General features: G+C 71.7%; 46 protein-coding genes, 1 tRNA gene and 5 pseudogenes (1 of these 52 cut by a window edge). 21 read left to right on the top strand and 31 right to left on the bottom strand.

Annotated elements, in window-relative coordinates; translation table 11 throughout:
* Together ACKTSN_RS05940 and ACKTSN_RS05935 are read left to right on the top strand one after the other, a co-directional pair.
* Positions 1–1,666, top strand: partial view of an AMP-binding protein gene (locus tag ACKTSN_RS05940; protein WP_409468112.1) — the 3' portion only. Its footprint begins 254 nt before the window's first position; 1,666 of the gene's 1,920 nt are visible here — the last part of the coding sequence; its start codon lies off the left edge, out of view; its stop codon occupies positions 1,664–1,666.
* 25 nt (positions 1,667–1,691) lie between these two features.
* The gene (locus ACKTSN_RS05935; RefSeq protein WP_409468111.1) at positions 1,692–2,570 is read left to right on the top strand and encodes an MBL fold metallo-hydrolase; all 879 of its coding nucleotides are present in this window, start codon (positions 1,692–1,694) and stop codon (positions 2,568–2,570) included.
* Here the strand turns inward: ACKTSN_RS05935 and ACKTSN_RS05930 are convergent.
* From ACKTSN_RS05930 to ACKTSN_RS05890, 9 genes are read right to left on the bottom strand one after another with little or no spacing between them, the layout of a single operon-like run.
* Positions 2,509–3,315, bottom strand: coding sequence for a thioesterase II family protein (locus ACKTSN_RS05930; protein WP_409468110.1), 807 nt, complete (start codon positions 3,313–3,315; stop codon positions 2,509–2,511). The two genes, ACKTSN_RS05935 and ACKTSN_RS05930, sit on opposite strands and share 62 nt — an antisense overlap.
* Positions 3,312–4,421, bottom strand: coding sequence for an alpha/beta fold hydrolase (locus tag ACKTSN_RS05925; RefSeq protein ID WP_409468109.1), 1,110 nt, complete (start codon positions 4,419–4,421; stop codon positions 3,312–3,314). Before ACKTSN_RS05925 ends, ACKTSN_RS05930 begins: the two co-directional genes overlap by 4 nt.
* Positions 4,418–4,624, bottom strand: a complete 207-nt coding sequence (locus tag ACKTSN_RS05920) for a hypothetical protein (RefSeq protein WP_409468108.1) — start codon at positions 4,622–4,624, stop codon at positions 4,418–4,420. The genes ACKTSN_RS05925 and ACKTSN_RS05920 overlap by 4 nt, the downstream gene beginning before the upstream one ends.
* Positions 4,621–4,860: a phosphopantetheine-binding protein gene (locus ACKTSN_RS05915; RefSeq protein ID WP_129802917.1), complete on the bottom strand. Its 240-nt coding sequence runs from the start codon at positions 4,858–4,860 to the stop codon at positions 4,621–4,623. Before ACKTSN_RS05915 ends, ACKTSN_RS05920 begins: the two co-directional genes overlap by 4 nt.
* A complete protein-coding gene (locus ACKTSN_RS05910; RefSeq protein WP_409468107.1) occupies positions 4,860–6,812 on the bottom strand; it encodes an HAD-IIIC family phosphatase in 1,953 nt (650 codons plus the stop codon). The genes ACKTSN_RS05915 and ACKTSN_RS05910 overlap by 1 nt, the downstream gene beginning before the upstream one ends.
* Positions 6,809–7,834: a 3-oxoacyl-ACP synthase III family protein gene (locus ACKTSN_RS05905; RefSeq protein WP_409468106.1), complete on the bottom strand. Its 1,026-nt coding sequence runs from the start codon at positions 7,832–7,834 to the stop codon at positions 6,809–6,811. The genes ACKTSN_RS05910 and ACKTSN_RS05905 overlap by 4 nt, the downstream gene beginning before the upstream one ends.
* The gene (locus ACKTSN_RS05900) at positions 7,831–10,905 is read right to left on the bottom strand and encodes a type I polyketide synthase (protein ID WP_409468105.1); all 3,075 of its coding nucleotides are present in this window, start codon (positions 10,903–10,905) and stop codon (positions 7,831–7,833) included. Before ACKTSN_RS05900 ends, ACKTSN_RS05905 begins: the two co-directional genes overlap by 4 nt.
* Complete coding sequence (locus ACKTSN_RS05895; protein ID WP_409468104.1) at positions 10,902–11,210, bottom strand: acyl carrier protein; 309 nt, start codon at positions 11,208–11,210, stop codon at positions 10,902–10,904. The genes ACKTSN_RS05900 and ACKTSN_RS05895 overlap by 4 nt, the downstream gene beginning before the upstream one ends.
* 29 nt (positions 11,211–11,239) lie before the next feature.
* The gene (locus ACKTSN_RS05890) at positions 11,240–13,054 is read right to left on the bottom strand and encodes a fatty acyl-AMP ligase (protein WP_409468103.1); all 1,815 of its coding nucleotides are present in this window, start codon (positions 13,052–13,054) and stop codon (positions 11,240–11,242) included.
* A 235-nt stretch (positions 13,055–13,289) separates the two neighbouring features.
* Here ACKTSN_RS05890 and ACKTSN_RS05885 point away from each other — a divergent pair, with 235 nt between their 5' ends.
* The 5 genes from ACKTSN_RS05885 (at position 13,290) to ACKTSN_RS05865 (ending at position 18,668) form a co-directional block, all read left to right on the top strand.
* Positions 13,290–14,015: a 4'-phosphopantetheinyl transferase family protein gene (locus tag ACKTSN_RS05885; protein WP_409468102.1), complete on the top strand. Its 726-nt coding sequence runs from the start codon at positions 13,290–13,292 to the stop codon at positions 14,013–14,015.
* A 95-nt stretch (positions 14,016–14,110) separates the two neighbouring features.
* Positions 14,111–14,788 (top strand): TetR/AcrR family transcriptional regulator, encoded by a 678-nt coding sequence (locus tag ACKTSN_RS05880; RefSeq protein ID WP_409468101.1) that lies wholly within the window; start codon positions 14,111–14,113, stop codon positions 14,786–14,788.
* Positions 14,789–14,800: 12 nt separating this feature from the next.
* Positions 14,801–16,015: an alpha/beta hydrolase family protein gene (locus ACKTSN_RS05875; RefSeq protein ID WP_409468100.1), complete on the top strand. Its 1,215-nt coding sequence runs from the start codon at positions 14,801–14,803 to the stop codon at positions 16,013–16,015.
* 274 nt (positions 16,016–16,289) lie between these two features.
* A complete protein-coding gene (locus ACKTSN_RS05870) occupies positions 16,290–17,105 on the top strand; it encodes an AfsR/SARP family transcriptional regulator (RefSeq protein ID WP_409468099.1) in 816 nt (271 codons plus the stop codon).
* 192 nt (positions 17,106–17,297) lie between these two features.
* Positions 17,298–18,668, top strand: a complete 1,371-nt coding sequence (locus tag ACKTSN_RS05865; protein ID WP_409468098.1) for a glutamate decarboxylase — start codon at positions 17,298–17,300, stop codon at positions 18,666–18,668.
* 1 nt (position 18,669) lies between these two features.
* Here ACKTSN_RS05865 and ACKTSN_RS05860 read toward each other — a convergent pair whose 3' ends face one another.
* From ACKTSN_RS05860 to ACKTSN_RS05850, 3 genes are all read right to left on the bottom strand, one after another.
* On the bottom strand, positions 18,670–19,674 hold the full coding sequence (locus tag ACKTSN_RS05860; RefSeq protein ID WP_409468097.1) for a Gfo/Idh/MocA family protein: 1,005 nt from the start codon (positions 19,672–19,674) through the stop codon (positions 18,670–18,672).
* A gap of 105 nt (positions 19,675–19,779) precedes the next feature.
* Positions 19,780–20,556: an SDR family oxidoreductase gene (locus ACKTSN_RS05855; RefSeq protein WP_409468096.1), complete on the bottom strand. Its 777-nt coding sequence runs from the start codon at positions 20,554–20,556 to the stop codon at positions 19,780–19,782.
* 15 nt (positions 20,557–20,571) lie between these two features.
* Complete coding sequence (locus ACKTSN_RS05850) at positions 20,572–21,711, bottom strand: phytanoyl-CoA dioxygenase family protein (RefSeq protein ID WP_409468095.1); 1,140 nt, start codon at positions 21,709–21,711, stop codon at positions 20,572–20,574.
* A 108-nt stretch (positions 21,712–21,819) separates the two neighbouring features.
* Between ACKTSN_RS05850 and ACKTSN_RS05845 the strand changes: the two genes are divergently transcribed.
* Complete coding sequence (locus ACKTSN_RS05845; protein ID WP_409468094.1) at positions 21,820–22,854, top strand: LacI family DNA-binding transcriptional regulator; 1,035 nt, start codon at positions 21,820–21,822, stop codon at positions 22,852–22,854.
* 76 nt (positions 22,855–22,930) lie between these two features.
* On the top strand, positions 22,931–23,542 hold the full coding sequence (locus ACKTSN_RS05840) for a TMEM175 family protein (RefSeq protein ID WP_409468093.1): 612 nt from the start codon (positions 22,931–22,933) through the stop codon (positions 23,540–23,542).
* A gap of 10 nt (positions 23,543–23,552) precedes the next feature.
* Here ACKTSN_RS05840 and ACKTSN_RS05835 read toward each other — a convergent pair whose 3' ends face one another.
* Complete coding sequence (locus ACKTSN_RS05835) at positions 23,553–24,716, bottom strand: Gfo/Idh/MocA family protein (protein WP_409468092.1); 1,164 nt, start codon at positions 24,714–24,716, stop codon at positions 23,553–23,555.
* A gap of 112 nt (positions 24,717–24,828) precedes the next feature.
* On the opposite strand from ACKTSN_RS05835, the gene ACKTSN_RS05830 reads away from it, so the two are divergent.
* Positions 24,829–25,866 carry a LacI family DNA-binding transcriptional regulator gene (locus tag ACKTSN_RS05830; RefSeq protein ID WP_409468091.1) on the top strand — a complete coding sequence of 346 codons (1,038 nt, stop codon included), beginning with the start codon at positions 24,829–24,831 and terminating at the stop codon, positions 25,864–25,866.
* A gap of 83 nt (positions 25,867–25,949) precedes the next feature.
* Here ACKTSN_RS05830 and ACKTSN_RS05825 read toward each other — a convergent pair whose 3' ends face one another.
* On the bottom strand, positions 25,950–26,837 hold the full coding sequence (locus tag ACKTSN_RS05825) for an EamA family transporter (protein WP_409468090.1): 888 nt from the start codon (positions 26,835–26,837) through the stop codon (positions 25,950–25,952).
* Positions 26,838–26,906: 69 nt separating this feature from the next.
* Between ACKTSN_RS05825 and ACKTSN_RS05820 the strand changes: the two genes are divergently transcribed.
* Positions 26,907–27,764, top strand: a complete 858-nt coding sequence (locus ACKTSN_RS05820) for a LysR family transcriptional regulator (protein WP_409468089.1) — start codon at positions 26,907–26,909, stop codon at positions 27,762–27,764.
* A gap of 120 nt (positions 27,765–27,884) precedes the next feature.
* Here ACKTSN_RS05820 and ACKTSN_RS05815 read toward each other — a convergent pair whose 3' ends face one another.
* A complete protein-coding gene (locus ACKTSN_RS05815; RefSeq protein ID WP_409468088.1) occupies positions 27,885–28,424 on the bottom strand; it encodes a DM13 domain-containing protein in 540 nt (179 codons plus the stop codon).
* Between the two features lie 74 nt (positions 28,425–28,498).
* Between ACKTSN_RS05815 and ACKTSN_RS05810 the strand changes: the two genes are divergently transcribed.
* Both ACKTSN_RS05810 and ACKTSN_RS05805 read left to right on the top strand, forming a co-directional pair.
* Positions 28,499–28,726 (top strand): hypothetical protein, encoded by a 228-nt coding sequence (locus ACKTSN_RS05810; RefSeq protein WP_409468087.1) that lies wholly within the window; start codon positions 28,499–28,501, stop codon positions 28,724–28,726.
* Positions 28,723–28,929 (top strand): annotated as a pseudogene (locus ACKTSN_RS05805) (SRPBCC domain-containing protein); the annotation flags it as partial. The gene ACKTSN_RS05810 and the pseudogene ACKTSN_RS05805, both read left to right, overlap by 4 nt.
* 9 nt (positions 28,930–28,938) lie before the next feature.
* Here the strand turns inward: ACKTSN_RS05805 and ACKTSN_RS05800 are convergent.
* Positions 28,939–29,517: a TetR/AcrR family transcriptional regulator gene (locus ACKTSN_RS05800; RefSeq protein WP_409468086.1), complete on the bottom strand. Its 579-nt coding sequence runs from the start codon at positions 29,515–29,517 to the stop codon at positions 28,939–28,941.
* 314 nt (positions 29,518–29,831) lie between these two features.
* Between ACKTSN_RS05800 and ACKTSN_RS05795 the strand changes: the two genes are divergently transcribed.
* On the top strand, positions 29,832–31,283 hold the full coding sequence (locus tag ACKTSN_RS05795) for an MFS transporter (protein WP_409468085.1): 1,452 nt from the start codon (positions 29,832–29,834) through the stop codon (positions 31,281–31,283).
* 106 nt (positions 31,284–31,389) lie between these two features.
* Positions 31,390–31,463, top strand: a tRNA-Pro gene (locus ACKTSN_RS05790).
* Between the two features lie 104 nt (positions 31,464–31,567).
* On the opposite strand, the gene ACKTSN_RS05785 is transcribed toward ACKTSN_RS05790, so the two are convergent.
* The 3 genes from ACKTSN_RS05785 to ACKTSN_RS05775 all read right to left on the bottom strand — a co-directional run bounded on the left by ACKTSN_RS05785 (position 31,568) and on the right by ACKTSN_RS05775 (position 34,617).
* Complete coding sequence (locus ACKTSN_RS05785) at positions 31,568–32,698, bottom strand: tyrosine-type recombinase/integrase (protein ID WP_409468084.1); 1,131 nt, start codon at positions 32,696–32,698, stop codon at positions 31,568–31,570.
* A 241-nt stretch (positions 32,699–32,939) separates the two neighbouring features.
* Positions 32,940–33,623, bottom strand: a complete 684-nt coding sequence (locus ACKTSN_RS05780; RefSeq protein WP_409468083.1) for a DUF7711 family protein — start codon at positions 33,621–33,623, stop codon at positions 32,940–32,942.
* Positions 33,624–33,744: 121 nt separating this feature from the next.
* Positions 33,745–34,617, bottom strand: a complete 873-nt coding sequence (locus ACKTSN_RS05775) for a hypothetical protein (RefSeq protein ID WP_409468082.1) — start codon at positions 34,615–34,617, stop codon at positions 33,745–33,747.
* 45 nt (positions 34,618–34,662) lie between these two features.
* Here ACKTSN_RS05775 and ACKTSN_RS05770 point away from each other — a divergent pair, with 45 nt between their 5' ends.
* On the top strand, positions 34,663–35,904 hold the full coding sequence (locus ACKTSN_RS05770) for a DUF6880 family protein (protein WP_409468081.1): 1,242 nt from the start codon (positions 34,663–34,665) through the stop codon (positions 35,902–35,904).
* A 157-nt stretch (positions 35,905–36,061) separates the two neighbouring features.
* On the opposite strand, the gene ACKTSN_RS05765 is transcribed toward ACKTSN_RS05770, so the two are convergent.
* Entirely contained in the window at positions 36,062–38,380 is a 2,319-nt protein-coding gene (locus ACKTSN_RS05765; RefSeq protein WP_409468080.1) for a 2OG-Fe(II) oxygenase, read from the bottom strand.
* A 264-nt stretch (positions 38,381–38,644) separates the two neighbouring features.
* Here ACKTSN_RS05765 and ACKTSN_RS05760 point away from each other — a divergent pair.
* Positions 38,645–38,752, top strand: a pseudogene (locus tag ACKTSN_RS05760) (hypothetical protein); the annotation flags it as partial.
* 138 nt (positions 38,753–38,890) lie between these two features.
* Here ACKTSN_RS05760 and ACKTSN_RS05755 read toward each other — a convergent pair.
* From ACKTSN_RS05755 to ACKTSN_RS05710, 10 genes and pseudogenes are all read right to left on the bottom strand, one after another.
* Entirely contained in the window at positions 38,891–39,733 is an 843-nt protein-coding gene (locus ACKTSN_RS05755) for a hypothetical protein (RefSeq protein ID WP_409475122.1), read from the bottom strand.
* A 3-nt stretch (positions 39,734–39,736) separates the two neighbouring features.
* Positions 39,737–40,033: a hypothetical protein gene (locus tag ACKTSN_RS05750; protein WP_409468079.1), complete on the bottom strand. Its 297-nt coding sequence runs from the start codon at positions 40,031–40,033 to the stop codon at positions 39,737–39,739.
* A gap of 747 nt (positions 40,034–40,780) precedes the next feature.
* Positions 40,781–41,911: a hypothetical protein gene (locus tag ACKTSN_RS05745; RefSeq protein ID WP_409468078.1), complete on the bottom strand. Its 1,131-nt coding sequence runs from the start codon at positions 41,909–41,911 to the stop codon at positions 40,781–40,783.
* An 89-nt stretch (positions 41,912–42,000) separates the two neighbouring features.
* A pseudogene (locus ACKTSN_RS05740) lies at positions 42,001–43,004 on the bottom strand (IS5 family transposase).
* Positions 43,005–43,256: 252 nt separating this feature from the next.
* A pseudogene (locus tag ACKTSN_RS05735) lies at positions 43,257–44,496 on the bottom strand (IS701 family transposase).
* A 192-nt stretch (positions 44,497–44,688) separates the two neighbouring features.
* A complete protein-coding gene (locus ACKTSN_RS05730; RefSeq protein ID WP_409468077.1) occupies positions 44,689–45,942 on the bottom strand; it encodes an ABC transporter substrate-binding protein in 1,254 nt (417 codons plus the stop codon).
* Positions 45,939–47,195 carry a branched-chain amino acid ABC transporter permease gene (locus tag ACKTSN_RS05725; RefSeq protein WP_409468076.1) on the bottom strand — a complete coding sequence of 419 codons (1,257 nt, stop codon included), beginning with the start codon at positions 47,193–47,195 and terminating at the stop codon, positions 45,939–45,941. The genes ACKTSN_RS05730 and ACKTSN_RS05725 overlap by 4 nt, the downstream gene beginning before the upstream one ends.
* Positions 47,188–48,078 (bottom strand): branched-chain amino acid ABC transporter permease, encoded by an 891-nt coding sequence (locus tag ACKTSN_RS05720; protein WP_409468075.1) that lies wholly within the window; start codon positions 48,076–48,078, stop codon positions 47,188–47,190. The genes ACKTSN_RS05725 and ACKTSN_RS05720 overlap by 8 nt, the downstream gene beginning before the upstream one ends.
* Complete coding sequence (locus ACKTSN_RS05715; RefSeq protein WP_409468074.1) at positions 48,075–49,016, bottom strand: ABC transporter ATP-binding protein; 942 nt, start codon at positions 49,014–49,016, stop codon at positions 48,075–48,077. The genes ACKTSN_RS05720 and ACKTSN_RS05715 overlap by 4 nt, the downstream gene beginning before the upstream one ends.
* Positions 49,013–49,906 (bottom strand): ABC transporter ATP-binding protein, encoded by an 894-nt coding sequence (locus ACKTSN_RS05710; RefSeq protein ID WP_409468073.1) that lies wholly within the window; start codon positions 49,904–49,906, stop codon positions 49,013–49,015. The genes ACKTSN_RS05715 and ACKTSN_RS05710 overlap by 4 nt, the downstream gene beginning before the upstream one ends.
* 365 nt (positions 49,907–50,271) lie before the next feature.
* Here ACKTSN_RS05710 and ACKTSN_RS05705 point away from each other — a divergent pair, with 365 nt between their 5' ends.
* The 3 genes from ACKTSN_RS05705 to ACKTSN_RS05695 all read left to right on the top strand — a co-directional run bounded on the left by ACKTSN_RS05705 (position 50,272) and on the right by ACKTSN_RS05695 (position 53,895).
* Positions 50,272–51,639, top strand: a complete 1,368-nt coding sequence (locus ACKTSN_RS05705) for a PucR family transcriptional regulator (protein ID WP_409468072.1) — start codon at positions 50,272–50,274, stop codon at positions 51,637–51,639.
* 319 nt (positions 51,640–51,958) lie between these two features.
* The gene (locus ACKTSN_RS05700; protein ID WP_409468071.1) at positions 51,959–52,270 is read left to right on the top strand and encodes a hypothetical protein; all 312 of its coding nucleotides are present in this window, start codon (positions 51,959–51,961) and stop codon (positions 52,268–52,270) included.
* Positions 52,270–53,895, top strand: coding sequence for a cation acetate symporter (locus ACKTSN_RS05695; protein ID WP_409468070.1), 1,626 nt, complete (start codon positions 52,270–52,272; stop codon positions 53,893–53,895). The genes ACKTSN_RS05700 and ACKTSN_RS05695 overlap by 1 nt, the downstream gene beginning before the upstream one ends.
* 89 nt (positions 53,896–53,984) lie before the next feature.
* Here ACKTSN_RS05695 and ACKTSN_RS05690 read toward each other — a convergent pair.
* Positions 53,985–54,803 (bottom strand): annotated as a pseudogene (locus ACKTSN_RS05690) (IS5 family transposase).
* Positions 54,804–55,168: 365 nt separating this feature from the next.
* Between ACKTSN_RS05690 and ACKTSN_RS05685 the strand changes: the two are divergent.
* Positions 55,169–55,390, top strand: a complete 222-nt coding sequence (locus ACKTSN_RS05685; RefSeq protein ID WP_409468069.1) for a hypothetical protein — start codon at positions 55,169–55,171, stop codon at positions 55,388–55,390.
* Positions 55,391–55,817: the final 427 nt, after the last annotated feature.

Here is a 55,817-nt window from a genome sequence, read left to right as displayed (position 1 = left end):
CGACTCCTGCCTGGAACGCCACCTCCGGCAGGACCGCGGGCAGGCGCCCGCCCTGCGCTGGGAACGCGAGGACGGGACGCTCGGGACCCTCTCGTACGAAGAGGTCGCCGCGTACAGCGCCCGGGTGGCCGGCGGGCTGCGTGAGCTCGGGGTGGGGAGAGGGGACCGGGTGGCCGGCTGTCTGCCCCCCGGTCCCCATGCCTTCGTCCTGCTCTTCGCCTGCGCGCGCATCGGCGCGATCCTCGTGCCGCTCTTCTCCGGCTTCGGCGCCGAGGCGATCGCGCTCCGGCTCGTCGACGCCGGCGCCCGGGTGCTGGTGACCGCACGCTCCACCCTCCGGCGCGGACACCGGTACGACCTGGAGGCGGTGGCGCGCACGGCCATGGCCGGGGCGCCGAGCGTACGTCAACTCGTCGTCATGGCCGACGGATCGGGCGGCTGGGAGCGGCTGGCCGCCGCCGAACCCGTCGGAACCGAATCCCTCTCCGCGGCCGCCCCCTTCCTCCTGCTGCACACCTCCGGCACCACCGGCCGCCCCAAGGGCGCGGTCCACACCCACGGCGGCTTCCCCGCACAGGTCGGCAGCGAGACCCGCTACAACCTCGATCTCCGGCCGGGCGACGTGGTGTTCTGGGTGACCGACCCGGGCTGGATCATGTTCCCGCTCGTCGCGATCGGCGCCACCCTCGCCGGTGCCTGCGTCCTGGCGTACGAGGGCGCGATCGACCACCCGGACGTGACACGCCTGTGGCGGCTGCTCGACGAGCACGACGTCACCGTCTTCGGCAGCTCGCCCAGTCTGTCCCGGATGCTGATGGCACATGGCTCACGGCATCCGGCCGCGCCCCCCTCCGTGCGGGTCCTCGGCTCGACGGGGGAGCCGTGGACCGAGGAGGCGTGGCGCTGGTACTCCGCCGAGTTCGGCGGCAAACGCTGCCCGGTGATCAACATCTGCGGCGGCACCGAGGTCGGCGGCTCCCTGCTCGCCTCCGCGCCCACCGTGCCCCAGTCGCCGTGCGGCTTCGCGGGACCGTGTCTCGGCATCGACGCGGCCATCGAGGACGAGGCCGGTGCCGAGGTGGACGAGGGGCGGCTCGGAGAGCTGGTCGTACGGCGTTCGTGGCCGGGGATGACCCGGGGGCTGTGGCAGGCGCGGGAGCGGTTCGCCGATGCCTACTTCGGGCGCAGGCCGGGGCGCTGGTCCCACGGCGATCTGGTGTCGCGGTCGGGGGACGAGTGGTTCGTGCACGGCCGCCTCGACGACGTCATGAAGGTGGCCGGCAAGCGCCTCGGACCCGCCGAAGTGGAGGACGCCGTCCTCGGCGACCCGGCCGTCGCCGAGGCCGCCGCCGTCGGGATACCGCACCCCGTCTCGGGCGAGGCCCTGTGGTGCTTCACGGTTCCCGCGCCCGGCCGGACCCTCGACGCGGCGGACGCCGAGCGGATCCGCGAGCGGGTCGCCGCCGCGCTGGGACCCGCGTTCCGGCCCGGCCGGGTCGTCGCCGTGCCCGAGCTGCCCAGGACCCGCAACGGCAAGGTGATGCGGCGCCTGGTCCGCGCCCTGGTCACCGGCGAGGAGCCCGGCGATCTGTCCACGCTCGTCAACCCCGCGAGCCTCGACGCGATCCGCACGGCCGTACCCGGCACACCCGACCACCGTCCGTGAACAGCCCCGCCTCCAAGGGAGTTCCATGCCGACGATCGACATCCTCCTGCCCGGCTTCGCCATCGACACCGACCAGGGCTACCCCGCCTTCTGCGGGGTGTTCCTGGTCCGCGGCCCGGACGCCGCCGGACGGCCCCGCACCCTCCTCGTCGACGCCGCCCACGTCGGCCGCCGTCCCTTCCTGTGGGATGCGCTCGCCGCCCACGGCCTGACCGCCGACGACATCGACACCGTCGTCCTCACCCACGCCCACTGGGACCACGTACAGAACATCGACCTGTTCCCGCACGCCACCCTCGTCCTCCACCCCGACGAGCGCCGCTACGCCCACACCCCGCACGCCAACGACTGGGCCACGCCCTCCTGGACCGGGCTGCTGCTGGAGCAACTGCCCGTCCGCGAGGTGTCGGACGGCGAGGAGATCATCCCCGGGGTGTCCGTGATCGCCCTGCCCGGGCACTCGCCGGGCAGCATCGGCGTCGTCGTGGAGACCGAGGCGGGCCGCGCCACCATCACCGGCGACGCCCTGCACTTCGCGTACGTCGCCCGCACCCGGCGCAACCCGCTGGTCTTCTGGGACTCCGACGCCGCCGCCCGCAGCATCGACCGGGTGCTGGCCGTGTCCGACCTGATCTACCCGGGCCACGACCGGCCGTTCCGGCTCACCGCGAACGGCGGCATCGACTACCTGGAGTCCTTCGCACTCACCCTCACCGGGCTGCGCCCCGACACGCAGGGCCTCGCCTTCGCCGACGGCTCCGCACGCCCGCTGTGGGTCATGCCGGGCGTGGAGGAGCAGCGCGCGCTGTACGCGAAGAACGCCGACGACATCGAGCGGCGGATCAGCCGGGTTCCGCGCGTGGTAGGCCCTGCGCGGCAAGGAGCCGAGCCAGGGAGCGGTTGAGCCGGTCGAAGAACGGCACGGGCGCCTCGCGGGGGAAGAAGTGACCGCCGGGGACGGTGGTGAGGCGGAAGCCGCGCGCGTACCACGCCCAGGCCCGTACCGCCTCCGCGTCGACCAGCGGGTCGTCGGTGCCGGCGAAGGCCTCCACGTCCAGCGGCAGCCGGGCCCGTTCGTCGTCCGGGTCCGGCAGCCGCGCCCGCCGATGGCTGGCGCAGATCCGCAGATCGTCCCGTACGACCGGCAGCAGCGCCCGCAGCCAGTCCTCCCGGTCCAGGAACTGCGGGGCGAGCCCGCCGAAGTCCACCAGCAGGCGGGCCAGTTCACCGTCGTCGTACCGGTCGGGCGCCGGCAGCGTGGGCGTGCGGTGCGGCGCCGCGTACGCCCCGAGGAAGAGCGCCTCGGGGCCACGGGCGCCGACCCGCAGCCGGGCCGCCGCCAGCGCGAAGGCCAGCAGCGCGCCCATGCTGTGCCCGTACGCCGCCCAGGGCCCCTCGTCGAGCAGGGACCCGAGGTCGCGGTCGAGGGCCTCGACCACCTCGCCGGCGTCCTGGAAGCGGCGCTCGCGCAGGCGGGCCTCGCGGCCGGGCAACTGCACCGGCAGAACGTCCACTTCGGGCGGTACGCGGGCGGGCCAGGAGGCGAAGAAGGAGGCCCCGCCGCCCGCGTGATGGAAGCAGAACAGCCGCAGCCGAGCATCCGCCCGGGGCTCCCGGCCGAGGCAGGACGCCGGAGCACTGGTGGTCATACGGGGGCTCCCGCCGACGTACGGGCGAGGCGGTGACGTGCCCTGAGGACCCGGGCCCGGGCGGACGCGGCCCGCCGCACGCCACCTGCCGTACCGGCCATCCGCAGCGCCTGCGCCAGCAGCCACAGCCGGGTCTCGGCCGCCCGCTCGGGCGCGCCGCCCAGCACGTCGTTCTCGACCAGCCGCAGCTGCGGCACGCTCCGCTGGAGCAACTCCGCGTCGGAGTACGGCGCGATCTCGTCGTCGCGGCTCACCGCACAGGCGACCGGGATGCGCAGCCGAGCGAGTTCGTCCTCGGCCAGGCCCCAGTCGGCGAGCGCGGCCGGAAGCCGGGCCGGCGGGGTGCGGGTGACGTGGGACAGGGTCAGGCTCACCAGCTGCGGCAGCGGAGTGCCCTGCGCGGCGCGCACGAAGAAGTCCCGGACCGGTGCGCCGACGGTGGCCAGGCCCCGGACACGATCGTCCGCCAGGGCGTGCCGCAGCGCCAGGTGCCCGCCGAAGCTGAGGCCCACGACGCAGGTGCGGGTGGTGTCGGCGGCGCGGCCGAGCAGACCGACGAGGTACTTCAGCATGCGGGTGCTGTCCGTTCCGTAGGGGAGGGCGTTCTCGCCGACACCGGGCAGCTCCGTCACCACGACGGCGGCGCCCAGCCGGTCGGCCTCGGCCAGGACCGGCGCCCACTGCTCCTTGGTGCCGGTGATGCCGCCGACGACGAGGATCAGCGGCAGCCGTCGGTGCTGCGACAGGCCGGCGGCCCAGCAGGCGAAGCCCGTGTCGTCGAAGGGCAGGTCGAGCCGGGTGATCCCGCCGACGCGTTTGCGCCAGCGGTCGAAGGCCGCCACGCAGGCGTCCTGCGCCGCGCTCCGCTCCGGGCCGTCGACGTAGGGGAAGCGGGCCATGGCGTAGTAGCGGACGGCGTCCAGGTTCCGGCCGCGGGCCTCGGCCGCCACCGCGAGCGATGACCAGGCGTGGGTCCAGGCACCGGGACCCTCGTCCTTGGCGTCGTCGCTCAGGTGGTGCAGCACTCGGTGCAGGACGTCCGGGGGGACGCCCTGGGCGTGCGCGTGCGGGAGGGCGAACCTGCGCAGCTCGGCCAGGGGGATCATCGGACCGCTCCTTTCTCTGCCGGGATGTCCTCCGGCTCCTTGTCCGGCAGGGGTGGGGGATCGCCGGCCGGCGGCTTCTCGCGCCCGCGGCCCGCGAGAAGCCGCGCGAGGCCGGGCGGGCAGAAGATGTCCAGCTGGGTGTCGAGGAACAGGGCGTGGAACCGCAGACAGGGTTCGGGGTCCGGCTCGGGCGGCGCGGTCATCGGCCCGCCACCGCCTCGTACAACTGCCGGAACGTACGCGCCTGCAGCAGGTCCGCCACCGGGATCCGCCGTCCGGCGAGGCTCTCCACGACGGTCACCAGCCTCAGCAGCAGGACCGAGTCCCAGTCGGGGAAGTCGTCCAGCGGCCGGTCGAGGTCGTCGGCGTCGACGTGCAGGCCGAGTTCCTCCTCGAGGAGGATGCGGAACTCCGTGGGGTCGGCGAGTGCCGTGGTCATCACTTGTCTCCGTGTCCGTCGGTTGCCGCGTCGAAGGGTCCGAACGCCGCGTCCAGCCGCAGATGGGCGGGGGCCGGGGCGACGGTCGCGAGGTCGTGCCGGAAGTGGACGGCGTCCGGGTCGTCCCCGTCGCCGCCCAGGACGGCGAAGCCGTGGTCGGCGTAGAAGGAGGAGAAGGCGGAGTTGCGCGGCGAGGGCAGGTAGCGGCCCGTCACGGCGCTCGCCCCGGTGGACCGGGCGAAGTCCAGCACCGCCGCCACGCAGGCACTCTCGATGCCCCGGGAGAACACCCGGCAGCTCAGCACGAAGTTGTCGATGCGCAGCAACTCGCCCTCGCGCCGCAGGAACAGCGCGCCGATCAGCCCGTGGTCGCCGAACCGGTCGAGGGCCCGGACCGCGATCACATGCCGGCCGGGATGCGCCGTCCAGTCGGCGACCTGCGGCACCTGGAGGCGCTCGGTGGCCAGGTGGAACTGGTTGGTGCGCAGGGTGAGCTGGGAGACCCGGGCGAGCTCGGACTCGTCCGGCGGGCGCAGGATCACCTCGATACCGAGCCCTTCGAGGTAGTCCTGGTAGGAGCCGACGTCCTCGCGGAACTCCTGCCGCAGCGCCTCGGTGCGGTAGCGGCCCGCCCGCTCCAGATCGGCCTCGGTCAGCTCGAACAGGTCGAACCAGCCGTCCGCCAGCAGCGCCGACGGGTGCAGGGCCGGCTCCTCGTCGACCGGGACCACGGCCACGTCGGGCAGCCGCTCCGCGACCAGCCCGCACTCGAAGAGGCTGTCGTCGACGAAGACGAAGCTGTCCAGGCCGAGACCGAGCCGGTCGGCGATGTCCCGCAGATTGTCGTGCTTGGCCTTCCAGTTGGCGTTGACGCGCACGAAGTCGTCCTCGCGCAGCACCATGGCCGGGTGCCCCTTGAGCACCTCGCGCACCGGGCCGTCGTCGTTCTTGCTGCTGACGGCGAGCAGCACGCCCTGCGAGCCGAGTTGCCGCACCGTGCGCTGGAAGTCCTGGAAGGCCTCGCCGCGCAGCCCCGCGCCGAGCTCGATGCCGTGCGGCCCGGCCTCGCCGAGCACCCCGCCCCACAGCGTCCCGTCCAGGTCGAGCACCAGCACCTTGCGGGTGCGGCCGAGGCGAGCCCGTACGACGTGGGCGGCCTCCCGGGCGTAGGCGGCCAGCAGCGGGTCGGACAGCCGGGCCCGGGCGTACTGCGCGGTGCGCGGCTCGCGGGCGGGCACACCCTCGCCGACCAGCGGATCGAGGTCGACGGTGACCACTGAGGGATGCTGGTCGGCGAGCGACAGCAGCCCCCGGTTGAACTCCCGCCACACCGCGCCGAGCCGGGCCCGGGAACGCAGGTCGACCAGCTGGTGGGTGAACCGGCGCAGCAGCGGCACCGTGTTGAGGACGAGCAGCCCGCGCCCCGCCTCCTGATGGGCGCGCACGGCACCCGCGAGCAGCGACAGCTTCGCCCGCGCCGCGGCCTCGACGTCCTCCGCCCGCCATGGCACGGTGACGTCGTCGAAGACGGTGTACGCGTCGAGCAGGCAGAGCGTGAGCTGTGGCAGCGCCTCGTCCGAGGGGCGCATCAGGTCCTGTACGTACGCCCCGTAGGGCGCGACCTTCGGCTCCAACAGCAGCCCGTGCCGGGCCAGTTCGGCGGTGAGCGGCGCGACCACCGGGGCCACCGTCGAGTGCCCCGTGACGGCGACGGACACCACCGGCACGTCGGGTGCGTGCCGCCGTACCTCCGTCGGGTCGAGCCGGGACAGCAGCTGCCCGGCGGCCGGGAGGTCGGCCTGCGGCATGCGCGACAGCAGGCCCGGGACGGCCCGGTACTCGGCGGCGAGCTTGCCCGACCGGTGCAGGATGCGCAGGGTGCGCAGCGCCCCGGGGTCGTGCCAGGCGCCGGGGCCGACGGTGCTCTCCAGGTGTGTCTCGGTCTGCGTCATGACCGCTCCAGGGCGATACCCGACTTGATCCACTTGCTGGACTCGACCGCGACCGCGACGGCCCGCCCGGGCCCCTCCCACTGCCGCAGCAACTCGGCGAGCTGGAGGAACGGCAGGGCGTTGCCGTTGTTGCCGACGTGTCGCACCACGTTGATCCGGCGGGCGTCCGGGGCGGGCATCTCGGCGGAGATGCGGTCGCTCATCCGGCCGGACAGCTGCGGGGGCAGCAGGAAGTCCACGTCGTCGGCGGCCCAGCCCAGGTCCTCCAGGAGCTCCCAGAACATCTGCTGGGCCAGCGCGGGCACCGTCTCCTCGATCGCCTTGTAGTCCTCGGAGACGGCGGTGCGGTCGCTGTGCCGGTCGCCGAGCCCGAACCAGTCGATGACCTGGCCGGGCTCCCGGCCCAGGCCCACCAGCCGGTTGAGCACCTGGCGGATCTCGATGCCCGCACCGCCGACGGGCTCGGCGCTGAGCACGGCCGCGCCGGCCCCGTCGCCGAACAGCACGTAGTTCACGAGCTCGGCGGAGGTGCGGCTGCCCGGGTCGAAGTCGGTCTCCAGGTGCTTGGCGCACACGTCGCCGCCGATCACCAGCACGGTGCGGCAGCGCCCGGCGAGCAGCAGGGTGCGGGCCACGTCCAGGGCCTGCACGGCTCCCGCGCAGCCGGACTGGAGCTGGTAGGTGGGGACGTTGTCGATGCCGAGCCGGTCCGCCACCAGGTTCACGGTGGCCGGCATCAGCTGGTCGGGGGTGGCGGTGCCCATCACGACGCAGTCGATGTCGTAGGGCTCGAGTGCGGCCTCGGCCAGCGCCCGGTCGGCGGCGGTCGCCGCGATGTCGGCGAGAGTGTGCCGGACCTGACCGGTCGCCAGGTCGACGGCGAAGTGCCGGCCGGCGTTGCCGATGAACATGTCGGCCCAGCTCTCGTCGACGCCGACGAGCTTGGCCAGGGTCGTGTTGTCCACCGGGTCGCCGGGCAGGCAGGTGCCGACCGAGGCCAGGTAGGCGGTGGGGGCGGTCATCGGTGGGTTCCTTCCGGGGCTGCGGGTACGGGGGCGTCGGTGAGGTGCAGGGACCGCAGGTAGCGGACGAGGTCGCCCACGGTGCGCAGACTGGCGAGCAGGTCCTCGACCGGCAGCTCGCCGAGCCGCGGCAGCGCGTTCTCGATGCGTGCCTTCAGCTCCATGACGCGGATCGAGTCGAAGCCCAGGTCCTCGTGCAGCCGGGAGTGGTCGTGCACATGGCCCGGGTCGTGCCCGCCGACCCGGCACACCAGACGGCGTGTCAGTTCGGCGAGGGAGTCCGGCAGGTCCTCCGCCGGGGCCGGCGGGCACGGTGCACCGCGGTCCGCGCCACTCGGCACCGCGGTGGTGTCCGCGCCAGAGGGGACGTGCGGCGCGGACAGTTCGGGAAGGCCGGGTGCGGCGCCGGAGTGCCAGGCCCGGAACGAGTCGTCGAACACATACGGCGGCAGCCGGCGCGGCACCCGGTCCGCCTCGTCGTAGAGCACGTCCCACTGAGGGGCGAGCCCGGCGCACCACAGCTCGCCCAGCAGTTGCTGCGGCCGGTGGCCCGGCGCGTGCTCTCCGGGGTGCGCGGCGTGCAGGCTCGTCGGATGCCCGCCGTCCGTCGTCAGCCGGGCCAGCAGCGGGGTGAGTACGGAGCGCGGTCCGATCTCCACCACGTGGGTGACCCCGCCGGCCAGCAGGGCACCGGCGGCCTGAGCGAACCGCACCGGCGCGGTGATCTGCCGGGCCCAGTAGTCGGCGTCCATGGTCTCCTCGCCGGTCAGCTCACGGCCGTACACCGTCGAGAACACCGGGAGCAGCGGGCGCCGGGCGGGCACGTCCCGGCACTCCGCGCGGAACTCCTCCACCACCGGCCGCATCAGCGGCGAGTGGAAGGCGTGGGACACGGTGAGCCGCCGCGCGGTCACCTTCCGCTCGCTCAACTCCCGTTCGACCTGGGCCAGTTCGTCGAGGTCCCCGGCGATCACCGTGGCGTGCGGGCCGTTGACGGCGGCCAGACCGAGGCGTTGCCGCCCCACCAGCAGCGCCTCGGCCTCCGCGGCGTCCAGGCCCACCGCGAGCATCCCGCCGTCCTCGGGCAGCGACTCCATCAGCGCCCCGCGCCGGGCCACCAGCCGCGCAGCGTCGGCCACGTCCAGCGCCCCGGCCACGCAGGCGGCGGCGAACTCGCCGATGCTGTGCCCGATGACGTACGACGGCCTGATCCCGCCCTCGGCGAGGGTCACCGCCATCGCGTACCCCACCGCGAACAGCGCCGGCTGGGCGAAGCGCGCCCGGTGCAGTTCCGGATCGCCGTCGAGCACCAGGTCGCGCACCGACCGCCCGGTGTGCGGGGTGAGCTCCTTGTCGATGTCGTCGAGGTGGCGTGCGTACGCGGGGCACGACCGGTACCAGGACGCGGTCATACGAGGGTGCTGGGCGCCCTGACCGGTGAAGGCGAACGCCACCGACCCCACCGACCGCCGCCCCGGGTCCACCCGCGGCGCCTCCTCGGCGCGCTCCGCAGCCGTGCGTAACTCCGCCACCAGCGTGGGCAGATCGCCGGCCGCCACGGCCGACCGGTGCGGCAGCCGGGACTTGACGCGGTTGCTGGTCCAGCACAGCTGCGCCAGCTGGTTCTCCGGGCGGCGGGCCAGGGCGTCGGCCTGCGCCAGCAGATTGGCGCGCAGCCGCTCGGGGGTCCGGGCGGAGACGGTGAACACCCCCGGTGCGCCGGGCCGGCCGCGGTGGACCGCGCGGGGCGCGGACGCCAGCACCGCGTGCGCGTTGCTGCCGCCCATGCCGAAGCTGCTGACCGCGGCGTGCACGGTGCCCGACGGCAGCCGCAGCGGCGACTTCAGCAGGGTCAGCCTGCGGCCGGGCAGGTCCAGCTTCGGGTTCTCCTCGTGGGCGAACCGGCTCGGCGGCACCGTGCGGTGGTGCAGGGCGAGGACGGCCTTGATCAGCCCGGCGATCCCGGCCGCGCCCTCCGCGTGCCCGAAGTTGCTCTTGACCGAGCCCAGCGCGACGCTGCCGCCGCTGCGCCCGCTGGTCAGCTCGCCGAGGGCCTGCGCCTCGATGAAGTCGCCGAGCAGGGTGCCGGTGCCGTGCGCCTCGACGAACCGGATGTCGTCGGCGGTCACGCCGGCCCGCTGCCACACCGACTCGATCAGCCGTTGCTGCGCCCAGCGGTTGGGCGCGGTGATGCCGTTGCTGCGCCCGTCCTGGTTGGTGCCGGTCTCCTTCAGCACCGCGTACACCGGCTGACGGTCCGCCAGTGCGTCGCTCAGCCGGCGCAGCACCAGCACGGCCACGCCCTCGGCCCGTCCGATGCCGTCGGCCAGGGCGCTGAACGGCTTGCAGCGGCCGTCGGGCGCCGAGAGGCCGGCCTGGGCGTAGAAGATGTTGATGACCGGCGTCATGATCAGGTTGGTGCCGGCCGCCAGCGCGTAGTCGGACTCTCCCGAGCGCAGCGCGCTCATCGCGAGGTGCACGGCGACGAGGGACGAGGAGCAGGCCGTGTCCACGGCGAGGCTCGGGCCCTTGAGGTCGAGGTGGTACGAGACGCGGTTGGCGCCCATGAAGTAGCCGTTGCCGGAGCCGTAGCGGGCGGTGATCCGGTCGTAGTCGGCGAGTTGCAGATACGCCCACTCGTTGGCCATCACCCCGACGAACACGCCGGTGTCGGTCCCGGCCAGGTCCTGCGGCGCGACGGCGGCGTCCTCGAGGGCCCGCCAGGAGCTCTGGAGCAGCAGCCGCTGCTGCGGGTCCATGGCCTGCGCCTCCCGCGGGGCGATCCCGAAGAAGCCGGGGTCGAAGGCGTCGGGGTCCTGGATGAAGCCGCCGCGCACGGTGTTGGTCCGGCCGGGCACCCGCTTCTCCGACGTGCTGCCGGGGGAGGACGGCACGGCGGCGTGATAGCGGTCGGCGTCCCAGCGCTGCTCGGGGACCCGGCCGGTGCCGTCCCGGCCGTCCATGAGCAGCGACCAGTATTCCTGGGAGTCGCGGGCACCGGGGAAGCGGCAGTCGAGGCCGACGACGGCGATCGGCTCGCGCGCGGGGGGCGTGGCGATCGTTTCCGTCATCGCGCGTCCTTGGCGGCCAGCCGCTCGGCCAGGTGGTCGCTGATGGCGTGCACCGTCGGGAAGTCGTACGCGATCGTCGGGGAGACGGCGATCCGGAACCGCTCCTCGATCTCGCCGCAGATGCTGATCGCCGCGACCGAGTCGATGCCGTAGTCGGCGAGCGGGGTGTCCGGGTCGATCTCGTCGGGGGACCTGTGCAGATGGAAGGCGACGCGTTCGGCCAGCCATACTTCCAGGCCGGGGGCGTGGTCCGGGTGCAGGGGGTGTTCCACAGGGGCGGTACGGGTGTCGTGGGCAATGCTCATGGCGTACGTCTCTCTTCGGATCGCGGGGGTCAGGGGCGGGGGGACGCGGCTGCCGGCTCGGGCGTCACGTCGGTCGCGGGGAGCAGGTCGGCGACCGGGCGCTGCAGGCGCTGGTGCAGTACCGGCAGCGCACCGTCGAGGAAGAGCTGCCGCATGAGCGTGCGCTGTGTCTTGCCGCTGGTGGTCTTGCGGATCACCCCCTGACGCACCAGCACCACGCTCACGCCGGCCAGCTGGAACCGCCGGCTGAGCAACGCCTGGACGGAAGCGGCCAGTTGGGGCAGGTCGGTGTCGACGGCGGCGCGGGAGCGCAGTTCCTGCACCACGACCACGTGCGAGCGGCCGTCGGCCCGGTCGGCCACGGTGAACACGGCGCCGCCGCCGCGTCGGAACGCCTCACCCGAGTCCTGGACCGTCTGCTCGATGTCCTGCGGGTAGAGGTTGCGGCCGTGCTGGATGAGCATCTCCTTGATGCGGCCGGTGACGTAGAGCTCCCCGTCGAGCAGGGCGCCGAGGTCGCCGGTGCGGAAGTACCCGCTGCGGCCGTCCGCCGTCTCGGCCCGGAAGGTCTGCGCGGTCAGTTCGGGCCGGTTCCAGTAGCCGGCGGCCACCGACGGGCCGCGCAGCCAGATCTCGCCGACCCGCCCGTCGGGCAGCACCTCCAGGCTCACCGGGTCCACGATCAGTGCCTCGGTGTCCGTCGGCCGGCCGCAGCCCACGAGGGTGCGGCCCGCCCGGTCGCTGCGCGCGGGCCGCAGCTCGTCCCGCTCCAACGCATGGGCGTCGACGGTGAGTTCCAGGTGCGGCGCCTCGGTGTCGCCGCTGGAGACCAGCAGGGTGTTCTCGGCCAGCCCGTAGGAGGGCAGCACGACCTCGGGGCGCAGCCCGTGCCCGGCGAAGCGCTGCACGAACGCGCGCAGGGTCCCGGCCCGCACCGGCTCGGCCCCGTTCAGCGCCACCCGCAGGCTGGAGAGGTCGAGGCCGGCGGACTGCTCCTCGGTGACACGGCGGACGCACAGTTCGTAGCCGAAGTCGGGGGAGGCGGTGCCCTCCACCCGGTAGTCGTGGATCATGCGCAGCCAGCGGTGGGGCTGTTTGATGAAGGAGACCGGCGACATCTGCACGCTGGTCCCGCCGACCCACAGCGGTTGCAGCGTCATGCCGATCAGCCCCATGTCGTGGTAGAGCGGCAGCCAGCTGCCGGTCACCACGCCGTCCGGGGTGCGCATGGCCGTGCGGATGGCCTCCTCGTTGGCGGCGAGATTGGCGTGCGTGACCATGACGCCCTTGGGCTCGCTGGTGGAGCCGGAGCTGTACTGCAGGAAGGCCACGTCGGTGTCGCGCACCGCGGGTGGGACCCACAGGCCGGCGTCCACGCCCGCGTCGTCCTCCGCGCCGGTCGACAGGCACGCCACGTCCGGGATTCCGGTGGCGGTCAGCCAGGCGCCGATGGCCTGCCGGTACTCGGGGAGCGTCAGCACCGCCCCCACCTCGGCGTCCCGCAGGATGCTGCTGACCCGGGCCAGCCGTTCGCCGGGCTCGTCGGGCAGCGGCGCCGGGATCGCCGTACGCCCGGCGTAGAAGCAGCCGATGAACGCCGTGACGAAGTCCAGGGTCGGCGGGTAGAGCAGCAGGACCGGACGCGTCGGATCGCCCTTGGCGGCCTCGCGCAGCCGGGTGGCCACCACGCGGGCCCGCCGGTCCAGTTCGGCGTAGCTGAGCTCCTCCGGCCGCAGGTCCGGGCCGTCCTCGTGCAGGTACACGAATGCGGTGCGTTCGGGGTGACGGTGCACGCCGTCGCGTACGGCGTCCGTCAGCGTTCGGTGCTGAAGCTGGTGCGGCACTGGCTGTCCTTTCGCGGTCGGTGACCGGTGCGGGATGAGACCTTCGGGCGGCACCGGGTGCCATCCGTGCGGCCAGGCTTTAGGCGCCGTGAAAAGGCGACGTAAAGCGAAAATTGGTGCGCACGTCATGGCTGGGGGGTTGGGCGGACGGCAGGCGCACCGGCCGGTACAACGGTGTGTGTACGGAAGGGCACGATCCGTGCCGGCATGCGGTGCCTGCGGAGAGGAGTTCGTCATGGCGCCCATCGGACTGACGCCGGGGAACGATGCGTGGTACGCGGTGCGGGAGACTGCGCTGAGGGACGGGTTCGTGGTCTGCCACGGCCGGTTGGACGACTGGGCGCGGGCGGCCGCAGGGCCGTCCGCGCCCGGACTCCTCGGTGCCGACTGGCCCCGGTATCTGACGATGCGGGAACCCGCCGCACGGGCCCGGCTGTTGGGCTCCCGGCTGTTGCTGCGCCGCGCGGTGGCCGCCGTGTCCGGCGTGGCACCGGACCGGGTCCGGCTGGGGCGCGACGGGTGGGGCCGGCCGGTGGTGCACGAGCCCGCGGGGCTGGACGCGGGCATCAGCCACACGGCCGGGGTGCTGGTGGTCGGAGTGGCCCTCGGCCGCCGGATCGGCGTGGACGTGGAGGCCCGGCACCGCCCGCTGCTGGCGCCGGGGCTCGCCGAGCGGTTCTGCCACGCGGAGGAGCTCGCGGAGCTGCGCGAACTGCCCTCCGGTGAGCGCAACGCCCGGCTCGTGCGCCTGTGGACGCTGAAGGAGGCGTACGCGAAGGCGCTCGGTGTGGGCCTCGCGTACGACTTCACGCTGCTGCGTCCACGGCCCGAACCCCACGGCGAGGGCTGGGTTCTGGGTCGGATCTCGGCCGAGTGGCGGCTGCGCTGCGACGGTGTCGAGCGGTTCCTCGTCGCCAGTGCGCTGGGACCGCAGAGGCGAGCGCAGCAATCGAGTCAATGATGTATCGATACACCATTGACTCGATTGACCGTCAGGTCTAGCGTCGAACACACAGCTGGGAAAGGGCAGTCGGCTCACCACCCCACGGAGGTCCGATGCGCAAGCCGCCCCACGCCCGACAGCCGGCGGCCGCACCGGTGCGCACTCCCCGCGGCGGTCGTCAGCGTGATCCCGCCGCCGACCGGGCGATCCTGGACAGCACCCTGGGCCTGCTCAGCGAGGGATGCAGCTTCGGCGACCTGTCCATGGACCTGGTCGCCCAGCGGGCCCGCGTCGCCCGCGCGACCATCTACCGCCGCTGGCGCAACAAGGAAGAGCTGGTGCTGGCCGCGCTGGGCACCCTCGACCTGCCCGTGCCGCAGCTGGACGGACTGCCCCTGCGGGACAAGCTGGTGACGCTCGTCGACCAGCTGCGCCACCGCGGCCAGGACACCCAGCTGCACCGGCTGATCGGCAGCCTCCTCGGCGAGGCGGTACGCCGCCCGCACCTGGTCGAACGGTTCGAGGACACCGTCGTCGCGGCGCGGCGCGAGGCCCTGGTCGAGGCCCTGCGGGAGGGCGTCGACAGCGGCGAACTGCGCGCCGGCCTCGACCTGGACGACGCCGTCGAGATCCTCACCGGACCGATGGCCGCCCGCCTGATCCTGCGGCAACGCCCCGTGGAATCCGCGGCGTTCGCCGAGTCGATCGTCGACACGTTCCTGAACGGAACCCGCGCGAACCGTGCCGGGTCGGGGCCCGGCACGGCACCGGAGCACCTGCCGCCACCGTAAGGAGCCGCTGCCATGAAGTTCCTCTTCGACGACCCCGCCTTCGACTACCAGGCCCTGCGCACCGCCGGTTACGCCGACTACGGCGGTGCGCAGCTCGGCGAGGTCGTCTCGGTCGCCGCCCGGATCCCCGACGGCGACACCGAGGCGTGGCGGAGGGAGTGGGCCCAGCTCGCCGAGCGCGTGCACCGCCTGGGCACCACCGCCCTCGACGAGGGCCGCTGCGTCGACGCCCGTGCCGCACTGCTGCGGGCGCACAACTACTACCGCACCGCAGAGTTCTTCCAGCGCGACGACCCACACGACGCGGAGGCCCTGCGATTGATGCGGCTGTCCCGGGCGACCTTCGCCGACGCCGCCGAACTCATGGAGCGGCCACCGCAGTTCGTCCGCATCCCCTACGAGGACACCTCGCTGCCCGGCTACCTCTACCGGGCGGAGGAAACAGGCGAGCCCCGGCCCATGGTCGTCCATCACGGCGGCATCGACTCCACGCTCGAGGAGGGCTGGTTCTTCGTAGCCGCGGCCGCCCTTGCCCGCGGCTACGACTGCCTGTGCTTCGAAGGCCCGGGGCAGGGCTCCGTGCTGCGCGAGCAGGGGCTGGTCTTCCGGCCGGACTGGGAGCAGGTGGTCACCCCGGTCGTGGACTACGCGCAGGACCTGCCCGGTGTGGACCCCGACCGCGTGGTCCTGGTCGGCACCAGCCTCGGGGGGCTGCTCGCCGTGCGGGCCGCAGCGTTCGAGCACCGGCTGGCCGGGTGCGTCGCCCATGACGCCGTATGGCAGCTGGGCGACGTCGTGGCGTTGCCCCCGTTCGTCCTGGAGTGGGTCGAGCAGGGCTGCGACGACTTCGCCGACCCGGTGATGTGGGGCATCGCCGCCCAGCAGACCTTCACCCGCTGGCTGCTGCGGCAGGCGCTGTGGACCTTCGGCGCGGACACCCCGTCCCAACTGCTGCGTACGCTGTCCGCGTTCGGCCTGTCCGAGGTGATCGGGCAGGTGCGCTGTCCGGTGCTCGTCCTGGACGCGGAGGAGGACATGTTCTTCGCCGGTCTCGAGCACGCGAAGAAGGTGTACACGGGCCTGAACTCGCCCAAGACGCTGCACGTCTTCACCGCGGACGAGGGCGGCGGGGCGCACTGCCACTCCGGCGCCATGCGCCTCTATCACGAACAGCTGTTCACCTGGCTGGGCCAGACCCTCGGGGAGGGCCGGCCGGTAGCAGCCTGACCGGTACGCGAAACCACAAGCCCGGCCCGCTCCCCGCGGGCCGGGCTGTTTGATTGAACGGCGGCTCATTTGTTTACGACCAGAGGATGACCGAACCGGGCCAGTTTTGCTCGGATTAATAAGTGTGTAACGGGTAGGGCCTGGCATCGGTGGGCGAGCTGGCATAGGCTTCCCGAGAAAGAAGATACTTTCGAGTAACAGGCGTCCCAGGACCTCGGGACGGACGGGGGAGCCGGTTTTAGTTGAATGCGTTCCGCGCATTCGGGGGGTTGCCGTGTCCCTGTTCTCTGCACAAGCCGACCATCCACTGCGCTACGAGCTGCTCGGGCGGCTGCGGGTCACCCGCGGCGGCGTCGATCTGACGCCCGATGCGCCCAAACTCACCAAACTGCTCACCCTGCTCCTGGTCAGGGCAGGTGAGGCGGTGCCCGGAGAGAAACTCGTGGCGGAACTGTGGGAGCAGGGTCCGCCGCGCTGTGCCTTCGCGAGCCTGCGCGTGTACGTCTCGCAGTTGCGGAAAATCCTCTGCGGCCCTCGGGGAACGTCCCCGATCGTCACGACGTCGTCCGGATACATTCTCGACCTGAGTGAGGCCATGACCGATTTCCAGGAATTCGAGCAGCTCTACACCCGTGGCCGGGAACGGTACTCAGCGGCCGATTTCCGGCCGGCCGGCGAACTTCTCCGCCGGGCCCTGTCCCTGTGGCGCGGTCCGGTCCTGGAGGGAGTGCCGAGCTCCCTGGCGATCGAATCCTTCAGGGCCGTCCAGGAAGAGAAACGGCTGAACTGCACCGAACTCGCCGTCGACGCCGCTCTCGCGGTCGGCCGCCATCACGAAGTGATCGAGGAACTCAAGGGCCTCCTCGTCCAGCATCCCCTGCGGGAGCCGTTCTACCGCCAGCTGATGGCCGCGCTGTACCGGGCGGGCCGGCAGGGCGACGCCCTCGGCGTCTACCACCACGCCCGCAGGGTGCTCAGAGAGGAACTGGGCGTCGAACCGGGACCACCGCTGCAGCTCGCCCTGGAGGCCATCCTCCGGGCTGACCCGTCACGACTGGAGGCCACCGGGGTGCTGCCCGCGGCGCGCTGAGGGAGTGCCTGATACCCACGATCGAGGCCCGAGCCCGTCATCCGGGTGCGCTCGGAAGGCGCGGCCGGGCCCGGTGTGCGAGATTGCGGAGTGAGGGAGGCCGGGGGCGAGTCGCTGTCCCTCACATGTGCTGCTCGGGTACCCCGCCCCCGGCCCCCCTCGCGACGTCCGTACGATCCGGGGGTTGACTCCATGGCCCTGCACGAGACCAGCCGCCCCCTCGACGACGTGTACGCGCTGCCCATCAGCGAGCGGGCGCTGCCGAAGTACCGCATGCCCGACGCCGTGTCCGACGCCCGCGCGGTACGGGCCCTGATCCACGACGAACTGAGCCTGGACGGCAACGCCTCGCAGAACCTCGCGACCTTCTGCACCACCTGGGCGGAGCCGGAGGTGCACGCGTTGATGGACGAGTGCCTCGGCAAGAACATGATCGACAAGGACGAGTACCCGCAGACCGCCGAGATCGAGAGCCGCTGCGTCCATATGCTCGCCGACCTGTGGAACGCCTCGGACGGAGTCACGACCATCGGCTGCTCCACCACCGGCTCCAGTGAGGCCGGCATGCTCGGCGGACTGGCGCTGAAGTGGCGCTGGCGCGAGCGCCGACGGGCCGAGGGCAGGCCCGCCGACCGGCCCAACCTGGTCGCCGGGCCGGTCCAGGTGTGCTGGGAGAAGTTCGCCCGCTACTTCGACGTCGAACTGCGCCAGATCCCGCTGGAGCAGGACGCGTTGGGACTGCGCGCCCACCAACTGCGCGAGTACGTCGACGAGAACACCATCGGTGTGGTGGCGAACCTCGGCGTCACCTACACCTGCGTCTACGAGCCGGTCGCCGAGATCGCCGCCGAACTCGACCGCATCCAGGCCGAGACCGGCCTCGACGTACCCGTGCACGTGGACGCGGCAAGCGGCGGCTTCGTCGCCCCCTTCCTCCAGCCCGGCCTGGTGTGGGACTTCCGGCTGCCCCGGGTCGCCTCCATCAACGTCTCCGGCCACAAGTACGGCATGGCCCCGCTCGGCGTGGGCTGGGTGGTGTGGCGGTCGGCCGACCTGCTTCCCGAGGACCTGGTGTTCCGCGTCTCCTACCTCGGCGGTGAGATGCCCACCTTCGCCCTGAACTTCTCCCGCCCCGGCGGCGAGGTCGTCGCCCAGTACTACAACCTGCTGCGCCTGGGCCGCGAGGGCTACACCAAGATCCACGGCGCCTGCGCCGCCACCGCCGGGATGCTGGCCGAGCAACTCGCCGGCATGGGCCCCTTCACCGTCCTCTACGACGGCCAGGACGCCCTCCCGGCCGTCACCTGGACCCTCACCGACCCCGCCGAGGCGTCCTTCACGCTGTACGACGTCAGCGACCAGCTGCGCCGTCGAGGCTGGCTGGTCCCGGCCTACCCGCTGGCCGCCGGCCGCGAGGACACCGTCGTCCAGCGCGTCCTGGTGCGGCACGGCACCGGGTACGACAAGATCGCGCTGCTGGTGGACGACCTGCGCACCGCCGTCGGCCGTCTGTCGCAGGGGCCGACGGCACGCGCGGCGGACTGGCCGTGCTTCCACCACTGAGTCAGACGGTGCGGACCTCCTCGATGCGCACGGGCCGGTGCTCCTTCAGGGAGAGCGTGCACGCCTCCGCGATCCACCCCGCCTCCAGCGCGTCCGCGACCGTGCACGGCGAGGGGCGGGAACCCGACACCACCTCGGTGAACGCAGTGAGTTCGGCCCGGTAGGCGGCAGTGAAGCGGTCCATGAAGAAGTCGTGCGGAGTGCCCGCCGGGAAGGTCACGCCCGGCTCGACCGACCGCAGCGGCAGCTTGTCCTCCAGCCCGACGGCGATGGAGTCCTGGAAGCCGTGCAGCTCCATCCGCACGTCGTGCCCCCGGCCGTTGTGACGGCTGTTGGACACCACGGCGATCGTGCCGTCGTCGAGGGTGAGGACCGCGCCGGTGGTGTCGGCGTCGCCCGCCTCCCTGATGTAGTCGGCGCCCCGGTTGCCGCCGACGGCGTACACCTCGCTCACCTCGCGACCCGTCACCCAGCGGATGATGTCGAAGTCGTGCACGGAACAGTCGCGGAAGATGCCCCCGGAGGCGGCGATGTACGCGGCCGGCGGCGGCGCCGGGTCCAGCGTCGTCGACCGTACGGTGTGCAGCGTGCCCAGCTCACCGGCCTGCACGGCGGCCCGGGCGGCGACGAACCCGGCGTCGAAGCGCCGGTTGTAGCCGATCTGCACGGGCACGTCATTGCCCTCGACGGCCTTGAGGACCTCGACGCCCTCGGTCATGGTCTTGGCGACGGGCTTTTCGCAGAAGACGGGCACACCCGCCTCCACAGCGGCGAGGATCAGCCCCGGGTGGGCGTCCGTCGCGGCGGCGATGACCACGCCGTCGATCCCGGCGGCCAGCACGGCCTCGGGGGAGTCCGCGACCTCGGCCCCGAACCGCTCGGCGGCGGCCTTGGCCGCTTCCGCGAACGGATCGGCGACGACGAGCGACTCGACGGCGTCGAGTCCGGAGAGGGTCTCGGCGTGGAAGGCGCCGATACGGCCGAGGCCGAGGATTCCGATGCGCATGCGCTCCGCTGCTTTCCTTGTGTGTGGTTGCCGTCCGTGGCCGGGGCTCCGCCCCGGACCCCGATCGCCCTTCGGGCTTGTCCTCAATCGCCGGACGGACTCCAATTAGTCCAGGCCGCCGAGTACGTTCTGGTCCCAGTCGATCACCGAACCGGTGACCACGCCTGATCGGTCCGACAGCAGGAAGACCACGAAGTCGGCGATCTCGTCCGGTTGGCCGAGCTTGCCCATCGGCAGCCGGGCGGCGGCCTGTTCGCGCCAGTCGTCCCCGGCGCCGTGGAAGGTCTTCTGGGTCGCGTCCTCGCCCTCGGTCGCGGTCCAGCCGATGTTCAGGCCGTTGATCCGGATGCGGTCCCAGCGGTGCGCGTGCGCGGCGTTGCGGGTCAGCCCGATGAGCCCGGCCTTGGCGGCGACGTACGGCGCGAGGAACGGCTGTCCGCCGTGTGCGGACGAGGTGATGATGTTGACGATCGTGCCGGGTGCCTTGCGCGCCACCATGTCGGCGACGGCGGCCTGCATGGTGAAGAACGGTGCTTTGAGGTTGATGGCGATGTGCGCGTCGAACAGCTCCGGCGTGGTGTCCAGCAGCGTGCCCCGGGAGGTCAGCCCGGCCGAGTTGACCAGGCAGTCGATCCGGCCGTACGCGGCCACGACCTGCGCAACGGACGCCTTCGCCTGCTCCGGGTCGGCCAGGTCGGCCCGTACGAACATGGCCTTGCCGCCGGCCGCGACCAGCTCCTCCACCAACGCCTCACCGGGCTCGGCACGCCGGCCGGAGACGGCCACGACCGCCCCCTCCCGGACCGCGGCCCGCGTGATCGCGGCGCCGACGCCCTGACTGCCACCGCCGACCAGGACGACCTTGTCGTCGAGAAGTCCCATGGTTTTGAGGTCCTTTCAGCTCGCGCGCCGTTCGGCGGCGGCCCGCAGTTCGTCCCGCAGCGCCTCGGGTGTCCACGCCTCGCGCAGCGCCCGCCGTAGGACGTCCGCCTGCGCGGGCGGGGCAAGACCGTCGACCGGCGGGTCGCTGTCGAGGTTGGTGGGGAAGGGGTAGCCCTCGGCGCTCGCCGCGATCACGTTCTCCAACCACCGCTCGCCCTCGTCCCTGCGCTTCAGCAGCACCGGGAAGACGGCGTTCACGATCGCCTCACGGTCCACGGTCTCCATCGCGCGCCCGAACGCGGAGGACACCTGGAGCAGATTGGCCGTCCGCCGCACGTCAGCGGAGCGGTTGGTGCCGGCGCCGTGGAACAGCGCGGGGTTGAAGAAGACGGCGTCGCCCTTGGCGAGCGGGAGCTGGACGTGACGGTCCTCGAAGTACGCCTGGAATTCGGGGAGTCGCCACGCCAGATAGCCCGGCTCGTACGTCTGCGAGTACGGCAGGTACATCGTGGGACCGGTCTCGACCGGCATGTCGCAGTGCGCGACCGCGCCCTGGAGGGTGAGCACGGGGGAGAGGCGGTGGACGTGCGCCGGGTACGCGGCCGCCGTCTCGTCGGAGAGGAAGCCCAGGTGGTAGTCACGGTGTGCCGTCTGGGCCGCGCCGCCCGGGTTGACCACGTTGACCTGCGAGGTGATCTGGTAGCCCGGGCCGAGCCAGGCCGCGGAGACGAGGGCCAGGACCTCGTTGGCGTAGTAGTCGGCGAATGTCTCGGGGTCGAACAGGGCCGCCTTCTCCAGCGCGTTCCACACCCGGTCGTTGGCGCCCGGCCTGGCGAAGTGGTCACCGGCTGTCGCGCCCGAGGCACGCTGCTCGGCGATCAGGGCGTCGAAGACGGCGGTGAGCCGGTCGACGACGTCCAGGTCCGTGAAGGCCCGCCGGAAGACCACGATGCCGGGTCCGTCCAAGAGCGCGCGGACCAGCTCGGCCTGGAGGTCCCGGCGGTTCCCGGCCGGCCGATCGCTGTCGTACACCAGGACGTTCTGTTCCACGGACGCGGCGTGAGGGTAGTCGGCGGCCTCGGTCCTCCGCTCGACCAGCGTGCGGAAGGCGTCGAGGTCACAGTCTTGCCCGGAGAGCCAGGAGGTGGCGGACATCGTCGTCCTTTCGCTGACAGCGGCGACACAGCGCTGTCATTCTTGTCAGTACAAACCCCTCGAACAACCAGCAGCAGGCCATCAAAAAACCCTCAAGGAGCCGATCGCATGGGCCATCCCTTCCCGATCCGGGAGATCGCACGGCAGGCGGGCCTCAGCGAGGCCACCGTCGACCGGGTCCTCAACGGGCGTGGCGGGGTGCGGGAGAGCACCGCCCGTGAGGTCCGGCAGGCCATCGCCGACCTGGACCGGCAGCGCACCCAGGTCCGGCTCGTCGGCCGCACCTTCATGGTGGACATCGTGATGCAGGCGCCGGAGCGGTTCACCACCGCCGTACGCGCCGCCCTGGAGGCCGAACTGCCCTCCCTGCACCCGGCGGTGCTGCGCTCTCGCTTCCACTTCCGGGAGACCGGGCCGGTGGGTGAGCTGGTCGCGACGCTGGACCGCATCGCCCGGCGCGGCTCGCAGGGCGTGATCCTCAAGGCGCCCGACGTTCCCGAGGTCACCGCCGCCGTCGGCCGGCTGATGGCCGCCGGGATACCGGTCGTCACCCTGGTCACCGACCTGCCCGCGAGTGCACGCCTCGGCTATGTCGGCATCGACAACCGGGCGGCGGGCGCGACAGCCGCGTACCTCATGGGGCAGTGGCTCGGCGACCGGCCCACCCATGTGCTCACCAGCCTCAGCAGCGGCTTCTTCCGCAACGAGGAGGAGCGCGAGATGGGCTTCCGCGCCGCCATGCGCGCCCGGCATCCCGACCGCACGCTCGTCGAGATCGCCGAGGGCCAGGGCCTGGACGCCACGCAGTACGATCTGGTGCGCGCCGCTCTGGAACGCGACCCGGACATCCGCGCGGTCTACTCGATCGGTGGCGGCAACATCGCCACCCTCCGGGCTTTCGAGGACGTCGGCCGAGAGTGCGCCGTCTTCGTCGCGCACGACCTCGACCACGACAACACCCGGCTGCTGCGCGAGCACCGTCTGTCCGCCGTACTCCACCACGACCTGCGCCAGGACGTGCGGGAGGCCTGCCACATCGTGATGCGCGCCCAGGGCGCCCTGCCGCCCGCCGGACCGACCCTGCCGTCCGCGATCCAGGTGGTCACACCCTACAACATGCCACCGCAGGCGACGGCCGTGTGACACGCGGCGGCGTTCGGGGTCGTGGCCCGGGCGTGTATCCCCGCTCGGCGGGCCCCGGCTCCCTACCGTCGTGCGCATGTGGAAATCCATCCCGGACGGCGGGCCCGAGAGGTTGGTGGCCCTCGCCGACGGCGTGTTCGCCATCGCCATCACCCTGCTCGTCCTGGATCTCACCGTGCCGCGGGGACTCGACTCCGCGCAGTACCACGAGGCTCTGCGCGAGCTCCTCCCCGACCTCGGGGCCTACGCGCTCAGCGTGGCGGTGCTCGGCAGCTTCTGGCGCGACCACCGCAGGATCTTCCGCGCCGTCCGGCAGGTCGACGGACAGGTCGTCGCACTGGCCGTGCTCGGCCTGGGCGTTGCGGCACTGCTGCCGTTCCCCACCAGGCTGATCTCCGACTACGGTGACGAACCCGCCTCGGTCGCCATCTACGCGGCGGCGGTCGCCGCACTCGGTGCCACCCACCTCGCGCTGGTCGTTCTCCTGGCTCGACGCCCTTGGCTGCACGGCGAGGAGCCTTCGAAGGTGGGCACCGCGCTGGACGCCCTGGACGGCGCCACGACGGTGGTGATCTTCCTCCTCACCATCCCGCTGGCTCTGCTGATCGGGTCCGCGGCCGTGTGGTGGTGGCTCGTCCTGATCCCGGCCAAGACCGCGATCGGCCGACGGGCCCGCAAGGCGCGCTGACCGCTCACCCTCACGCCTGCGCGTCCACAACGACCCAGGCGCCGCTCCCCGCGGACCGCGCCATCGCGTCCAGTACGGCCGCGCTGTGCACCGCGTCCGACAGTGTGGCGCCGTGCGGTGTGCCCTCGGCGATCGAGCGCAGGAAGCGGTACGCCTCGATGACCTTCAGGTCGTCGTAGCCCATGGCGTTGGCGGCGCCCGGCTGGAAGGCAGCGAACTCACCGTGGTCGGGACCGACGTACACGGTGCTGACGGGCTGGTCCTGGTAGGTGGTGCCGCGGCTGATCCGCAGCTCGTTCATGCGGCGGAAGTCCCAGAACACCGCGCCCCTGGTGCCGTGCACCTCGAAGCCGTAGTTGTTCTGCTCGCCGACCGAGACCCGGCAGGCCTCCAGGACACCGCGGGCGCCGGAGGCGAAGCGGAGCAGACAGTTGACGTAGTCCTCGTTCTCGACCGGGCCGAGCTCGCCGCCCGCGGCACGGGAGTGGCCCGCGGTGGCGCCGGTGGGACGGGCCCGCTCCGGGACGAAGACCGCCGTGTCGGCGGTGAGCGACGCAATGTCGCCGAGCAGGAAACGGGCCAGGTCCGCGCCGTGCGAGGCCAGGTCGCCCAGCACTCCGCTGCCGCCGCGCTCCCGCTCGTACCGCCAGGTCAGGGCGCCCTCGGGATGCGCCGCGTAGTCGCTGAACAGCCGGATGCGGACATGCGTGACCGTGCCGATCTCGCCGGTGGCGATCAGCTCCCGGGCGGCCTCCACGGCGGGCGCGTTGCGGTAGTTGAAGCCGACCGCGCCCTGGACGCCGGCCTTGGCGATCGCGTCGGCGACCGCGCGGGCGTCCTCGGCGGTCAGGCCGACCGGCTTCTCGATCCAGATGTGCTTGCCGGCCTCGGCCATCGCCACGCCGATCTCGCGGTGCAGGAAGTTCGGCGCGGTGATGCTGACCGCTCGCACGCGCGGGTCGGCGGCCACCTCGCGCCAGTCGCGGGTCGCAGAGGCGAACCCGAACTGCTCGGCGGCCTGCTCGGCGCGGCCGGGCACCTCCTCGGCGACGGTCACGAGGTGCGGGCGGAGGGGCAGTTGGGGGTAGTGGTGGGGGAGGCGGGCGTACGCCTGGGTGTGCACCCGCCCCATCCAGCCGAATCCGACGACGGCGACACCGAGCGCATCCACCATGACAGCCCTTCTTTGGACCGGTCCACATCCTGTCCAGGTCACCCTGAGTGGGTCTTCCGCAAGGTGTCAACCCCTTTGACAACCCGGCGCGTCGCATGGAACGGTCCATCCCATGCGACCGCCGACCATCCGTGACGTGGCCGAGCACGCCGGCGTCTCCAAGTCGCTGGTCTCGCTGGTGCTGCGCGGGTCCGGCCAGGTACGGCCCGAGAAGCGGGAGGCCGTGCTGCGGGCCGTGCGCGAGCTGGGTTACCGGCCGAACGCCGCCGCCCGCAGCCTCAGCGAGCAGCGCACCCTCCCCCACTCTCGGCTTCGCTCGAGCGGGGGGACCCCCATGGTCGGCGTCCTCCTGAACGACCTGCGCAACCCGTGGTTCGTCGACCTGCTCGACGGCCTGAACTCCCTCCTCCACGACAACGGCCTGCACATGCTGCTCGCCGACGCCCGCCTCAACCGCCGCACGGGCCACGACCTCACCGGCCCCTTCCTGGACCTGCGGGTCGACGGCCTGATCGTGGTCGGCACCCTGCCCGACCCGGCGGCGCTCGGCACGGTCGCCGACCGCATCCCGCTCGTCGTCGCCGGCGCCCGCGAACCCGTACCGACCGGCGTCGACGTCGTCGCCGGCGACGACGAGCGGGGCACGCGGCTCGTCACCGAGCACCTCATCGGGCTCGGCCACCGCCGCATCGCGCACATCGCGGGCTACGGCGCGGTCGGCGAGCTGCGGCGCCGCAGCTTCGAAGCGACGATGCGGGAGCACGCTCTCGCGGGCGGCGCGCTCGTCGAAGCCTGCGACATGACGGAGGAGGGCGGCCACCGTGCCGCCGTCCGGCTGCTCGGCCGCCCGGACTGGCCCACCGCCGTCCTCGCCGTCAACGACATCGCCGCCGTCGGCGCCCTGTCGGCGGCCGAGGCGCTGGGCCTGCGGGTGCCGCAGGACCTGTCGGTCACCGGCTACGACAACACGAGCATCTCCCGGCTGCGGCACCTGTGGCTCACCACCGTCGACAACGCCGGCCACGAGGTCGGACGCCGCGCCGCCCGCTGTCTGCTCGACCGCTTCGAAGGACGCGGAGGGCAGGGCAGCGTGCACCTCGCCACGCCGACGCTGGAGATCCGCGGCACCACGGCCGGTGTCCGAGGGTGACGGCGTAGACCTTACGCAGCGTCTCCGGCGCCGCCCCATGGTCGGGCGCGCTCCCGGGAGTGTGGTGAGTTGCCGTACTCGGGTCAACCGCGCCGCGTCGCGATGCTGACCGCGTTCGCGGCGACCACCGCCCCGATGGCGGCCCACTCCAAGGGCCCCAGCCGCTGGCCCAGGACGACCCAGCCGACCGCGGCGGCGAGGACCGGGTTGATGCTCATGAAGAGCCCGAACGTCTGGGCCGGCACATGGCGCAGGGTGAGCAGGTCCGCCAAGTAGGGCACGGCCGAGGAGAGGACACCCGCCGCTGCGGCGCACGCGAGCGCCTCCACGGTGGGCGGGCGGTGGACTGCGATGAGGAGACCGACCGGCAGGAACATCAACGCGGAGATCCCGGCGGCGGTGGCCGATCCCTGCGCGCCCGGGATGCGCCGGCCGACGGTCCGGTTGAGCAGGATGTACGACGCCCAGCAGACGGCGGCCAGCAGGCCGAGGCCCATGCCGAGATAGTCGGCGGAGGGCTGCGGCCGCATCAGGGTGACGACGCCGGCCGCGGCGAGCACCGCGCAGCAGGCGTCCACCCGGCGCCGCGCGGCGGCCAGGGCGATGCTCAACGGCCCCAGGAACTCGAGCGTCACCGCAAGGCCGAGGCCGATCCGGTCGACAGCCGTGTACAGGCTCAGGTTCATCGTGCCGAACACCAAGGCCAGCAGCAGGACCGGCCACCACTGCCGCCAGGTGAACTCCCGCATGCGTGGCCTGCCGACCGCCAGCAGCACGACGGCGGCGACGTACTGACGCACCGCCACGACACCGACGGGCCCGAGGACGGGGAAGGCCAGCGCCCCGATGGCGGCACCGACCTGGTTGGACAGACCACTGCCGGCCATGGTGACCACACCGGCCAGTGGCCGGCGGACCGGCCGGTCGCCGGGGTGCACTGCGGGAACCGGGCGTGCGGGAGCCGTTCGCATGCGCCCGATGGTCCGTCACGACGACCCCTGCGCGAAATGAATGCGCCGATCCATCCATACGCTGGAGTCATGGATGTGGAGCTGCGGCAACTGCGCTGCCTGGTGGCGATCGTCGACGAGGGCACCTTCACCGACGCGGCGATCGCCCTCGGCGTCTCCCAGGCGGCCGTGTCCCGGACGCTGGCGTCGCTGGAACGCGCCCTCGGCGTACGACTGTTGAGGCGCACTTCCCGCGAGGTGACGCCGACGGCGACCGGGCTGCGGGTGGTCGCGCATGCCCGGCGCGTCCTCGGGGAGGTGGACGGCCTGATCCGGGAGGCCACCTCCGGCCATGTCCATCTGCGGCTCGGGTACGCCTGGGCGGCACTCGGTCGGCACACCCTGCCCTTCCAGCGCCGCTGGGGCGAGACCCACCCGGAGACCGACCTGCACCTGGTGCGGGCCAACTCGCCCACGGCCGGGCTGCTGGAGGGGATGTGCGACCTCGCGGTGGTGCGCCGCCCCGTGGACGACCGGCGCTTCGACTCCGCCGTCGTGGGCCTCGAACGGCGGCAGTGCGCCCTGGCCGCCGACGACCCGCTGGCCCGCCGCCGCTCGGTCCGGCTCGCCGACCTCGGCGGACGTACCCTCGTCGTCGACCGCCGCACCGGTACCACGACCCCGGAGTTGTGGCCCCCGGAGTCCCGCCCGGCCGCCGAGGAGACCCACGACGTCGACGACTGGCTCACCGTGATCGCCACCGGCCGCTGCATCGGCATGACCGCCGAGTCCACCGCCCACCAGTACCGTCGGCCCGGCGTCGTCTACCGGCCCGTGCGGGACGCCGAACCGGTGGCCGTACGGCTCGCCTGGTGGCGCGACGAACCGCACCCGGCGACGCAGGCCGTGATCGAACTGGTGAGCTCGCTGTACCGGGCGCAGCCATAGGGCCCGGCGGCTTCGGAGAACCACCGGGCCGGAGCGCTCAGTTGCCGGACCTGGGCGCCCCGACCACCCGGGCGGGTCACCGGCCTGGGACGACCGGTCGTAGCCGACGGGCCGAGCTCCTCAGGCGCGTGCCAGCTCCGCCGCACCGAAGGACACATCGAACCGGTCGCACCAGATGCTCACGCTGGTGAACGCGGCCGGGTCGACGTCAGCAGGTACGGAGTAGTTCTGGTCGCCTTTGTTGCCCTTGAGGCGCCCCAGGCTCTCGTACTTCCCGTCGTCGAACACATGCCAGCCCGCCCGGCCCTCCTTCACCGGCGCATCCGTCAGCCACACCCGCAGATCAGGGCCGTTGCTGGTGTCGAGGCCCTCCAGGCGCAGCACGTGGGAGCCGTCGGCGAGCCGCAGCAGAGCCACGGTGCCGGACGTGGCGTGCTCGTGACTGATCAGCTCGCCGCGCGCCACGGTCACCGGGCCCGCCGGTTCCGGCGATGCCGGGGTGCTCGGCGTGGGCGCCGGTGCCCCGGTCGCCGCGGGCAGCGCCTCCTGCACGGTCTCGTCCTGCCACAGCTTCCACGGCTGGAACCAGTACAGCCCGGCACCGACCAGCGCCACGGCCGGCCCAAGTGCCACCACGACCACCTTGCCCATACGTCCCATCGCGTCTCCTGCCGTTCCGTTCTCCGGGAGATCCATTCAAGAGGTGCGCACGGCAGGACCGCGACGCTCTGGAGATGACGGAACTCTTACGGCGCGCTTGGCGATGTCACACTCCCGACCGCCAGCGACCAAGCATCGGCCGTGGCCTGAATTCCGAACCCCTCAAGGACATCGACGCCTGGCTCGACCGGTTCCGCCGCTTCAGGACACCTCACCTGGACGCGCTGGCCACGGAGCAGGCCCGCGGCAAACGCGAGCGGCGACTCCGCGGCGCCGCCGACCCACCGAGGAGCACCTCATGATCGGCGTCACCTATCAGATCAACTCCGTACGCCGGCAGGTCGGCAAGCGCGTGTTCAAGGCCGGCGAGGCTCGCGTGGTGACCACCGGCCAGTCGTACGACGCGCCCCTCGACGACGTCTGGGACGCCTGCACCAACCCCGAGCGCCTGCCGCGCTGGTTCCTGTCGGTCACCGGCGAGCTCCGCCTGGGCGGCCGCTACCAGCTGGAGGGCTCAGCGCGCGGCGCGCACGCCGTCCAGCGCGACGGACAGGACGCGGTCGCGCTGGGCGTCGTCGACGAAGTTCGTCGAGGTGATGCCCGCGACCATGCGCACCAGGTCGCCGAAGTCCATGTCCGTGCGCGCCACCCCGGCCTGCTGCGCCCGCTCGAACAGCGGGGTGCCGGCCGCGTACATCGACTCCCGGCAGGCCAGGAAGATGTCCGACTCGTCGTTGAGCGCCTCGCGGACCGCCCGCTTGGTCACCATGTAGCCGGTGAACCGGTGCAGCCAGGCCGTGAGCGCCTCCCACGGTTCCTGGTCCGCGACCTCCCGGGCGACCTGGCACAGGTCGTTCACCTCGCCCGCGTACACGCTCTCGAACAGATGCCGACGGGTCGGGAAGTTCCGGTAGAGCGTGCCGATACCGACGCCCGCGCGACGGGCGATGTCCTCCAGGGAGGCGTCCGCGCCGTGCTCGGCGAACGCCTCGCGCGCGGCGGCCAGCAGGGCGTCGTAGTTGCGGGCGGCGTCCTTCCGGTGCGGCCGCCGGGACGCCACGATCTCGCTCACGGGAAACGTCTGGGCCGTCATTGCTGCCTCCCTAGGGCGGACGGGATTGAACCGGAGGTAAGCCTCCGCTACAGTGGAGGGGTGCCTCCACTTTAGCAGTGCGGATGTCTGCGCCGTGGACGCGTGCGGCCGCACGCGTCCACGGCGCGACGACACCCCGTATCGACCCTGCCACGGGCCCTGCACCCGAGTGCACCGCCCGTCCCATACGCCACACCCCTCCGCGACCGCTCCCCGCGGCCATCGGCGTGCCCGACGCTGCCCCGCAGCGCGCCCGTCCGTACGTCCGCGCCGGATGACCTCGGCCGCACCTGTCCTGTCCGGAGAGGCCTTTCATGCCCCGCAAGTCCACCCGTCTCACCTTCGCGGTCCTCGCGACCGGTGCCGGCGTCTTCGCCATGCTCCAGTCCCTGATCGCGCCCGCCCTGCCGACGGTCCAGCACACCCTGCACACCTCGCAGTCCACCGCGACCTGGGTGATGACGGCCTATCTGCTGTCGGCCTCGGTGTTCACTCCGATCCTCGGCCGCGTCGGCGACCTGATCGGCAAGAAGCGCACCCTCGTCGCCGTCCTGCTGACGGTGCTGGCCGGCTGTCTGCTCGCCGCGCTCGCGCCGAGCATCGGCGTGCTGATCGTCGCCCGCGTCGTCCAGGGCGTCGGGGGAGCCCTGTTCCCGCTCTCCTTCGGCATCATCCGGGACGAGTTCGCCCCGGCGCAGGTCAGCGGCAGCATCAGCAACCTGTCCGCGGTGATCGCCGCGGGCGGTGGCGTCGGCATCGTCGCGGCCGGACCGATCGTCTCCGCACTCGACTACCGCTGGCTGTTCTGGATCCCCGTCGCGATCGTCGCGCTCACCACGCTCATCGCCCTGCGGTACGTACCCGAATCGCCCAACCGGGCCGAAGGGAACGTCGGTTGGCTCGGCGCCGCGCTGCTGTCGGCCTGGCTGGTGGCGTTGCTGCTGCCGCTCAGTCAGGCGGGCCAGTGGGGCTGGGGCTCGGCCCGCGTCATCGGCCTGTTCGCCGTTGCCGTCGCCCTGTTCGCGCTGTGGCTGCTGGCCGAGGCCCGCTCCCGCACCCCGCTGATCGACCTGCGGGTCATGCGGCTGCCCGCGGTGTGGACCACCAACACCGCCGCGCTGCTGTTCGGCGCGGGCATGTACGCGATCTGGTCCTTCCTCCCCGGGTTCGTGCAGACGCCCGCCTCCGCGGGGTACGGCTTCGGTGCGAGCGTCACCGAGGCCGGGCTGCTCATGCTGCCGATGCTGGTCGCGATGTTCCTCTCGGGCGTGCTGAGCGGCCGGCTGGAGCCGGTGCTGGGCGCCAAGACGCTCCTCATCACCGGCGCCGCGCTCGGCGCCGTCGCCTGCGGCTTCCTCGCCCTGTGGCACGACCGGCCCTGGCAAGTCGCCTTCGTGGCAGGCGTGTTCGGCCTCGGCATCGGGCTCGCCTTCGCCGCCATGGCCAACCTGATCGTGGGCAGCGTCCCGGCGGCGCAGACCGGTGCGGCCACCGGTATGAACGCCAACATCCGCACCATCGGCGGATCCATCGGCGCCGCGGTGACCAGCGTCCTGGTCACCGGCCGCCTCCAGCCCTCGGGCCTGCCCTACGACTCCGGCTACACGCACGGCTTCGCCCTGCTGGCCGTGCTCTGCCTCGCCGCGGCCCTCGCCGCACTCCTCGTCCCCGCCCGCCGCCCCGGCCGCCCGGCCGTCCCGGCCCGCTCGGCCGACAACGCACCGGACACCGCACCGCAGCCCGCCACACCCGCCACGCGAGGCTGACGCCCACGCGGGCGGTGGCACGCCCGATCCGTGCCGTCCCGGGGCTGTCACGTGCATGAGGTAGGGTTTACCTGCACGTTCACGCGGCCGCCGCGGGTACGGGCATCGGGACGTGGCGCAGCTTGGTAGCGCACTTGACTGGGGGTCAAGGGGTCGCAGGTTCAAATCCTGTCGTCCCGACGGTGCTCACCAGCGGGTCTGCCGACAACGGCAGGCCCGCTGGATGCGTTCGTGTGACACGTGATGGCGGCGTGATGGCAGTCGACGACTTCCGGCGACCGGTATCAAGCTGCCCGGTCTTCTGACGCCGGACCGCTCTGGTGGTGGTGCTTGCGGTCGGCGCGGGTCAGGGCCTTGTCGATGGCGGTGACGGCGTCGCGGGCGGCGTGGGGCAGCAGGTGGCCGTAGAGGTTCACCGTGGTGGACAGTGTTGAATGGCGCAGTGTCTTGGAGACCACGGCCAGGAGAACCCGTGAGCTGATCATGATGGTGGCGGCGGTGTGGCGTAGATCGTGGACGCCGAGCCGGGGCAGGCCGATCTGCTCAGAGCGTCGGCGCAGCTCGGTCAGGACGCCCTGCGGGCGCAGCGGGGAGTCGTCCGGCTGGCAGAACACCAGGCCCGCCAGAGGAGTGCCCGGGGGCTGGCCGGCCCGGGCCAGGGTGGCCTGACGATTCAGGGCGGCGGCGACGCGCGGGGACAGGCTCACCCAGTTCCGGCTCGCCTTGGTTTTCGGGTGGCTGAGGTAGAGCCGGTTGTTGTTGACGGCCGTGAGGTTCCACCGCACCAGCAGGGTCCTCTCGGGCAGATGGACGTCAGTCCAGTGCAGGCCGAGGTCCTCGCCGCGGCGCATCCCGGTACCCAGCAGCAGCTCGAACAGGTCGGCCAGCTGGTCGCCGTAGCGGGTGTGGTTGTGCCGCAGGAACGCAGCCGCCTGGGTGGGGTTCCAACAGATCCGTTCCTGTGCCGCGGGCCGGGGCGTCATCGCGTGCCGGCACGGGCTGTCCGCGATCAGCCGGGCGCGCACGGCGGAGCCGAGGGCGCTGGAGAGCGTGGCGCCGATCCGGTAGACGGTGGTGCGCCCCCGGCTGCGGGCGAGCTCGGCCTCCTGCCAGGCGGTGATGTGCCGCGGCCGCAGATCCTGAAGGGCGAGGCGTCCGAAGGACGGGATGAGGTCGGCGCGGACGTAGTCGCGGTAGCGGACGAACGTGGTGGGCTTGAGCGTCTCCTCCTTTGTGCGTAGCCAGTCGGTCAGGTAGGCGGCGAGGGTGAGATGCTCGTCGCAAGGCAGTCCGGTGCGCTCGCAGGTCAGGGCGTGTTCCAGGGCTGCGAGGGCGGCCTTGCGGGTGGGAAAGCCACTGCGGCAGTGGGGCTTGCGTCTGCCGTCGGCGGACGGCAGGTCGACGGCGAAGGCCACGAGCCGTGCCGGGAACGGCCCTTGAGCTTCGGGCAGCTGGCGCCGAACTGCCTGCCGTTGGGTCGGCGGCAGCCGCACCGCCGGTAGAGACGACCTCGCTCGGGGGAGCGAGAAGCCATGGTGCTCACCTTCACCTTCGGTGGGGAAGTGTGTTGACTCCACGGTGACGTGGTCATCCCGCGGGTTAGAAGCTGGCGGATCATGGCGTCTCATGGGCGGACGCCATCACTCCGCCGTCACATCACGCGTCTCGCCATCGCTGAGCAGCAGCGACCCCTTTGGGCGGCGTCGGCGTCCGGGTGGCGCCGTACCCACGGCTACTTGTGGGGCGGCTCCTCGGCTGCCGCGTCGAGCAGTTCGAGGTAGCCGTCGACCGCCCCCACAGCGAGTCCTCCGGAAACCGGCCGGAGCCTCGATGGGCGCGCCGCCACGGCTCGTCGTCCCAGTAGCGGTCGTGTACCCGGCGCAGGTGGCGGAGGGAGGCGGCCGTTTCGACGCGCCGCTGCTCGGCCTCCTCTGCCGGCTGAGGGGCGGCCAGCCGCAGCGGGCTGGCCTGGCCCGCGGCAAGCGCGTCCAGCGCACGGGTATCGGGTCCGGTGGGGGACCAGATGCGCAGCAGACGACGAATCGCGTGGTTCCACACCGGCCAGGCCGCAGGCCGCCAGCGCCGCACGACCGGCGCCTTGCAAAGGTCGAGGAGGTTCGCCAGCGTGGTGCACTCGGGAGGCTCGACGCCCCAGGGCAGCTCCTCGGCAGGCAGGTCGACAACGAGGGCGACGTGCACCACCGGGATGTCTCCCGTCCCGTCCAGGATGGGGCCGAAGGCATGCGCGGCGAGAAGAGCACCGCCGCCGGGCAGTCGCCGGGCACGGTCGCAGGCGTCGGTGATCGTACGGAGACGGCGAACGGCCGTGGTATGACGCATGACCTCATCCTGCCCGGCCCGCGGGCGAGGGGCCGAGCCGTGTCCGGTCGGCCGCCCAGGTGCGCTGGTGGGCCTGGGCTGCGGCGCGGGCGTGTTCCTCTACGGCCTTGCGGTGGGTCTCCTACTCGCGCCGGGTGCGTTCGGTGCGGCAGTGGTAGGCCGCGTCGAGGAGTTCGGCGGCGCTGCGGCGCGATGTGGGCGGGGCGGCGGTGGCGGAGGTGGCAGTGGAGCGGTAGCGGGCCAGTAGCTCTGGTCCCGGCTGAGGGCTGCTGCCCAGGACGGCTTGCAGGAGCAGGTCGTCCTTCTCCTTCGCGGGCAGAGATGCGATGAACGCCGCGAGTTCGCGCCGGTCCGGGCCCGGTGCGGGGGCGGGCTCGCTCGCCTGGGCTGCGGCGGTCAGCAGATCGGGGTCCACTTTCAGGAAGTCGGCCAGGGCGCGCTGCGGGCCGGTGAGTTCGGTCAGGCCGGCGGGGACCGGCGGTTCCATCTCGCGGGCATACTCCTCCTCGTCGTCCTCGGCCAGTTCCCAGACGGTGAGGGCGGCCAGCCAGGCGAGGTAGAGGGGGCGCAGGTCACCGGCGGCGAGTTCGGCGCGCAGGCCGATCATGGAGGACAGCTCGAGAGAGGTCTCGAAGTCCCATTCCCCGCCGTCCTCACTGTCCAGGGAGAAGTCGAGCAGGGTGTGGCCGGAGCGGGTCCACACGGTGAGGGCCTCCTCCATGGCGTAGGCGGCGGCCGTCTTCACCGGGAGCACGTTGGCAGGCAGACGGAGGATGAGGCGGCGGCTGCCCCAGTTCGCGTAGTACAGGTGGGCGTCGTAGAGCTGCTCGACCAGTTTGGTGGTGTCCCCGCGGAAGTCGCCCCAGTGGTACTCGTTGACGAAGCGGGTCGGGGAGACGGTGGCCCGGGTGGACAGGGACCGGACCTGCTCCAACTGTGCAGGATCCAGAGGTCGGTCGACGGCCAGGAACTCGTAGTACTGGTACTCGCTCACGACCCGCAACCCTATCCGCGCTCCGCGGCGTGCTGAGATGGAGCCATGAGCGAGGAGACCTCCCTTCAGCAGCTGGTCGACGGGTTGCGGCGAGACCGGCGACGCGGTCCGTACGCCGGGCATCGCGAGTACGTGGCCACCGCGTGGGCCGTCGACGAAGCGGCCGGACGCCTGCTGGAGACCGGGAATGCGGCCGAGGCGGCCCGTCGGTTGCGCACGGCGGTGGACCGGGTCACCCGGGCCCTGATGTACCTGGACGACTCCTCCGGTAGCTGCGGGGACGCCCTGCGCGCGCTGACTGCCCGTTACGCCCAGGCGCTGGCGGCAGCCCCGCCCAAGGATCCCCGCGCCTTGGCGAACTGGATCGCCACCACGGTGTTCGACGGCCCCGGCTGGCCCGATATCTCCCTGGCAGACTTCGCCCCCGCCCTGGGCGAGCGGGGCCTGCGGCATCTGACCGACCTGGTCGAGGAGCGCGCCGGCGATCCCGAGCAGGCAGACGAATGGGGCACCGCCTTCGGCGTGCGGTATCTGCGGGAACAGCTCGCGGAGATCTCCGGCGACACCGACCACTACGTCGAGGTACTCGCCCGTTCATTGACCGGACCCGATCAGTACGTCAAGATCGTCCGCGCGCTCCGGGCCGCAGGCCGGGAGGCGGAGGCCACCGACTGGGCACGCGGCGGGCTGGAGGCCCACCCCGCCAGCCCGTTCAAGCCCCAACTCACGAACGAGCTCGTCGCACTCCTCATCGCCGGCGGAAAGGGAGAGGAAGCCGTGTCGGTGCGCCGGGATGTCTTCGCCCGCACCCCGCTCGCCTCCGCGTTCGTCGCGCTGGCCGCGACGGCCCGGGAGGCCGACAGCCCGCAGGCGGTCACCTGGGCCCTGGACCTGCTGCGCGCCCGGCTGCCCGAGAACCCCGCCCATGTCACCGAACTGATCGCGTGCCTGCGCGCGGAGGGCCTGGCCGAAGAGGCATGGCAGACAGCGACAGCGCATCTCGACGCCCTGTCGACGTACGTCCTGCAAGACCTCCTCGCCGAGCGGCGGCCTGTCCATCCGGCCGACACTGTCGTCCCGTACCGGAGACTGATCGACCTCTATCTCGGGGAGAGTGGCAACAAGTACCGCTACCAGTACGCCGTCCGCCACCTGAAGACCCTGCGCGACGTCCACCGTGCGCTCGGCACCGAGCCGGAATTCACCGACTACCTGCACGGCCTGCGTGCCGAACACCGCCGCAAGACCGGCTTCCTGGCCCGCCTGGACAAGGCCGGCCTCGGCTGAGTGGGCACCCCGCGCCGTACGACGCAGCTGGTGTCTGGCGGTGCGCTGCGTCACCACCATCGCCGTTTTCCGTCGCCGGCCGGGCACCCGCGGTGCCTATCCCGGCTCAAGATCATGGCTGACGGTTCATCGCCTGCGCCGACAAGGTCCCACGGGCTCAACGCGGCCCGGCGGGGAGGGTGTTCCAGGTCGAGGTCAGCCAGGTCAGGTCGGCTTCGGCCTGGCGGCGGCCGGTCTGCTCGCGGGTGAACAGCTGCTCGGTCTTGGTCAGTACGAGGGTGTACGGGCGTCCCTGCCGTCTGGTCTGGTGCAGCACCGGGAGACCGGCCGAGTCGATCCTGGTGTGTACGTGCCGGCGTCCGTCCTTGGCCAGCGGCCATTCGAGGACACGCCGCGAGCGGGAGGCGAGAAACGTCTCCAGGGTGGCGCACAGGTCGCAGCCGCAGCCGGTCCAGGCGATCGACCAGTCGTCGGCGGCACGCGGTTGTCGTGCGACGATCGCGCGGAGCCGGTCCGTGCAGTCGCGTGCGATCGTGTCGAGCCCCGCCGCGCGCCGGGTGTCCGTCGGCAGCGCCTGCGCCGAGCGGCGCAGCATCGGCATCAGGCATTCCAGCACCGTGTCCGCCTGGGCGCGCAGCACGGCCAGGATCTCAGTCCGCTGTTCCTGGTCGGCCGCCTGCAGGAGGTGTTGCAGCGGCAGGCCCAGCTGCTCCAGTCGGGGGCGGCGGATCTCGGCCGGCCCGGTCGTGGTGCACTGCCGCAGGTCTTCGTCCACCGCGCTCCAGGCCCCGGTGGACAGCAGCCGCGCTGCCGCTGTCCTCGCCGGGCCCAAGGAGCGCAGCACTGTGCACAGGTCCGGCAGCCTCTCGGTCCACTCGTACCGGTGTGCCTCGTAGCGGTACCGCGGGCCGAACCAGCCGCCGATCACCTGGCCCAGCCACACGGTGCCGTACCGCTCGGCCACGGCGGCCAGCCCATGGGCGTGCTGCGGTCCCAGCGCGTTCACCCCGAACGGCTCCAGCAGCATCGCCGCGGTCTCGGCCACACCCAGGCCCTCGGCCACGTGCAACGCGCCCTCCAGCAGTTCGGGTTGGGTATCGGTGTGCTTCCAGAACGGGGCGAGGGATTCGGCCGCGGTGCGGGCGCCGTCCAGGTCTCCTTGCTCGATGCGGCCCTGCAGTTCCTCCAGGGCCCACCGCGATCCGGCCTCGCCGCGCGCCGCGAACGCGCGCTCGCGCGGCCACACGACGACCGCGGCCCTCCTGTACCACCGGTCCAGCGTGTTGCCGTAGTTGCCCATGTAGCCCTCGTACTGGGACTCATAGGGCGTGAGGTCCGCGCTCGGGGTGCTGGCACAGGCCTCGTAGTCGTGGACGTACAACGAGATCGGCTCGCCGCCGGTGCCGTCCGGGCCGGTCCACCAGTCGAGGGTGACCTCGTCGTCGATCAGGTCCTGGACGACGTAGTCGTCGTCGGTCGCGGGGCTGTCGTCCTCGCCCTCGTACTCGTCGTCTTCGTCGTATCCGTAGCAGTCGTCCCAGGGGACGTCACCGGCGGGGTAGGCGTCCCAGGTCTGCTTGACCTCGGCAAGGGCGAGCACCGATTCGCAGCCGGCCTGCCCGGCGGCGGCGCGCAGCAGCGCGGCGCGCTCGGCGTCGGCGCCCTTGAGCCGCTCCCAGCTCAGGCCCCGCTGGGTGTACTCGTGGTCGAGCAGATACACCAGCCGGTTCGGCGGGTCGAGGTCCCGCATCGCATAGCGCGGCCTGGCGGGGGTGCTGAAGTGCTGGTCCAGGCAGTGCGCCAGCTCGGTGAGCGGACCGGTGTCCCGCGCCGAAGCACCGGGCTCGGCGAGCAGGTTGAAGGTGAGGGCCACCCGGTACCCGGACCGGACCGGGGTGACCTCGTGCCGGCAGTCGGCGTAGAAGGCGACGAGGGTCAGCTCCGTCTTCGAGGCGCGGTAGGTGCTGCGCTGCCCGGCATGCTCGATGACCAGTTCTCCGCCGGTGTGCGCCGAGGGCAGACAGAGCACCAGCGTGCCCACCATGGCGTCGTCCTTCTCCGAATCCTGATGGGGGAGGAAGAACTGGCCCTTGCCGTACACCAGCAGCGCGTGCGGCTCGGCCTGCAGCCGGGCCGTCACCGGGAGCCCGAGCGCGTCCCGGAAATGCTCCAGCGCGCCACTCAGCAGCGCCGGCCAGGAGGGGCCGGCCAAAGTGATCTGGTCCGGCGAGATCTGCCAGGTGTCGCGGACGCCGGTGTCGCTCAGTGTCTCCTCGCCCCGACCGAACAACGCCGGGCGCGCCACCGCGATCAGCTTCTTTGCCTGGGGCGCGCGCAGCGGAAGACTCACCGGCCCGACGCCGGCCACCTCGAGCCCGAGACCGTGCGCAGGGGCCTCAAGCCGGGCGCTGAAGGCCCCCGCCGGCCTCACCCCGCCGAGCAACTCGGCCAGCCGTTCCCTCGGATTCCCCGCCACGCGTGCTCTCCCGCCGCCCGGTGTGCCACCCTCGGCCCGATCCTATTGCCCGCAGAGACCGGAGACGGCCGACCGCAGGGGCGTCCGCCAGGTGAGCCCCCGGCTCCGGGGCGCGGTCAGACCCGAATCTGCAGGCAGTAGCGGTGATCGGCGGCTGAGGCAGGGACAGGTGCGCTTCGGGTTCGAGGAGATCGGGTTCCTGCACCGTGATCAGCTCGACCTGAACGCGCGCCTGCCTCTGCTGGTTCACCCCGACACCATTGTGTGCTGGCACCGCGACCTGGTCAGACGTCGTCACGCCGAGGTGAACTGGATCTATCCCGTGTGCTGGCCGGTGCAGGCGTCTGCCCGCCGGAGGACTGCGGCGGCGCCTGGGGCTATGCGGACCTCAAGGAGATCCTCGCCGGCCCGTCGCAGGAGGAACACGAGAGCGCTGGAGTGGCTCGGCATCGACTCGGCGACCGACTTCGACCCGGCCCGGATCGGGCTGGGCGAAGAGCCAACAGACGCTTACGATGCCGTAGCCAAAGACGGCAGGGCGGCGTGGCCGATGACGGCAAGAATGCCGAAGTATGCGGCAACCCGTGCCTGAGGAAGCTCAGTTTTCGTCGAGGAGTTCGGCCGCCGTTTTGGGGTCCATGAGGGTGGACCAGGCCTGTTCGGCGGGGAGGAGCGGGCGGCTGGGCAGGGCGTACTCGGGGAACCATGCTTGGGGTCGCAGCCGGGAACGTGTCGCAGGATGACGGCGGCGAGGTCGTCGGGGACGGAGCCGGTGATGCGTACGGCTGCGTAGGTTTCGTGGCCGTCGTCGGCGCGGACCAGGATGCCGAGGCGGAAAGTGGGGAAGTCAGCAGCGTGTTCGTGCCCGTCGTGGAGCGAGCCGCGGGTCAGATCTTTGATGACGGAGGCCAGGCGGCGAACGAGCCGGGTGCCTGCTTCGAGCTGGTACCGGTCGTAGTCGTCCTGGGTGGGCAGGAGGTGACCGACGTAAGTCTTGCCGGGCAGCGGCCGGGAGTGCTCGCTGTTGTAGCGGGCGCGAGCGGCCTTCGCGTCGGCTTCGAGCGCGGCATAGAAGTCGTCTCCCGAGCCGTCCTCGCGCTGTCCGGCAGCGACCAGCCAGGGCAGGTCCTGCTCAGTCCAGACCGCGCCTCGCCAGCGCTGGACCTTGACCTTGAACAGGACCTCGGTGTCGATCGACCGGATCCGCTCATGGCCGGTCTCGTCCTCAGCGAACTGATCCCGGGCCTTGGCCAGGATGGGATGGTCGATCTCGTCGAGGGGCTGGCGGGCGGTGGGGAGCGGTAGCTTCAGGTCCTCGCGCAGCGTGCGGAGGGTGGGGCGGGCGGGATGCACGGATCAGTCGTCCTCGCCCACTCCGCCGAGCTCCTTGATTCGCTCGGGCGACAGCCCGGTCAGCAGCGAGACGCTCGATTCCAGCCCTCCGTCGAGCCTGCGCATCTTCTCGAGCATGTTCGCCCGGACTTCTTCGCGGCGGATCTCCAGGTAGACGCGCACGGCTTCGGCGACGAGGTCCTTCTTTGTCATGCCGAGGAAGTGCGCACCGTCGGCGATCAGCTCGTCTATGGCCGCATCAACCTTCAGGGGCGCCGTCGTCCGGGCTGCCCTGCGCCGCTTCTCATCCGTGATGTTCACGATCTACCTCCTGGTACCAAAGAATACTCCTATCCTCAGGCGCTGGGTATCGCTCGGGGTGTGACGTGCAGTTATGGGCGCTGATCCATGTGTCCGTGCAGGTCAGGTTGCCTCTGTCTCCTGAGCGTGTCCCGATCGGTCGCGCCGACTGATCGCGGACGCGCCGCAGGGCGGCGCCCTGATCGGGAGTGCCAGGCAGGCAGGGAGGGAGTAGTAGACGCGGGGTGGGCGCGACGTCGCCGTCGACGGACTCACTGGTTTCGCCACCTCCAGTGACATGGCCGAGGTGCGCCGGATCGACTCGCGCATAGATCGGTGGCCGTACAAGATCTCGTGCCATGTTCGCGGGGGTGGGCCCTGCACGCTCTGGTCGGGGAGTCCCGCTTCGGCGAGTTCGGATCCACCGTCCGCAGTGGTGAAGGCGTTCGCGGAGGTGCTCAGGTCCTCAAGGGGCCTGGTGCCCTCTGCGGTGTCGCGGCGCTTGCGCGGAGACGCCGCGGATGCCCGGCGAGGCCAGGACACGCAGACTCCTTTACCCGGCCGAGTACGCTTGACCGTGACCTCGAAGAACGACCCGTCGCACGCCGCTCAGGGGCTCCTGGGGGTCAAGGGGTCGCAGGTTCAAATCCTGTCGTCCCGACCAGCTTTGATGCAGGTCGGAGGCCGTTCTCCCGCTCAGGGAGGGCGGCTTTTCGCGTTGCTGGAGGGCTGGTGGTCGCACTGTGGTCGCGGGCCGGATGCGGGGCGTTACCGGAGACTGTGGCGGTCGAGGCGGTGGATGAGGGCGGGGCGGCGCTGATTGTCCGCGCGCAGGCGGGTCAGGCGCTGGTGGAAGGCCGTGTCCTGTCCGGTGTGGGCGCAGGCGTCGCGCAGTTCCGCGAGGAGGGCGACGGCCTGGTCGTAGGCGGTGCTCTTCTTGGTGGCGATGTGCGCCTCGATACGCTGCCAGGCGGACTCGGCCTCGCGTGCGAGGGCGGTCAGGTGCCGGGCGCGGGCTTCGGCTCGTTCGTGTTCGGCGTGCTGCCGGCGTTCGGCGCGCAGGGTGTGGGCGGCGTCCAGGAGGTGGGCGGCGGACCGGCGCCCGGGGATCGCAGTGGGGGCGGCGGTGCCGCGCAGTCGGTGCAGGAGTTCGGTACGCAGCTGCGGTTCGGGGCCGAGAGCGAGCCGCAGCAGCAGGGCGTCTTTCTCCTGCTCCGGTAGGGCGGCGATCAGTGGCGCGAGTTCCTTCTTCGTGGGATTGGCCGACTTCCTTGGGCTCGGCGGGCTGGCCTGCGCCGCGGCCGCCAGCAGATCGGCGTCCACACGCAGGAAGTCCGCGAGCGCGCGCTGCGGAGCGGTCAGCTCGCCGAGGCCGGCCGGGACAGGCGGTTCGGGGCAGGACTGGTACTCCTCTTCTTCGTCGTCTTCGAGTTCCCAGGCGGCGAGCGCGGAGAGCCACGCGAGGTAGAGGGGGCGCAGGTCGCCGGTGGCGAGTTCGTCGCGTACGCCGATGAGGGCGGCCAGTGAGTCGTCGGCGCCCTCGATCCAGTCGCCGCCTTCGTCCTCGCTGGTGAGGTCGAGCAGCAGGTGGGTGCGGGTGGTCCAGGCGTCGACGCGGTGGTCCAGGCAGTACGGCTTCACCGTGGGCGGGGCCAGGGCTTGCCTGGGCAGGCGGAGCATCAGCCGGTGGGTGCCCCAGTTGGTGACGTACAGGTGCGCGTCGAAGTAGCGCTCGACCATGCGGCGCGGGTTTCCGCTCAGATCACCCCAGTTGTAGGTGTTGGTGAAGCTGGTGGCGGTGATCCGGGCCCGGCTGGAGACGGCCCGCAACTGGTCCTGCTCCTCGCGGCTGAGCGGCCGGTCGAGGGCCTGGAACTCGTAGTACTGGTACTCGCTCACACGGCGGACCCTACTGCCGTCGCTGATGGACTGGGGACGGGGACCGGGCGAGGTTGCTGGCGCCGCCTAGGGCGCGTATCGAGTCGTGATCAGTTGGTGGTCCGGGTGAGGTCTTTGATCCAGATCATCGAGGCTCGTAGGTGGAGGCCGGCGAGGTAGCTGTCCGGGGTCTTGTCGTATCGGGTGGCGATGCCCCGCCAGGCCTTGAGCTTGTTGATCAGGCGCTCGACGGTGTTCCTCTCCTTGTAGAGGGCGGCGTCGTGGCTGACGGGTCGACCGCCTGCGGAGCCCTTCTTCTTCCGGTTTGCGGCCTGGTCCTTCTTCTCCGGGATCACTGCCTTGATGCCGCGTCTGCGCAGGTGGGCCCGGTTGCCGCGGGAGGAGTAGGCCTTGTCGGCGGCGACCGCGTCCGGCCGGGTGCGGGGGCGGCCGGCGGGGCCGCGGACCCGTAACTTCTTGAGCACCGGGATGAACTGCGGACTGTCCGCGGCCTGGCCCGCGGTCAGCACGAACGCCAGCGGGCGGCACTTGCGGTCGGCGGCGAGGTGGACCTTGCTGGTCTGCCCGCCCCTGGAGCGTCCCAGGAGGGCGGCCTTCAGCCGGAGTTTTCGCCGACGCCGGATGCGTCGTCGTTCCTCCCGCCCGGGATCGAACTCGGCGTCCTGTCCGTCTTGTTCTTCGAGGCTGCCCCTTTTGACCTGGCTTTCTCCGCCTCGGTGGCAGCCTTCTCCAGGGCGGTGAGCACATCCTCGCCCAGGCGCATCCCAGCTGCGTCGTGGTGAGCGCGCGCGGTGGTGGAGTTGATGCCGACCAGGGACAGATCGATCTCACCCCGCTTCGCGGCTTCCGCGATCAGGCCCTCCAGCAGGGCCTCGAAGACGCCGGCGTCACGCCATTGCCGGAAGCGGTTGTGGACGGTCGACCAGGCACCGAACTCCTGCGGCATCTCCCGCCACTGTCCGCCGGTCTTGAACCGCCAGATCACCCCCTCGAACTGCTGCCGGAGCCGCTCGGGGTACGGGCCGTACTCGCCGATCGGCAGGTACGGCTCGATGAACTCCCATTCCTCGTCCGTCAGTTGCACTCGCGTCACACAAGAAGGTCTACCGGTCCAGACCCCGTTACGAAGGCGAATCCCGCAGATTGATCACGACTCGATACGCGCCCTAGTACTCCAGCAGTACTTCGCGTCTTGACCTGCGCGGTTGTCGAGCGGTGGGAGTGTAGCGGGCACCGCCCGGTCAGGGGCGGCTTCTGACCGGGCGCCCCTCGAAGGAGTGTCCCCGACGGCGGTAGTGGCAGTGGCGGGCCACGGCTTGGCGTCGTCGACGCCAGTGCGACCAGTTCAGCGCGTGGGTGTGGGCATGGGAGCGTCGGGGAGCGTGAGCTGCCAGGAGTCGCCGCACTTCCGCCACAGTGAGCTCGATGACCTCGGCTTCCTCACCGATGCAGCCCCCTTTTCGCGGGCCTGCGCCGTCATGGCTGCGAGGAAGGCGTGGGCGAGCATCGCGAGGGTGATGTGCCGGTACCAGCCGACGTAGCGGCGGACCTCGTACTGGTCCAGGCCGCACTCGTTCTTCGCCGCCTGGAAGCACTCCTCGATCGCCCACCTGGTGCCGGCGACCCGCACCAGGTCGTCCACACCCGCGTCCAGAGGTGCGTAGGCGAGGTAGTAGGCGATCTCGTCCGACTTGCTCACGCTGCGCCGTGCCAGCGCCCACCGCCGACGTATTAACTCCTGTCCCTGGTAGTCGAATTCAGCGACTGCGGGCAGCTGTATCGCGGCCCAGTCGTACATCCGCAGGCCCTTGGCTCCCTGTCCGCACGAGCGGCGCTCCCAGGCGTCTGGCGGAGCCTGGGCGAAGAGGTGGTCGATGCGCGGGCATCCCACGGTGAACTGGGACTTCGGCACGGCCACGACGTAGCCGACACCGGCGTTCTCCAGCGTGCGGCGGAAGCGGCATTCCTGGCCGTAGGCGGAGTCCGCGGTGACCCAGGCGATGGGCAACGGTGAGGCCAGTGCGCGCAGCACGATCGCCTTGGCGAGGGCGCCCTTGGTCGCGAACTCGCGCTCGTCGGGGATCTTCGCGGCGCGGCAGCGGTCACGATCGCCTGTCCAGGACTTGGGCAGGTACAGCTCCCGGTCCACCAACGCGCGGCCGGCGGAGCTGGCGTAGGCGGCGAAGACGCCTATCTGGCAGTTCTCGGTGCGGCCGGCGGTGCCGGAGTACTGGCGCTGGACACCGGCCGAGGTGGTGCCCTTCTTGATGAACCCGGTGTCGTCCACGATCAGTACCCCGTCGGGGTGGCCGATGCTCTTGGCGACGAAAGCCTGCAGGTCGTCGCGGATGTCGTCGGGGTTCCAGCGGGCGCGGGAGAGCAGGTGCTGCATGCCGTCCGGTGTGGCGTGGCCTGCGTGCTCGGCCAGTTGCCAGCTGTTTTTTTCGAGCTACCGGGGCCAGCAGTCCGCGGACGTAGGCTCGCATGCGGCGGCGGGGTTCGACTCGGCCGAAGCGGTGTCCGATGTCGGTGAAGAGGTCGTCCAGGTCGTGGTCCCAGGTCTCGGCTGCCTGTTCGGTTGCGATCACGACGGGAGGCTTCCCGGCCCCGGGACACCGCTTGCCGTCGGGGACACTCCTTCGAGGGGTGCCCGGTCAGAAGCCGCCCCTGACCGGGCGGTGCCCGCTACACTCCCACCGCTCGACAACCGCGCAGGTCAAGACGCGAAGTACTGCTGGAGTACTAGCTCCTTGGTCATGCCCTTGAGCCGGGCGGGTTCAGTCCTTGGGCAGGGCGTAGGTCCGCGCCGCGGGCACCTCGTGGGCCGGTTCGACGTTCGCGAGGCCGCCGGGGGCCGTCTTCGCCGGCTTGTGGATGAAGGACTGGTACGTCGGCGGCTTGGTGCGGTCCGAGAAGTTCAGCGGCACGCCGAGCACGGTGAGCCGGGACTGCTTGCGATGGGCAGCGGCGATGCCCTCGCGCGTCAGGTCCTTCGCCTTGCAGGCTGCCTTGAGGTCCTCGCCGAGGACGCTGATCGCGTTCCAGCCGCTGACGACACCTGAGTCGAGCAGGTCCTTCGGGTACTTCGCCTTGTAGTCCTTGGCGAGCTTCTGCATGGCGGGGTTGTCGGTGAACGCCGGGGCGGGGCTCACCACCTGGAGCATCTTCTCCAGGGCGGGTCCGACCGGGGTCGCCATCAGCTGCGGGGCGAAGCCCGGCGAGCTGGTGAGGACCGGGACGGTGAAGCCCGCGGCGGCGGCGGTGCCGACCAGGGCGGCCGTCTGACGCGGACCGGCGCTGATCAGGATCGCCTTGACGCCGGCCTGCTTGAGCGCGGTGACCTGGGCGGTCAGGTCCTGGTCGGTGGGCTTGATCTTCTGCCCGACGACGGTCAGCTTCGCCTTCTTCGCCGCGTAGGTGGCACCGGCGAGCGCGTTCTCGCCGTACTCGCCCTCGAAGTAGACGTGGCCGATCTTGTCGCCCGCCTTCAGCTTGGCCGTACGGACGACGTGGTCGACGCCGTTGATCATGTCGACGTCGTAGGTGGAGCCGACCACCTGGACGTACTCGCCGCCCAGCAGGGTGGAGGCCCAGGCCATCGGGAACGTGAGCAGGTGCTTGGACTCGAGCTCCTGCGACAGCGAGGACACCAACGGGGAGCCGACCATCTGGGACACGGCGGCCACGTTCGGCTCGGTCTCGGTGAACGCGGACACGGCCTTCTGGACGTCGTAGCCGTGGTCCTTGACAGTGATTCTGACGGTCCGGCCGCAGATGCCTCCGGAGGCGTTGAGCTGGTCGGCGTACAGCTGCTGGGCGTTGACGATGCTCTTGCCGAGCGAGGCGTACGGGCCGGTGAGGTCGGTGAGCGCGCCCAGGGTGATGGTCTTCTCCGTCACTCCGGGGCCGGTCTTGACGCCGTCGCTGCCGGCACTGCTCGCGTCGGTGCCGCTCTTGGTGCTGCAGGCCGTGGCGCTCAGGGCGAGTGCGGCGATGACGGCTGCGGCCGGGGCAAGTCGGGTGCTTCTCACGGGGTGTGCTCCTTCGGGGTGGTGCGGGTGCGGAGAGGGAAACGCCGGGTGCGGGGGGAGTCGTCGCCCTTGCGGCGCGGCCGTCTGTGGGCCAGTCCGGCCAGGCCGCCGGGGGCGAAGATCAGAACGAGGACGATCGCGGTGCCGTAGAGATAGCGGGCCGCGTCGCCCGGGGACACGCCGGATCCCGTGGTGCCGGGAGCGGTGAGCAGGGGCAGGTCGTCGGCGTACTTGGTGAGCAGGTGGGGGATCAGGGCGACGAAGACGGCGCCGCAGGCCGCGCCGCCCACCGAGCCGAGGCCGCCGATGACGATCATCGCGAGGTAGTCGATGGACAGCAGCAGGCCGAAGTGGTCGGGGACGACGCGCTTGAACACCAGGGCCAGCAGGGCGCCCGCGGCACCCGCGTACATCGAGGAGACGATGAACGCGGAGGCGCGGTAGCGGGTGAGATGGACTCCCATCACGGCGGCGGCGACCTCGCTGTCGCGTACGGCGCCGAGGGCGCGGCCGGGGCGTCCGCGCAGGATGTTGCGGGCGGCGAGCCAGGCCACGGCCATCAGGGCCAGGCCGACGTACCACAGGCGCTCCAGCCCCCCGAAGGGGACGCCGAGGACGGCGAGCCCCTCAGGGGAAGTGTCGGTGAAGGAGAAGCCGAATATGTCCAGCGGCGGTACGGAACGGCCGTTGAAGCCGCCGGTGACCTGCGGGGCGTTGAGCATCATGTGATGGCCGAGGAAGACCAGGGCGAGGGTGGCGAGGCCCAGGTACATGCCGCGCAGCCGGCCGGAGATGGGGCTGAACAGGCCGCCCGCCGCGCCGGCGAGCACGATCGCCAGCACGAAGGCGAGGACTGGCGGGAGCCCGAGGCCGTACAGGCTGCTGGAACCGGTGCCGGACGGCTCGACCGCCAGCCACACATAGCCGTACGCGCCGACGGCGAGGAAGAAGGCGTGGCCGAGGGAGAGCTGGCCCGTCGTCCCGGAGAGCAGGTTCAGCCCGCTGGCGCCGATGACGGCGGCCATGGCGAACAGGCCCGTCTGGAGCCAGAACGAGGTGACGTAGAAGGGGAGGGCGAGCAGGACCAGTACGCCGGCGGCCGGAGCGGCCGCGCGCCGCCCGTGGGGACCGAGCCTGCCGGACCACCCGGCCTGGACGGACGGGGAATCGGCGGCCGCGGGGGCGGGAACCGCCACGGTGTCGACGGTGCCAGTGGTGTCATGGGAGCCAGTGGTGTCGCGAGTGTCAGACACGGGTCAGCTCCTTCGATCCGAAGAGACCGGTGGGCCGGACCAGGAGCACGAGCACCATCACGAGGTAGGGGGCCACATCGGAGAATCCGGCGCCGAGGACGCTCAGTTCGTTCTGGTAGCCGGCGGCCATCGCCGCGGTCAGGCCGATCACCAGACTTCCGAGGAGCGCGCCGGCGGCCGAGTCCATGCCGCCGAGGATCGCCGCGGGGAAGGCGCTCAGGGCGATCTGACTGGTCGTACGGTCGAGTCCCGGCGCGGGGAACGCGGCGAGGAACACGGCGGCGAGCGCGGCCAGCGCCCCGGCGACGCACCAGGCGATGAGCCGTACGCGGTCCAGCCGGATGCCCATCAGGGCCGCGGCTTCCGGGTCGGCGGCGGCGGACCGCATGGACAGGCCCCAGCGGGACCAGCGGAAGGCGGCGAAGAACGCGCCGATGACGATGACCGCGACGACGATGCTCGCGATCCGGGCGTCGGCGACGGTGATGCTGCCGAGCCGGGTCACATCGGCGCCCCAGGGGTCGCCCATGGTGAGGTAGTCGGCGCCGACCTGCCGGTTGAGTTCGGTGCTGAGCAGGACGTCCACGCCGATGGTGAGGATGGTCAGTGTGTGGATCTCCGCGCCGCGCAGGCCGCGGGTGGCCAGCAGCTGGACGAGTCCGGCGAGGGCCGCGGCGAGTGCGGCGCCGACGAGGACGGCGGGGATGAAGCCGATGGCGTCGTGGAGGCGGGCCGTGACATAGCCGCCGAAGAGCAGCAGGGAGCCGTGCGCGAAGTTCATCACGCCGGACGCTTTGAAGATCACGACGAAGCCCAGGGCTATCAGGGCGTAGACGGAGCCGAGCGCCAGTCCGTTGAGGACGGTTTCGGCGAGTTTGATCATGATGCTTCCTCCGAGTCGCGCTCGGTGTCCGGGGCGGTAGCCTCGGCGGTGTCCGTGTCCGTGGCAGATTCCGGTTCCGGCTCGGCTTCCGGTTCCGACTCGGTGTCCTGGACCGGGGTGCCGAGATACGCACTGATGACCGCCGGGTCGTTCTGGATGCGCTCGGGCGGCCCGTCCGCGATGAGGCGGCCGAAGTCGAGCACGGTCACCGAGTCGGCGATCCGCATGATCAGCCCCATGTCGTGCTCGACGATGAGGATCGAGATGTTCAGGGCGTCACGCACCCGGGCGATCGTCTCGGCCATGGCCGAGCGCTCGGTGGGGTGCATGCCGGCGACGGGCTCGTCGAGCAGCAGCAGCCTGGGCTCCATGCAGAGCGCACGCGCCATCTCCACCCGCTTGCGGTCGCCGTACGCGAGCCCGCCGACCGGCTTGTCGAACGCCGGGCCGAGGCCCAGGAAGTCGGCGATCTCGGCCGCGCGCTCCCGGTGGCGGCGCTGCTCGCGCACTGTATGGGGCAGCCGCAGCGCGCTCGCAGTGAAGCCTGCCCGGGTCAGCCGGTGGCGGCCGAGCATGAGGTTGTCGGCGACGGTCCCGTGGGTGAGCACGATGTTCTGGAAGGTGCGGGCCACGCCGAGCTGAGCGATGCGGTGCGGTGCGGTGCGGGTGAGGTCCTTGTCCGCGTACCGGACGGCTCCGGCGGTGGCGCGGTAGACGCCCGAGATGACGTTGAAGCAGGTCGACTTGCCCGCGCCGTTGGGGCCGATGAGCGCGTGGATCGTGCCGGGCGCGACCGTGAAGGACAGGTCGTCGAGGGCGACCAGGCCGGAGAAACGCACGGTCAGGTTCTCGACCGTGAGGGCCGGGACCGGGTCGGGTCCTCTGTCCGGTGGGGTCGTGGCGGCCTCGGGGGTCGTGTCCGTCGTGCCGATGCTCATCCGTTCCACCTGCCAAGCTCCGTCAGTCCCGGTCCCGTCACGGAAGGAGCGCTCGCGGCCGTCACGTACGCGGCGTCGCCGTCCGCGTCGGGCGCGCCGCAGCTGGTCTCGTACGTCTCGCCCAGGTACAGCCGTCGCACCTCGTCCGCCGCGGCGAGGGCGGCCGATGCCCCCTCCAGCCGCACCTGGCCGACGTCCAGCACCGACGCGCGGTCGGACAGCTCCAGGGCCATCGCGGCGTTCTGCTCGACGAGGAGGATCGAGGTCCCCTGGGCGTTGATCTCACGGATGATTTCCGCGATGCGCTGGACCATCAGCGGCGCGAGCCCCAGCGAGGGCTCGTCGAGGAGCAGCAGCCGCGGCGCCGCCATCAGCGCGCGGCCCATCGCGAGCATCTGCTGCTCGCCGCCGGACATCAGCCCGGCGGCCCGCCGCCGCCGCTCGGCCAGCACCGGGAACTGCGCGAAGACGCGCTCGCGGGCCGCCCGCAGCTCGGCGCGGGAGCGGCATGCCGACCCCAGGAACCCGGCCCGGAGGTTGTCCTCCACCGAAAGGGCGCCGAAGATCCGCCGGCCCTCGGGCACCTGCACCACCCCGGCGGCCACGGACCGCGCGGCGGCGCCGCTCAGCCGTACGCCGTCGAAGTGCACCGTGCCGCGCTCGACCGTGCCGCGGTGCAGTGCGAGGGTCCCCGAGACCGCACGGAGAAGCGTGGACTTTCCCGCTCCGTTGGAGCCGAGTACGGCCACGATCCGGCCCTGCGGTACGGTCAGCGACACCCCGTGGAGCGCCTGCACGGACCGTCCATAGCTGACGTGCAGATCGCTGACCCGAAGGGTCCCCGCCTCGGTCTCTGCCTCGGTCTCTGCCTCGGTCTCTGGTGGGCTCATCAGGGCGTTCTCCTTGCTCATCGTCGAGCGGGCGCGTGCCGGGCGCCGGACTGGAGCGCTACGAGAACACGGTGGTGGCGGGGCGTCCACGGACTGGGAGCGAGCCGCTGTCAGCTCCCAGCCGGGGCGTGATCCGCTTGTGAGGGGGCACAATCCGTACCTCCTGCTGTGCGCGGATCATCACGATTTGACGGACGTTTCGCTTCAAGGGATGACCGACTGCTTAGCATGTGGATTCCTTGAAGTGCGCTCCATGGGCACACGCCGATCGCCGGCCGGTGGAGCCACCCACCTGCGACCCGCGCAGCGCAAGACATGGCGACCCGCCGTGCTGTTCTCGCACGCCCCGTCCGTCTGGAGGGTCCATGCACACCAGTTCCGTCCGTGGCGCGGTCCGCCCCCGCGTCACCACCGCCAGCACCACCGCCGGTCCGCGGCCTGGTGCCGCCGCCGTCGGCCCACCCCCCGGCGCCACCGCCGTCGGCTCGCCACCGACCCTGCCCGAGCCCGCCGACGAGCCCTCGCCGCACCAGCTCTTCGACCACGCCTGCCGGCGCCTGCTCGGGCGCGGCCGGGCATTCAGCGACACCGTGGTGGACCAGATCCGCACCGAGGTGCCGTACTACGCCGACCCGGTGCTCGCACCGCCCGACCTGCCGCAGTCCGTGTACAAGGGCGTACGCATCACCCTGGAGGCCGCCCTCGACCCCGACCGGATCATGGACGTCGAGCGCTACACCCGTGAGCTCGGCATCCGCCGGGCCGAGGAGAGCCGCCCCCTCGACGAGGTGCTGCACGCCTTCCGGGTAGCCGGATCGGAGGTCTGGAGCGGGATCATCGGCGCCGTGGAGCGGGACGGCCTCGGCGACCAGCGCCACCTCGTGCGCGTGGCCGAGCTGGTGTGGAAGAGCAACGACCGCGACTGCGTCCTGCTGGCCGACGCCTACCGCCAGGTCGCCAAGGGTGTGGCCAGCCGCCACAACGAGCGCGTGCGCCTGATCCTCGCCGCCGTGCTGGAGAGCCGCAACGACCCGGCGTTCATCCGGGACGCGGCGTCGATCCTCAACCTGCCGCCCGACGGACGCTTCGCGGTCGCGGAGATACGGGCCACGCCGCCCTTCGGCCGCACGCCCGATGCCGTCCCGGAGATCCGCGGCATGCGCGTCCTGCGCCACACCGGGGGCCGGCGCGATGTGCTCGTCGCCCATCTCGGCGACCGCCCGCTCGGCGAGCTTGTCTCCGCCCTCGACGCCGGTCCCGGCATGCGCATCGGCGTCAGCCCGGTCGTCCAGGGTCTGGAGAACCTGCCCCGGGCGCGGGACATGGCCGGACTCGCCCTGCGCACCTGCCGGGGAGACGGCGAGGTCGCCCGGCTCGACGCCCGTCTGCCCGACGGTCTGCTCATCTCACGGCCCGACCTGTCTGCCGAACTCGCCCTGCGGGTGCTCCGGCCGCTGTACGACCTGGAGCCCGCCGACCGCGAAACGCTGATCGACACGCTCGGGGTGTGGATCGAGAAGGGCGGCTCGGCGGTCCAAGCGGCCCGGCACATGCTGTGCCACCGCAACACGGTGTTGAACCGGCTGCGCCGCTTCGAGCAGATCACAGGGCTCGAACTGTCCCGCCCCCGCGACCTCGTACGGCTCACGCTCGCGTTCGACGCACTCCAACTGCTCGGGCCTGCGGCCGTCCTCGGCGGCGCGGACGCCTGGGATCGCGACGTGGACGGCTGAGGCCGCAGGTTGCGACGTATGTCCACCGCGAGCACGCGATGCGTGCCCTGGCTCGGGCCGCCGCGCATGCCCGTCACCTCTCCCGGCGGCCGTACCGCCGTGGCCGGTTTCCTTCCCGCAGGTGGCTGAATGGGCATCAGCACAGTCACCTCCCTCCGGCGTTGGGAGCGGACAACGGCGTGCCCGAAGCGCATGGACTGACTGGTCGGTACGTGCTCTGGTGAGCCCGCATCAGGGGCAATGCCGTCAGGGGCAATGCCCGCGCAAGGCATCGCCCGAGCCGGGCGATGCGCGCATCCCTGCCCGCCAGGAGAGCTCCATGGCCCATCAGCACGCCCATCCGCACACCCCCCAGCACCATCAAAGACCCCGGCCCCACCCGCCCGGCAGATCCTTCCTGCTCGTCAACGGACTGACCTTCGCGGTCCACCTCCTGCTCGCCTGCACCGCCGAGGACCTGCTGGCCACGCGAGTCGCCGGAGAGATCACCCTCGGCGTCGTCGCACTCCTCGCCCAGGGTTCGCTCCTGCTGTGGACGGCGGCGCGCTACGACCGCACCCCCTACGGCGAAGCCCCTTACGACGAGGCCCCCTACGGCGAGGCCTTGTACGAGCCGCAGGGGGAGCGCTGATGCTTCCTCAGATGCTGCTCGCCGCAGGGGCACCCGGCACCCTCGACCTGGACACGGACACCCGCTCCTGGGTCCTCGTCGGCTTTCTGACGTTCATCGTCCCGATGCTGCTCATCTGTGTGCTCAACGGCCCCGAGCGCGACCGGGTCAACGACTTCTACACCGCGGGCCGCAGGCTGCGCCCCGTGCAGGGCGCCATCGTCCTCTCCGGCGTCTATCTCTCCGCCGCAACCGTGCTCGGTACGACGGGAGCCGTCGCGGTCTTCGGCTTCGACGGCCTGTTCATCGCCCTGTGCACCGTGCTGTCGCTCGGCGTCCTGCTCCTGCTGGCCGGCCCGCTGCGCGAGCGCGGCAGCTACACCCTCGGCGACACCTTCGCCCTGCGCGCCCCGGGGCCCGCCGTGCGGATCGCGGCCGCCGTCGTCACGTTGAGCGCCTGTATCCCGTATCTGATCGTCCAGCTCTCCGGCGCGGGCCGGACCACCGCCATGCTGCTCGGCCTTTCCGGGCCGGGCGCCGAACAGACCGTCATCGTCATGATCGGCACGCTCGTCGTCTGCGCCACGGCCTTCGGCGGGATGCGAGGCATGATCGCGCTCCAGATGATCAAGACAGTGTTCCTGCTCGCCATGGCGCTCGCCGTGGCCGCGGTGCTGCTCCACCGCTTCCACTGGAGCGCCGACTCCCTCATCGACACCGCCGCTCGGGGCAGCGGCCGACCCCAGGGCTACATGCGTCCGGGCCTGCGCTTCGCCGCCGGCGGCCCGGTCGAGAGCACGCTCGACTTCATCGGCCTGATGATCACCGTGGTGCTGGGCGTGGCGTGCCTGCCCCATGTCGCCACCCAGCTCAACACCGCGCCCGACCCGGCCGCCGCCCGACGTACGGTCCGCCACACCATCGGGATCGTAGGCGCCGTCTGCCTCGTCACCACCGTGATGGGCTTCGGTGCCGCGGCGGTGATCGGTGCCCCGAAGATTCTCGCCGCCGATCCCGGAGCCACCAGCAGCCTGCTGATGCTCACCGGCGATCTGGCGGGAGGATCGTCGGCGCAGACAGGCGAGGCATGGCTCGTCGTGCTGGTCGCCTGCGCGGTGTTCCTCACGACCCTTGCGGTTGTCGCGAGCGTGACCCTGGCGGCGGCGGGCGCGGTCGCCCACGATCTCGTCACCAACGTGGTGCGCCGCGGGCGTACCACCGAGGGCCGGGAGGTGGCCGCGGCCCGTATCGCGTCCGCCCTGGTCGGGGTGCTGAGCATCTGCTGCGCGGTGTGGGTCCAGGGCTGGAACATGGGTTTCCTGTCCACGCTCTCCCTGGCGGTGGCGGCCTCCTGCCTGCTCCCGGCGCTGGTGTACGCGTTGTCCTGGCGCGGCTTCACGCGCCGGGGACTGCTGTGGACGCTGTACGGCGGCCTGGGCTCCGCGATCGGACTCCAGGTGTGCAGCCCCGTCTTCTCGGGCAACCCGATGGCGCTGGTGCCCGAGTGGCACATCGACTGGTTCCCGCTCCAGACAGTCGCCCTGGTGTCGCTGCCCGTCGCGTTCCTGCTCGGCTGGCTCGGCAGCGTGACGGGACAGCGGCATACGGCCCGGTGGCGGAGGCGCCGGTCAAGCCTGACGCACTGACGCACTGACGCACGAAGGCGCGGTCGGCGGAGCGCCCTCACACGCTCCACCGACCGCCGCTTCCACGGCAAGCCGAGTAACTGATCGTTTCAAAACGAGGTTCGCAGGCGGCGGAGGCATATGAGGCTGCAGGCCGGTTCGAGCAGGCCCTGATGGAGGTCCGCGCGTCGTTCGTAGCGGATGCGGAGCCGTTTGAACTGGTGCAGCCAGGCGAAGGCGCGCTCGACCACCCAACGGACCTTGCCCAGTCCGGAGCCGTGGGCGACGCCGCGTCGGGCGATCACGGGTTTGATGCCGTGTTTCCACAGCAGGCGGCGGTACTTGTCGAAGTCGTAGCCCCGGTCCGCGTACAGCCGCCGGGGCCGGCGACGGGGGCGTCCCCGCAGGCCCCGGATCGGCGGGACCGCGTCCAGCAGGGGGCAGGAGCTGGGTCACGTCGTGCCGGTTGCCGCCGGTGAGGGTAACGGCGAGCGGGGTTCCGTGGCGGTCGACGATCAGGTGGTGCTCGGAGCCGGGGCGGGCCCGGTCGACGGGCGAGGGGCCGACGTGATCCCCCCTTTGAGGGCCCGGACGTGTGAGCCGTCCCCGGCGCAGTCTTCCAGTTCCAACAGGTCGGCGCGGCGCAGCTCGCTCAGCAAGGCGGCGTGCAGACGTGGCCAGACGCCGGCCTCGGTCCAGTCCCGCAGCCGGCGCCAGGCCGTCACTCCGGAACAGCCCACCGTCTCCGCGGGGACGTCCCGCCAGGCGGCACCGGTCCGCAGCACAAACAGGACGCCGGCGAGTGCTGTCCGGTCAGGAACACGCAACCGCCCGGGATAGCGGCGGCGCCGTTCCGGGGCAGGTGGCAGCAGCGGAGCCACCCGCTCCCACAGGTCGTCAGGAACAAGATCAGCACGCACTCCGGACATCCTGCCGACCATGATCGTCAAGCACAAGGCCCGCAGCTCAACTCATTCTGAAACGATCAGTTACACCGAAGACCGTACAGACCCACACGAGCCGGCAGCGTGATCGAGGCCAGTGGGAGTGGCCGGAGCATACGCGCGCCTGATCGGTCGGCTCATTCGCCATCGAGCTGACTGTCGTCGGCTGAGGTTCGTGCCACAACCGTGCCAGATGCAGAGATCAGCCGCTGTCAGCGAAGGAGACCTGCGGTCGAGTTTCGCCTCACCAGGTCTCGAAGCCCCAGGTCAGTGGCTTGACGCGGTTGTTCCCGTCCGGATCTGTGCCGACGGACACAGCGAGCGGGATACACGTAGGCTCATACTGAGTCATGACAAAGCCTGCTGCACCGAAGCGTCATCTGCCTACCAGCCCCTTCAAGGCCCCGGTCACACCGGCTCCCAAGCACTTCGCCGTGGGCGACCAGGTCACACATGACGTGTACGGCCTCGGCCGGGTAATCGGCGTCGAGGACGGAATCGCGGCACTCGTGGATTTCGGCTCGGCGCAAACGCGGATCTTGAGCCCGTACGGCAAGATGACCAAGCTGTAGGACCGCTGTGCCCGGTCACGGCACACCAGGCCCCTTCAGGGACCTGTAACGGAAGAGAGACCTCTCATCGATCTGACGTCGCTGTTTTCCGCCCGGGAAGGGCAACCCCGCTGCTCCACTGCAGCATCGCCGCCTCCGACGACAAATCCCTTCCATGCCCCTGACTTCGGGGAAGACGAGACCTTGCCGCTCGAGGACACACAGGAGCCCGCCTCGGGCATGCGTGCGGCGCGGCCCAAGGCAGCTCAGCTCCACGAATGACGGTGGCTCCGGCAACTGACCGCGGGCCGTCTCCGGTGCTGCGGTGAGGAGTGCGGCCGTCTCGGTTTCCGTCTCATTCAGCGCCGTTCACGGCCGTTCAGACGCGGCCGGGAACCGCCTCCGCAGGGGTGGCCAACCTCCCATGAACGCAGGTGAACGCCCCTGC

It is taken from the genome of Streptomyces flavusporus (genome assembly GCF_046267975.1).
Classification (GTDB): Bacteria; Actinomycetota; Actinomycetes; order Streptomycetales; family Streptomycetaceae; genus Streptomyces; species Streptomyces flavusporus.
The sequence above is the reverse complement of the archived record's forward strand: the minus strand, read 5'-3'. Positions and strand labels throughout refer to the sequence as shown.

Excerpts from the sequence above, each read along its gene's own strand:
- ACKTSN_RS05935 (WP_409468111.1), top strand. The coding sequence starts at position 1,692 with ATGCCGACGATCGACATCCTCCTGCCCGGCTTCGCCATCGACACCGAC.
- ACKTSN_RS05930 (WP_409468110.1), bottom strand. The coding sequence starts at position 3,315 with ATGACCACCAGTGCTCCGGCGTCCTGCCTCGGCCGGGAGCCCCGGGCG.
- ACKTSN_RS05925 (WP_409468109.1), bottom strand. The coding sequence starts at position 4,421 with ATGATCCCCCTGGCCGAGCTGCGCAGGTTCGCCCTCCCGCACGCGCAC.
- ACKTSN_RS05920 (WP_409468108.1), bottom strand. The coding sequence starts at position 4,624 with ATGACCGCGCCGCCCGAGCCGGACCCCGAACCCTGTCTGCGGTTCCAC.
- ACKTSN_RS05915 (WP_129802917.1), bottom strand. The coding sequence starts at position 4,860 with ATGACCACGGCACTCGCCGACCCCACGGAGTTCCGCATCCTCCTCGAG.
- ACKTSN_RS05910 (WP_409468107.1), bottom strand. The coding sequence starts at position 6,812 with ATGACGCAGACCGAGACACACCTGGAGAGCACCGTCGGCCCCGGCGCC.
- ACKTSN_RS05905 (WP_409468106.1), bottom strand. The coding sequence starts at position 7,834 with ATGACCGCCCCCACCGCCTACCTGGCCTCGGTCGGCACCTGCCTGCCC.
- ACKTSN_RS05900 (WP_409468105.1), bottom strand. The coding sequence starts at position 10,905 with ATGACGGAAACGATCGCCACGCCCCCCGCGCGCGAGCCGATCGCCGTC.
- ACKTSN_RS05895 (WP_409468104.1), bottom strand. The coding sequence starts at position 11,210 with ATGAGCATTGCCCACGACACCCGTACCGCCCCTGTGGAACACCCCCTG.
- ACKTSN_RS05885 (WP_409468102.1), top strand. The coding sequence starts at position 13,290 with ATGGCGCCCATCGGACTGACGCCGGGGAACGATGCGTGGTACGCGGTG.
- ACKTSN_RS05880 (WP_409468101.1), top strand. The coding sequence starts at position 14,111 with ATGCGCAAGCCGCCCCACGCCCGACAGCCGGCGGCCGCACCGGTGCGC.
- ACKTSN_RS05875 (WP_409468100.1), top strand. The coding sequence starts at position 14,801 with ATGAAGTTCCTCTTCGACGACCCCGCCTTCGACTACCAGGCCCTGCGC.
- ACKTSN_RS05865 (WP_409468098.1), top strand. The coding sequence starts at position 17,298 with ATGGCCCTGCACGAGACCAGCCGCCCCCTCGACGACGTGTACGCGCTG.
- ACKTSN_RS05860 (WP_409468097.1), bottom strand. The coding sequence starts at position 19,674 with ATGCGCATCGGAATCCTCGGCCTCGGCCGTATCGGCGCCTTCCACGCC.
- ACKTSN_RS05855 (WP_409468096.1), bottom strand. The coding sequence starts at position 20,556 with ATGGGACTTCTCGACGACAAGGTCGTCCTGGTCGGCGGTGGCAGTCAG.
- ACKTSN_RS05850 (WP_409468095.1), bottom strand. The coding sequence starts at position 21,711 with ATGTCCGCCACCTCCTGGCTCTCCGGGCAAGACTGTGACCTCGACGCC.
- ACKTSN_RS05845 (WP_409468094.1), top strand. The coding sequence starts at position 21,820 with ATGGGCCATCCCTTCCCGATCCGGGAGATCGCACGGCAGGCGGGCCTC.
- ACKTSN_RS05840 (WP_409468093.1), top strand. The coding sequence starts at position 22,931 with ATGTGGAAATCCATCCCGGACGGCGGGCCCGAGAGGTTGGTGGCCCTC.
- ACKTSN_RS05835 (WP_409468092.1), bottom strand. The coding sequence starts at position 24,716 with ATGGTGGATGCGCTCGGTGTCGCCGTCGTCGGATTCGGCTGGATGGGG.
- ACKTSN_RS05830 (WP_409468091.1), top strand. The coding sequence starts at position 24,829 with ATGCGACCGCCGACCATCCGTGACGTGGCCGAGCACGCCGGCGTCTCC.
- ACKTSN_RS05825 (WP_409468090.1), bottom strand. The coding sequence starts at position 26,837 with ATGCGAACGGCTCCCGCACGCCCGGTTCCCGCAGTGCACCCCGGCGAC.
- ACKTSN_RS05820 (WP_409468089.1), top strand. The coding sequence starts at position 26,907 with ATGGATGTGGAGCTGCGGCAACTGCGCTGCCTGGTGGCGATCGTCGAC.
- ACKTSN_RS05815 (WP_409468088.1), bottom strand. The coding sequence starts at position 28,424 with ATGGGACGTATGGGCAAGGTGGTCGTGGTGGCACTTGGGCCGGCCGTG.
- ACKTSN_RS05810 (WP_409468087.1), top strand. The coding sequence starts at position 28,499 with ATGACGGAACTCTTACGGCGCGCTTGGCGATGTCACACTCCCGACCGC.
- ACKTSN_RS05800 (WP_409468086.1), bottom strand. The coding sequence starts at position 29,517 with ATGACGGCCCAGACGTTTCCCGTGAGCGAGATCGTGGCGTCCCGGCGG.
- ACKTSN_RS05795 (WP_409468085.1), top strand. The coding sequence starts at position 29,832 with ATGCCCCGCAAGTCCACCCGTCTCACCTTCGCGGTCCTCGCGACCGGT.
- ACKTSN_RS05780 (WP_409468083.1), bottom strand. The coding sequence starts at position 33,623 with ATGCGTCATACCACGGCCGTTCGCCGTCTCCGTACGATCACCGACGCC.
- ACKTSN_RS05770 (WP_409468081.1), top strand. The coding sequence starts at position 34,663 with ATGAGCGAGGAGACCTCCCTTCAGCAGCTGGTCGACGGGTTGCGGCGA.
- ACKTSN_RS05720 (WP_409468075.1), bottom strand. The coding sequence starts at position 48,078 with ATGATCAAACTCGCCGAAACCGTCCTCAACGGACTGGCGCTCGGCTCC.
- ACKTSN_RS05715 (WP_409468074.1), bottom strand. The coding sequence starts at position 49,016 with ATGAGCATCGGCACGACGGACACGACCCCCGAGGCCGCCACGACCCCA.
- ACKTSN_RS05710 (WP_409468073.1), bottom strand. The coding sequence starts at position 49,906 with ATGAGCCCACCAGAGACCGAGGCAGAGACCGAGGCAGAGACCGAGGCG.
- ACKTSN_RS05705 (WP_409468072.1), top strand. The coding sequence starts at position 50,272 with ATGCACACCAGTTCCGTCCGTGGCGCGGTCCGCCCCCGCGTCACCACC.
- ACKTSN_RS05700 (WP_409468071.1), top strand. The coding sequence starts at position 51,959 with ATGGCCCATCAGCACGCCCATCCGCACACCCCCCAGCACCATCAAAGA.
- ACKTSN_RS05695 (WP_409468070.1), top strand. The coding sequence starts at position 52,270 with ATGCTTCCTCAGATGCTGCTCGCCGCAGGGGCACCCGGCACCCTCGAC.
- ACKTSN_RS05685 (WP_409468069.1), top strand. The coding sequence starts at position 55,169 with ATGACAAAGCCTGCTGCACCGAAGCGTCATCTGCCTACCAGCCCCTTC.